At 69.1% G+C, this 56291-nt stretch carries 51 protein-coding genes (2 of these 51 running past the window's edge); 16 read left to right on the top strand and 35 right to left on the bottom strand.

Annotated features, from left to right (window positions below; all coding sequences use genetic code 11):
* Nucleotides 1-852 carry the 5' portion of a class I adenylate-forming enzyme family protein gene (locus MKD50_RS15675; protein WP_252667619.1) on the bottom strand. 669 nt of this gene lie to the left of the window's left edge, so 852 of the gene's 1521 nt are visible here — the first part of the coding sequence; its start codon is at nucleotides 850-852; its stop codon lies beyond the left edge, outside the window.
* 361 nt (nucleotides 853-1213) lie between these two features.
* Here MKD50_RS15675 and MKD50_RS15670 point away from each other — a divergent pair, with 361 nt between their 5' ends.
* The 3 genes from MKD50_RS15670 to MKD50_RS15660 all read left to right on the top strand — a co-directional run bounded on the left by MKD50_RS15670 (nucleotide 1214) and on the right by MKD50_RS15660 (nucleotide 5110).
* A complete protein-coding gene (locus MKD50_RS15670; RefSeq protein ID WP_115699841.1) occupies nucleotides 1214-2407 on the top strand; it encodes an acyl-CoA dehydrogenase family protein in 1194 nt (397 codons plus the stop codon).
* A 13-nt stretch (nucleotides 2408-2420) separates the two neighbouring features.
* Nucleotides 2421-3548 carry an acyl-CoA dehydrogenase family protein gene (locus tag MKD50_RS15665; RefSeq protein ID WP_252667617.1) on the top strand — a complete coding sequence of 376 codons (1128 nt, stop codon included), beginning with the start codon at nucleotides 2421-2423 and terminating at the stop codon, nucleotides 3546-3548.
* A 182-nt stretch (nucleotides 3549-3730) separates the two neighbouring features.
* The gene (locus MKD50_RS15660) at nucleotides 3731-5110 is read left to right on the top strand and encodes a DUF1329 domain-containing protein (protein WP_115699839.1); all 1380 of its coding nucleotides are present in this window, start codon (nucleotides 3731-3733) and stop codon (nucleotides 5108-5110) included.
* Nucleotides 5111-5462: 352 nt separating this feature from the next.
* On the opposite strand, the gene MKD50_RS15655 is transcribed toward MKD50_RS15660, so the two are convergent.
* The 20 genes from MKD50_RS15655 to MKD50_RS15560 form a co-directional block, all read right to left on the bottom strand.
* Nucleotides 5463-6254 (bottom strand): SDR family oxidoreductase, encoded by a 792-nt coding sequence (locus MKD50_RS15655; RefSeq protein WP_252667615.1) that lies wholly within the window; start codon nucleotides 6252-6254, stop codon nucleotides 5463-5465.
* Between the two features lie 2 nt (nucleotides 6255-6256).
* Entirely contained in the window at nucleotides 6257-7333 is a 1077-nt protein-coding gene (locus MKD50_RS15650) for a 3-ketosteroid-9-alpha-monooxygenase, oxygenase component (RefSeq protein ID WP_252667613.1), read from the bottom strand.
* A 76-nt stretch (nucleotides 7334-7409) separates the two neighbouring features.
* Entirely contained in the window at nucleotides 7410-8651 is a 1242-nt protein-coding gene (locus MKD50_RS15645; protein WP_115699835.1) for an NADH:flavin oxidoreductase, read from the bottom strand.
* A gap of 21 nt (nucleotides 8652-8672) precedes the next feature.
* Nucleotides 8673-11126, bottom strand: coding sequence for an efflux RND transporter permease subunit (locus tag MKD50_RS15640; protein ID WP_252667611.1), 2454 nt, complete (start codon nucleotides 11124-11126; stop codon nucleotides 8673-8675).
* 28 nt (nucleotides 11127-11154) lie between these two features.
* The gene (locus MKD50_RS15635; RefSeq protein WP_240071740.1) at nucleotides 11155-12117 is read right to left on the bottom strand and encodes a WD40/YVTN/BNR-like repeat-containing protein; all 963 of its coding nucleotides are present in this window, start codon (nucleotides 12115-12117) and stop codon (nucleotides 11155-11157) included.
* A gap of 194 nt (nucleotides 12118-12311) precedes the next feature.
* Nucleotides 12312-13517: an acetyl-CoA C-acyltransferase gene (locus MKD50_RS15630; protein ID WP_252667609.1), complete on the bottom strand. Its 1206-nt coding sequence runs from the start codon at nucleotides 13515-13517 to the stop codon at nucleotides 12312-12314.
* A 13-nt stretch (nucleotides 13518-13530) separates the two neighbouring features.
* Entirely contained in the window at nucleotides 13531-13986 is a 456-nt protein-coding gene (locus MKD50_RS15625; protein WP_115681593.1) for a MaoC family dehydratase, read from the bottom strand.
* Nucleotides 13987-14129: 143 nt separating this feature from the next.
* Complete coding sequence (locus MKD50_RS15620; RefSeq protein WP_252667606.1) at nucleotides 14130-14933, bottom strand: SDR family oxidoreductase; 804 nt, start codon at nucleotides 14931-14933, stop codon at nucleotides 14130-14132.
* Nucleotides 14930-16141 (bottom strand): acyl-CoA dehydrogenase family protein, encoded by a 1212-nt coding sequence (locus MKD50_RS15615; RefSeq protein ID WP_252667604.1) that lies wholly within the window; start codon nucleotides 16139-16141, stop codon nucleotides 14930-14932. The genes MKD50_RS15620 and MKD50_RS15615 overlap by 4 nt, the downstream gene beginning before the upstream one ends.
* The gene (locus MKD50_RS15610; RefSeq protein WP_252667602.1) at nucleotides 16138-17298 is read right to left on the bottom strand and encodes an acyl-CoA dehydrogenase family protein; all 1161 of its coding nucleotides are present in this window, start codon (nucleotides 17296-17298) and stop codon (nucleotides 16138-16140) included. Before MKD50_RS15610 ends, MKD50_RS15615 begins: the two co-directional genes overlap by 4 nt.
* An 11-nt stretch (nucleotides 17299-17309) precedes the next feature.
* On the bottom strand, nucleotides 17310-18185 hold the full coding sequence (locus tag MKD50_RS15605) for an SDR family oxidoreductase (protein WP_115712524.1): 876 nt from the start codon (nucleotides 18183-18185) through the stop codon (nucleotides 17310-17312).
* 130 nt (nucleotides 18186-18315) lie between these two features.
* Nucleotides 18316-19467, bottom strand: a complete 1152-nt coding sequence (locus MKD50_RS15600) for an acetyl-CoA C-acetyltransferase (protein WP_252667601.1) — start codon at nucleotides 19465-19467, stop codon at nucleotides 18316-18318.
* 29 nt (nucleotides 19468-19496) lie between these two features.
* A complete protein-coding gene (locus MKD50_RS15595) occupies nucleotides 19497-20570 on the bottom strand; it encodes an acyl-CoA dehydrogenase family protein (protein ID WP_252667599.1) in 1074 nt (357 codons plus the stop codon).
* A 19-nt stretch (nucleotides 20571-20589) separates the two neighbouring features.
* Nucleotides 20590-21756 carry an acyl-CoA dehydrogenase family protein gene (locus MKD50_RS15590; RefSeq protein WP_252667597.1) on the bottom strand — a complete coding sequence of 389 codons (1167 nt, stop codon included), beginning with the start codon at nucleotides 21754-21756 and terminating at the stop codon, nucleotides 20590-20592.
* Nucleotides 21746-22531 (bottom strand): enoyl-CoA hydratase family protein, encoded by a 786-nt coding sequence (locus tag MKD50_RS15585; RefSeq protein ID WP_252667595.1) that lies wholly within the window; start codon nucleotides 22529-22531, stop codon nucleotides 21746-21748. The genes MKD50_RS15590 and MKD50_RS15585 overlap by 11 nt, the downstream gene beginning before the upstream one ends.
* Nucleotides 22532-22743: 212 nt before the next feature.
* Entirely contained in the window at nucleotides 22744-23823 is a 1080-nt protein-coding gene (locus tag MKD50_RS15580; RefSeq protein WP_252667593.1) for an NAD(P)H-dependent flavin oxidoreductase, read from the bottom strand.
* Nucleotides 23820-24710: an enoyl-CoA hydratase gene (locus MKD50_RS15575; RefSeq protein WP_252667591.1), complete on the bottom strand. Its 891-nt coding sequence runs from the start codon at nucleotides 24708-24710 to the stop codon at nucleotides 23820-23822. The genes MKD50_RS15580 and MKD50_RS15575 overlap by 4 nt, the downstream gene beginning before the upstream one ends.
* Nucleotides 24711-24717: 7 nt before the next feature.
* The gene (locus MKD50_RS15570) at nucleotides 24718-25518 is read right to left on the bottom strand and encodes a CoA-transferase subunit beta (RefSeq protein ID WP_252667590.1); all 801 of its coding nucleotides are present in this window, start codon (nucleotides 25516-25518) and stop codon (nucleotides 24718-24720) included.
* A gap of 15 nt (nucleotides 25519-25533) precedes the next feature.
* Nucleotides 25534-26424, bottom strand: a complete 891-nt coding sequence (locus MKD50_RS15565; RefSeq protein WP_252667588.1) for a CoA transferase subunit A — start codon at nucleotides 26422-26424, stop codon at nucleotides 25534-25536.
* A 15-nt stretch (nucleotides 26425-26439) separates the two neighbouring features.
* Nucleotides 26440-27336, bottom strand: coding sequence for a VOC family protein (locus MKD50_RS15560; RefSeq protein ID WP_240071727.1), 897 nt, complete (start codon nucleotides 27334-27336; stop codon nucleotides 26440-26442).
* Nucleotides 27337-27598: 262 nt separating this feature from the next.
* On the opposite strand from MKD50_RS15560, the gene MKD50_RS15555 reads away from it, so the two are divergent.
* Nucleotides 27599-28465 carry an SDR family NAD(P)-dependent oxidoreductase gene (locus MKD50_RS15555; RefSeq protein ID WP_252667586.1) on the top strand — a complete coding sequence of 289 codons (867 nt, stop codon included), beginning with the start codon at nucleotides 27599-27601 and terminating at the stop codon, nucleotides 28463-28465.
* A 289-nt stretch (nucleotides 28466-28754) separates the two neighbouring features.
* Here MKD50_RS15555 and MKD50_RS15550 read toward each other — a convergent pair whose 3' ends face one another.
* The 9 genes from MKD50_RS15550 to MKD50_RS15510 all read right to left on the bottom strand — a co-directional run bounded on the left by MKD50_RS15550 (nucleotide 28755) and on the right by MKD50_RS15510 (nucleotide 39288).
* Nucleotides 28755-29204, bottom strand: a complete 450-nt coding sequence (locus tag MKD50_RS15550) for a nuclear transport factor 2 family protein (protein ID WP_252667585.1) — start codon at nucleotides 29202-29204, stop codon at nucleotides 28755-28757.
* A 14-nt stretch (nucleotides 29205-29218) separates the two neighbouring features.
* On the bottom strand, nucleotides 29219-30850 hold the full coding sequence (locus MKD50_RS15545; protein ID WP_252667584.1) for a FadD3 family acyl-CoA ligase: 1632 nt from the start codon (nucleotides 30848-30850) through the stop codon (nucleotides 29219-29221).
* Between the two features lies 1 nt (nucleotide 30851).
* Nucleotides 30852-31907, bottom strand: a complete 1056-nt coding sequence (locus MKD50_RS15540) for a ferredoxin--NADP reductase (protein WP_252667583.1) — start codon at nucleotides 31905-31907, stop codon at nucleotides 30852-30854.
* Nucleotides 31908-31943: 36 nt separating this feature from the next.
* Nucleotides 31944-32708: an SDR family oxidoreductase gene (locus tag MKD50_RS15535; RefSeq protein WP_115681615.1), complete on the bottom strand. Its 765-nt coding sequence runs from the start codon at nucleotides 32706-32708 to the stop codon at nucleotides 31944-31946.
* On the bottom strand, nucleotides 32692-34401 hold the full coding sequence (locus MKD50_RS15530; protein ID WP_252667582.1) for an FAD-binding protein: 1710 nt from the start codon (nucleotides 34399-34401) through the stop codon (nucleotides 32692-32694). Before MKD50_RS15530 ends, MKD50_RS15535 begins: the two co-directional genes overlap by 17 nt.
* An 18-nt stretch (nucleotides 34402-34419) precedes the next feature.
* Nucleotides 34420-34968 (bottom strand): flavin reductase family protein, encoded by a 549-nt coding sequence (locus MKD50_RS15525; RefSeq protein ID WP_115699816.1) that lies wholly within the window; start codon nucleotides 34966-34968, stop codon nucleotides 34420-34422.
* On the bottom strand, nucleotides 34965-36719 hold the full coding sequence (locus MKD50_RS15520; protein WP_252667581.1) for an FAD-dependent oxidoreductase: 1755 nt from the start codon (nucleotides 36717-36719) through the stop codon (nucleotides 34965-34967). Before MKD50_RS15520 ends, MKD50_RS15525 begins: the two co-directional genes overlap by 4 nt.
* Before the next feature lie 24 nt (nucleotides 36720-36743).
* The gene (locus MKD50_RS15515) at nucleotides 36744-37937 is read right to left on the bottom strand and encodes a flavin-dependent monooxygenase (RefSeq protein ID WP_252667580.1); all 1194 of its coding nucleotides are present in this window, start codon (nucleotides 37935-37937) and stop codon (nucleotides 36744-36746) included.
* A gap of 199 nt (nucleotides 37938-38136) precedes the next feature.
* A complete protein-coding gene (locus tag MKD50_RS15510) occupies nucleotides 38137-39288 on the bottom strand; it encodes an LLM class flavin-dependent oxidoreductase (RefSeq protein ID WP_092311592.1) in 1152 nt (383 codons plus the stop codon).
* Between the two features lie 207 nt (nucleotides 39289-39495).
* Between MKD50_RS15510 and MKD50_RS15505 the strand changes: the two genes are divergently transcribed.
* Nucleotides 39496-39840, top strand: coding sequence for a VOC family protein (locus MKD50_RS15505; RefSeq protein ID WP_252667579.1), 345 nt, complete (start codon nucleotides 39496-39498; stop codon nucleotides 39838-39840).
* A gap of 9 nt (nucleotides 39841-39849) precedes the next feature.
* Here the strand turns inward: MKD50_RS15505 and MKD50_RS15500 are convergent, their stop codons facing one another.
* The gene (locus MKD50_RS15500; protein WP_025583301.1) at nucleotides 39850-41034 is read right to left on the bottom strand and encodes a helix-turn-helix transcriptional regulator; all 1185 of its coding nucleotides are present in this window, start codon (nucleotides 41032-41034) and stop codon (nucleotides 39850-39852) included.
* 405 nt (nucleotides 41035-41439) lie between these two features.
* Here MKD50_RS15500 and MKD50_RS15495 point away from each other — a divergent pair, with 405 nt between their 5' ends.
* The 3 genes from MKD50_RS15495 to MKD50_RS15485 are packed head-to-tail and all read left to right on the top strand — an operon-like array spanning nucleotide 41440 to nucleotide 44364.
* The gene (locus tag MKD50_RS15495; RefSeq protein ID WP_252667578.1) at nucleotides 41440-42255 is read left to right on the top strand and encodes an SDR family NAD(P)-dependent oxidoreductase; all 816 of its coding nucleotides are present in this window, start codon (nucleotides 41440-41442) and stop codon (nucleotides 42253-42255) included.
* A gap of 37 nt (nucleotides 42256-42292) precedes the next feature.
* The gene (lipP1, locus tag MKD50_RS15490; RefSeq protein WP_252667576.1) at nucleotides 42293-43267 is read left to right on the top strand and encodes a LipP1 family hormone-sensitive lipase; all 975 of its coding nucleotides are present in this window, start codon (nucleotides 42293-42295) and stop codon (nucleotides 43265-43267) included.
* Nucleotides 43264-44364: a 3,4-dihydroxy-2-butanone-4-phosphate synthase gene (locus MKD50_RS15485; RefSeq protein ID WP_252667574.1), complete on the top strand. Its 1101-nt coding sequence runs from the start codon at nucleotides 43264-43266 to the stop codon at nucleotides 44362-44364. The genes lipP1 and MKD50_RS15485 overlap by 4 nt, the downstream gene beginning before the upstream one ends.
* On the opposite strand, the gene MKD50_RS15480 is transcribed toward MKD50_RS15485, so the two are convergent.
* The 4 genes from MKD50_RS15480 to MKD50_RS15465 all read right to left on the bottom strand — a co-directional run bounded on the left by MKD50_RS15480 (nucleotide 44318) and on the right by MKD50_RS15465 (nucleotide 48573).
* Entirely contained in the window at nucleotides 44318-45334 is a 1017-nt protein-coding gene (locus MKD50_RS15480; protein WP_252667572.1) for an acetyltransferase, read from the bottom strand. The genes MKD50_RS15485 and MKD50_RS15480 overlap by 47 nt on opposite strands.
* A 19-nt stretch (nucleotides 45335-45353) precedes the next feature.
* Nucleotides 45354-46145 carry an SDR family oxidoreductase gene (locus MKD50_RS15475; RefSeq protein ID WP_252667570.1) on the bottom strand — a complete coding sequence of 264 codons (792 nt, stop codon included), beginning with the start codon at nucleotides 46143-46145 and terminating at the stop codon, nucleotides 45354-45356.
* Between the two features lie 134 nt (nucleotides 46146-46279).
* On the bottom strand, nucleotides 46280-47467 hold the full coding sequence (locus tag MKD50_RS15470; RefSeq protein WP_252667568.1) for a sulfotransferase family protein: 1188 nt from the start codon (nucleotides 47465-47467) through the stop codon (nucleotides 46280-46282).
* Nucleotides 47464-48573, bottom strand: a complete 1110-nt coding sequence (locus MKD50_RS15465; RefSeq protein WP_252667566.1) for a DUF1214 domain-containing protein — start codon at nucleotides 48571-48573, stop codon at nucleotides 47464-47466. The genes MKD50_RS15470 and MKD50_RS15465 overlap by 4 nt, the downstream gene beginning before the upstream one ends.
* Here MKD50_RS15465 and cysD point away from each other — a divergent pair.
* The 8 genes from cysD to MKD50_RS15425 form a co-directional block, all read left to right on the top strand.
* Nucleotides 48455-49681 carry a sulfate adenylyltransferase subunit CysD gene (cysD, locus tag MKD50_RS15460; RefSeq protein ID WP_371925353.1) on the top strand — a complete coding sequence of 409 codons (1227 nt, stop codon included), beginning with the start codon at nucleotides 48455-48457 and terminating at the stop codon, nucleotides 49679-49681. The genes MKD50_RS15465 and cysD overlap by 119 nt on opposite strands.
* Entirely contained in the window at nucleotides 49681-51600 is a 1920-nt protein-coding gene (gene cysN / locus MKD50_RS15455; protein WP_252667564.1) for a sulfate adenylyltransferase subunit CysN, read from the top strand. The genes cysD and cysN overlap by 1 nt, the downstream gene beginning before the upstream one ends.
* Nucleotides 51601-51871: 271 nt before the next feature.
* Entirely contained in the window at nucleotides 51872-53011 is a 1140-nt protein-coding gene (locus MKD50_RS15450; protein ID WP_252667563.1) for a helix-turn-helix transcriptional regulator, read from the top strand.
* A gap of 366 nt (nucleotides 53012-53377) precedes the next feature.
* Complete coding sequence (locus MKD50_RS15445; protein WP_115699802.1) at nucleotides 53378-53623, top strand: hypothetical protein; 246 nt, start codon at nucleotides 53378-53380, stop codon at nucleotides 53621-53623.
* A 158-nt stretch (nucleotides 53624-53781) separates the two neighbouring features.
* Nucleotides 53782-54345, top strand: coding sequence for a TIGR01841 family phasin (phaP, locus tag MKD50_RS15440; protein ID WP_115699801.1), 564 nt, complete (start codon nucleotides 53782-53784; stop codon nucleotides 54343-54345).
* A 131-nt stretch (nucleotides 54346-54476) separates the two neighbouring features.
* Nucleotides 54477-55220, top strand: a complete 744-nt coding sequence (gene phbB / locus MKD50_RS15435; RefSeq protein WP_252667561.1) for an acetoacetyl-CoA reductase — start codon at nucleotides 54477-54479, stop codon at nucleotides 55218-55220.
* Nucleotides 55221-55292: 72 nt separating this feature from the next.
* Nucleotides 55293-55859 carry a J domain-containing protein gene (locus MKD50_RS15430; protein WP_252667559.1) on the top strand — a complete coding sequence of 189 codons (567 nt, stop codon included), beginning with the start codon at nucleotides 55293-55295 and terminating at the stop codon, nucleotides 55857-55859.
* A gap of 334 nt (nucleotides 55860-56193) precedes the next feature.
* On the top strand, nucleotides 56194-56291 hold the 5' end (the start) of the coding sequence (locus MKD50_RS15425; RefSeq protein ID WP_252667557.1) for a bifunctional diguanylate cyclase/phosphodiesterase. 3250 nt of this gene lie beyond the right edge of the window; only the first 98 of its 3348 coding nucleotides appear in the window; its start codon is at nucleotides 56194-56196; the stop codon falls past the right edge of the window.

The raw sequence follows: 56291 nt of genomic DNA, 5'->3' as shown, positions 1-56291 counted from the left end.
GCCGCCGGTGTAGAGGTAGCGCAGGCGCGGATAGGCGCCCGGCTTCGCGCCCAGCGCGGGCGCCACCGCCATGATGCGCGTGAACATGGTCGGCACGCCCTGCAGGATGGTGACGCCGGGCGCAGCCAGGGCCTCGAACACTTCATTGGCGTCGAAGCGCGGGCGCAGGAACAGGCTGGCGCCGGCATACAGCGTGGCCATCAGCACCGTGGCGATGCCGAAGATATGCGACATCGGCAGCGCGCCGTAGGCCACGTCGGCCGGGCCCATGTCGCGCGAGGTGGCGGAGATGCGCGCAAACTGCGTCAGCCCCGCGTGCGGCACCATCACGCCCTTGGGCGCGCCGGTGGTGCCGGAGGTATAGATCAGCGTGGCGACGCGGCGCGCCAGCTCGGCAGGCTCGCGCTGCGGCGCGGTGGCGGCACGGACTACGCGCATGCCATCGGCATAGACTGCGCAGCCGGTGGCCTGCGCACCCAGCCGCTCGCCGTGCGCCGCGGCCACGTCGGAAACATGGCCGGTGAACAGAACCAGCGCCGGTTGCGCGTGGTCGCGGATATTGTCGATCTCGCGCGCGGACAGGCGCGCGTTGACGTTGATCGGCCACGCGTGCAGCAGGCTGCAGGCGAACAGCGTGACCACCATCTCGTTGCAGTTCTCGCCCACGACCATCACGCGGTCGCCCTCGCCTGCGCCCTGCCCCGCCAGCCAGTCACGCGCGGCTTCGATGCGCCGCCACAGCTCGCCATAGCTGACGACGGTACCGTTCTCGTACAGGCATGGGGCCTGCGGGGTCTGCGCGGCCCAGTGGGCGGGGATCTCGTGGATGAATTGGGGGCGGAAGGAAGACATGGTGCTGGGGGATCTCTCGAATGCGGGCGGAGTCGGATATGCGGCGGAATGCACCCGGCCACATCAAAACCGGCTGCATCAGTTTGCGGCAAGCCCCGCGCCGCAGCCATTTGGAATTCACTAAGGTCGTGTTCGTCCCCGCGAGGGCCCTGGCGCTGGCGCCCGTGCTCAGGCGCGACCGGGTGCGGCTGGTTCCACCTGCGCGAAGGACGCCTTCCGGATTGATAAAGCAACGAATCCCGGCCCGCCAATACAATCGGCCGGCACAGCAAGGGCTTGCGCCATGGCGCGCTGCACAGCCGGCAACACCGCCGGTTTGCACGCCGCACCGCGGAGCCCGCGTACCACAGGGGACATTCAGATGGATTTGCGTTTCACCGCCGAGGAACAGGCCTTCCGCGAGGAAGTCCGCGCTTTCGTGCAGGAAAAATTGCCGGAAGACATCCGCAACAAGGTGCTCAACCACCAGCGCGTGGAGAAGGACGACTACGTCCGCTGGCACCGCATCCTGCAGGCGCAGGGCTGGGGCGCCCCGACGTGGCCGAAGCAATGGGGCGGCACCGGCTGGACCGCGCTGCAGCGCCTGATCTTCGAGATCGAGACCTTCCGCGCCGGCGCACCGCGCCTGCTGCCGTTCGGCCTGACCATGATCGGTCCGGTGCTGATGAAGTACGCCAGCCCGGAGATGCAGCAGCGCTTCCTGCCGCGCATCCCGGGCGTGGAAGACTTCTGGTGCCAGGGCTACTCCGAGCCGGGTTCGGGTTCCGACCTGGCCTCGCTGAAGACCCGCGCGGTGCGCAAGGGCGACAAGTACATCGTCAACGGCCAGAAGACCTGGACCACGATGGCGCACTTCGCCGACTGGATCTTCTGCCTGGTACGCACCGATCCCGAAGCCAAGGCGCAGGAAGGCATCTCGATGCTGCTGATCGACATGAAGTCGCCCGGCGTGACGGTGCGCCCGATCACCACGCTCGACGGAGGCCACGATGTCAACGAGACCTGGTTCGAGGACGTGGAAGTGCCGGTCGAGAACCTGGTCGGCGAAGAGAACCGCGCCTGGACCTACGCCAAGTACCTGCTCGGCCATGAGCGCACCGGCATCGCCGGCATCGGCCATTGCCACCGCGAGCTGCGCCAGCTCAAGCACTACGCCGCGCAAGCCACCGACGGCGCCGGCCGCCCGCTGATCGAGGACGTGCGCATGCGCGACAAGATCGCGCGCGTCGAGATGGACATCATGGCGCTGGAGATGCTGCTGCTGCGCGTCGCCACGCAGGCCGCCGGCACGCCGGGGCCGGAAGCGTCGATCGTCAAGATCCGCGGTTCGGAAGTGCAGCAGGACCTGGGCATGCTGATGATGGAAGTGGCCGGCCCCAATGCCTGGCCGTACTCGCCGGACTGGCTCGAGCCCGGCGCGACGCAGCCGGTGTCCGGTCCCGAGTGGGCCGCCCCCGCCGCTTCCACCTACTACGACATGCGCAAGACCTCGATCTACGGCGGCGCGACCGAAGTGCAGAAGAACATCATCTCCAAGATGATCCTGGGTTTCTGAAGGGATAGCTGACATGGACTTCACCTACAGCGAAGAGCAACAGATGCTGGCGGACAGCCTGCGCCGCTTCATCGATACCGAATACACCTTCGAGGCCCGCCGCAAAAGCGCGCGCCAGGGCGAAAGCCTGGACCGCGGCGTGTGGAACAAGCTGGCCGAAATGGGCGTGCTGGGCCTGACCGTGCCGGCCGACTTCGGCGGCTTCGGCGAAGGCCCGGCCAGCCAACTGGTGGTGCAGCGCGAGCTGGGCCGCGGCCTGGTGCTGGAGCCGGTCACGCCCAGCGGCGTGATGGCCGCCGCCATCCTGTCCGCCTACGGCAGCGACGCGCAGAAGCAAGAGTGGCTGCCCGCGATCGCGTCGGGCGAGCGCATCGTCACGCTGGCCTACCTGGAGCCGACCACGCGCTACCGCCCGGAATCGGCCCGCGCCAGCGCCGAGCGCAGCGGCGACGGCTACGTGATCAGCGGCAGCAAGAGCGTGGTCTGGCACGGCGCCGCCGCCGATGCCTACCTGCTGAGCGCGCGCGTCTCGGGCAGCAACGAGATCGCGCTGTTCCTGGTACCGCGCGACAGCAAGGGCCTGACGGTGACCGCCTACCCGACCATCGACGGCCTGCGCGCCGCCGACCTGTCGCTGCAGAACGTCACCGTGCCGGCCAGCGCCCTGGTGGGCCAGGCCGCCGACGGCCTGGCGGCGCTCGGCGTGGGCCTGGAGCACGGCATCGCGGCGCTGTGCGCCGAGGGCGCGGGCGCGATGGAAAAGCTGATCCAGATCACCGGCGAATACCTGGGCACGCGCCAGCAGTTCGGCAAGCCGCTGGCCAGCTTCCAGGCGCTGCAGCACCGCATGGCCGACATGCTGGTGCAGAAGGAACTGGCGCTGTCGATGGCCTACGTCGCCGCGCAGGCGCTGGACGAGAACGATCCCGCCGCGCGCCGCCGCATGCTGTCGGCGGCCAAGGTGACGGTGGCCCGCGCCGGCCGCTTCGTCGGCCAGCAGGCGGTGCAGCTGCACGGCGGCATGGGCATGACCGACGAGCTGTCGGTGGGCGACTACTTCAAGCGCCTGACCATGCTGGACCAGCTGCTGGGCGACAGCGATTACCACCTGCAGCGTTTTGGGGAAGTGATGGAGGCTTGATTCAGGCCCTTGCGACCTGTCAGGACTACGGAGGCCGGGCACTTGCCCGGCCTTTTTGTTGCCTGGCCTCAACCTAGGGGAAATCCACTAGTCCGTTCCAACGATTCCCGGCCGCGACGCCGTCACTACCCTGTGTCCACAGGCACGGACGTCGCCGGCCATTCCCAAGGAGCGAGACTGCAATGACATCCACTACACATCGACTGCTGCGCGGCGGCCTGCTGGTGACCAGCATGGCACTGGCCGCGGCATCGTGGGCGAAGGTCACCCCCGAAGACCTCAAGCAGCTTGACGGCAACCTCACGCCGATGGGCGCCGAGCGCGCCGCCAGCAAGGACGGCGATGTGCCGGCCTGGAGCGGCAAATGGCTGGGCACGCCGCCTCAGGTCAAATACCAACGTGGCGAGCGCTATCCGGACCCGTACGGCGACGAGAAGCCGCTGTTCGTCATCACCGCGCAGAACATGGCGCAGTATGCCGAGCGGCTGACCGAAGGCCAGAAGGCGATGTTCAAGAAGTACCCCGACACCTTCAAGATGCCGGTTTATCCCAGCCATCGCGATTTCCGCTACGAAGACGCGGCCTACAAGGACATCCGCACCTACGCCACCACCGTCAGCATGACCCCCGACGCCAACGGCCTGAAGGATGCTGGACCGCAGGTGCCCTACCCGATCCCGAAGACGGCGATGGAGCTGCTGTGGAACCAGCGCTTCTCGTCGGCCATCGGCGCCGAGAAGGCGCAGTATGACCAGGCCGTGGTCTATCCGAACGGCTCGATCGCCTGGGGCCGGGTCTCGTACAACATCTTCTCGCCGCGCAATCACGGCAAGTTCGACCCTGAAAACAAGCTCAACGACCGCTCCTTCTTCCGCACCGCCACCGACCTGCCGCTGCGCGACCGCGGCCAGGTGATCGTCGGCTATGCGGTGTGGGACCAGGAGGGCTCGGACACCAACCGCACCTGGATCTACAACCCGGGAACGCGCCGTGTGCGCCAGGCGCCGGAATTCGGCTTCGACCAGCCGCAGGGTCCCGGCGGCTTCCGCACCGTGGATGACGACCGCCTCTTCAACGGCTCCGGCGAGCGCTACAACTGGAAGATCGTCGGCAAGAAGGAAATCTATGTTCCGTACCACAACTACAAGCTGCTGAGCGCCTCCGTCAAGTACAAGGACCTGCTCACCAACGGCCACGCCAACCCGGACGTGATGCGCTACGAGCTGCACCGCGTATGGATCCTGGAGGCCACGCTCAAGTCGGGCTTCCGCCATCAGTATGCGAAGCGCGTGCTGTTCCTGGACGAAGACAGCTGGCAGGCCCTGGCCGCCGACAACTACGACGGCCGCGGCCAGCTGTGGCGCACCAACCTGCAGGCTTCGGTCTATGCCTATGATGCGCGCCGCTACTACCCGACCACCACGTTCTACCATGACCTGATCTCGGGCGCGTACCTGGCCGACCGCCTGACCAACGAAGGCCCGATGCCGAAGCTGAACAACAGCCCGGAGTTCAGCGAGGCCTTCTTCTCGCCGGACGCGGCGCGCGGATCGGGGACCTGATTGCGGCATTAGTGCCGGCCGGGCGCACGGATTGCGCCTGGCAACGCTGCAAAGGGCCTGCGGGCCCTTTATTGCTTTTCGGCGCAGCGACGGGGGCTAGATGGAGGGCTCGTGCGGGTAGCTGGAGAAGGCGGTGTTGGTGGTTCGGGCGGTGGTGACTGACGGTGAGGCAGTGGGTGGTTCGACCCTGCTGACGCTAGCTGGATGTGCCTGGCGTCCAAGGTCGGATGGACGAACCCGACCAAGAAAATCGCCGGCCGCATTGTTCCACGCCGGCCGGCGAAGTGCTACTGGCGTCCACCTGGTGCCATGCGGCGCGGCCCGCGCGCATCGTCCGCGCGCGCGAACGGCCTCAGAATCTCAGCGGCCGCTGCGCGGCATCCAGCCCGCCATCGATGAACAGCACGCTGCCGTGCAGGTAAGCCGCCTGGGGGCCGCACAGGAAGGCGATCAGCTCAGCCACTTCCTCCGGCCGGGCGCGGCGGCCCAGCGGCGCAACGAAATCGCGGATCGCGTCACCGTAGCGCGGGTCCGCCAGCCCCGCCTGCAGCAGCGGCGTTTCCACCGCGCCCGGGGCCACCACGTTGAGGCGCACCCCGGCCCGCCCCCACGCCAGCGCGCGTTGCCGCGCAGCGGCCGTTACCGCATGCTTGGAGCTGGCGTAGGCGATGTATCCGGCCTGGTCGCGCGTGGCTTCGGCCTGCGTGGCAGCGGCCAGCATGGCCAGCACGCCAGCCTCGTCATTGGCGAGGTAAGCGTCGCGCAGCGGGCTGCCGTCCCATGACTGCAGCGTTGCCGAGTTGGAAGACACTACCACGGCGCACGGCTGCGTGCCCTCGCGCAGCGCATCGAACAAGCCATCCAGCAACGCCACCACGCCGAAGTAGTTGACCGATGCCACCAGCGTGGCCGGGTCGACATGCGGGCCCAGGCCGGCGCAGCAGACCAGCTGGTCGATGCGGCCGCCCGACTGCGACAGCACGGCATCGATCGCCGCGGCGCGGCCTGCTTCGGTGGAAAGATCGGCCAGGATGTCGGCGTCGCGCAGGTCGACCCCGATCACGCGGCAGCCGTCGGCCAGCATGCGCCGGCGCACCGCCGCGCCCATGCCGGACGCGGCGCCGGTAACGATCACGGTTTTCATGGTCAGTCCTCGAACACGTGGCGCAGCGCCGGCGGCTCGATATTGCCCGGGTTCATCTCGACCACGCGCCGTGCCACGCTGGACGGCCGCACCTGCTCGACGTCGGTATAGAACTGCTGGTACCAGTCGCGCATCTGGTACATCGGCCCGTCGCCTTCGCACAGCAGCGGGTTGTCGATGCGGATCTTGTTGTCCCAGATCGCCACGTCCTCGTAGAACGCGGCGCGGGCCTGGTCGACATAGGCTTGCGCCATGGCACGGTTCTGTTCGTCGGACAGCCCGGGCACCTTCTTCACCAGCACGCCGTAGCGCAGCACGAAGCTGTTCAGGTCGATCGGCACATGGCAGTTGAGCAGCACCGAATGGATCTCCTGGTCGCCCATGCGGCCGCTCATGTCGGTGATGTGGTAGGCCGGCCCGAAGTACGTGGACAGCGCCGTCAGCTGCGCGTCGCCGGAGAGCCGGGCGCTGCGCCCGATCATCAGCTGGGTGGCCTTGTGGTTCTCGAACAGGTTGGCGAAGTAGTCCACCGGCGCGCCGTGGACCACGCCGAAATGCGCCATGTCGGAGATGTTGTCGACCAGTTCGCGGCAGTTGGTGCGGATCACCATCTCGTCCATGGCCCAGTCGGACCACTCGTCCGAGAAGCAGGCGTCGATACGCGGGATGGCGACTTCCGGCGGTGCCGGCCGGCCCTCGGGATCGTGCCAGATAAACAGCAGGCGGTTCTGCTCGCAGGTCTCCCAGGCGCCGATGCGCGCCTTGGGCGGCACCCGCTTGCAATAGGGGATGGACTTGCAGGCGCCGTCACCGCCCCATTGCCAGCCGTGGAACGGGCATACCAGGTTGTCGCCCTGCACGGTGCCGGTGCTGAGGTCGGCGCCCATGTGCGGACAGTGGCCGTCGATCACCCGGATGGCACCGGTCGAGTCGGCAAATGCCGCCAGGCGCCTGCCGAAGATGTCCAGCGTGTGCGGCTTGCCGTCGCGGTAGCTGTCGGCCAGGCCCAGGCAATGCCAGCCGCGCGCGTAGCGGGCCTCGGGCGGGCGCGATTCGATCTTGTAGCCTTGAACGCTCATGGCGTCTGTCTCCTTGAAAATCCCGTGGGACCTTCAAGATAGGGGCGTCCGGCCCGGCCCTCATCGTCCCATCGGACTACTGCAGCGCAACCATGCGGGTCAGCGCCGGGTCGTTGCCGGGGCCATGCACGCAGCTGACACCAGCGGGATCGTAGATGCGCGCGACGCAGCCGTTGCAGCTGTCGCAGGCCGAATGCCGCAGCGTGCCGGCGCGCCAGCCAGCGACCAGCGCGGGGTCGTGGATCAGCGCGCGCGCCAGGGCGACGGCGTCGAAGCCCTCGCCCATCAGCTGCGCCACGTTGTCGAGCGACTTGACCCCGCCGATATAGGCCAGCGGCATCCGCACCGCCTGGCGCACCACGCGCGAGGCTTCGAGGAAATACAGTTCGCGGAAGGCCAGGTCGCGCGGCGTGCGCTGTTCCAGCATGGTGATGCCCAGGCGCGCCAGTGCCGTCGGCGCTGCGGCCTTCATCTGCGCGGTCGGCATCGGGCTGCCGAACAGCGCCCACGGGCTCTCCACGTTGCGCCCGCCGCTGAGGGTCAGCAGGTCGGCGCCCACGGCTTCCAGCAGGCGCGCGCTCAGCGCCGAGTCGGCCGGCTGGTTGCCGCCCGGCACGCCGTCGCTGACGCTGAGCTTGCAGCACACCGCGAGGTCGGCGCCGACCGCATCCTTCACCCGGCGCAGCACCGCGGCCGGAAAGCGGGTCCGGTTCTCGACGCTGCCACCGAAGGCATCGCGCCGCCGGTTGCTCAGCGGCGACAGGAACTGGTTGAGCAGGTAGCCGTGCCCCATGTGGATTTCCACCGCGTCGAAGCCGGCGTCGCGCGCCAGCCGCGCCGCGGCGGCAAACTGGCCGGCCACGCGCTCCATATCCGGTGCGCGCATGGCGCGCTGGAAATACACGCCATGCATCATGCCGAAGGCATTGAGGCCCGACGAGGCGCTGCCCGGCGCCCGGCTGCCGCCGTGGCGCATGGTGGTGAACGAGCCCGCGTGCGTGATCTGCAGGCAGGCCGCCGCGCCTTCGCGATGGACCGCGTCGGTCAGCACGCGCAGGTGCGGCACCTGCTCCGCGCGCATGCTGAGTTGGTGCGCGAAGGTCAGTCCGTCGTCGGCGACCGCCGCGTAGGCCACCGTGGTCATACCCACGCCGCCCGCGGCCAGGGTGCGATGGTGCTCGACCAGCGCCCGGGTCGGCAGGCCATGCGGCGTCATGCCTTCATTCGCGCCGGCCTTGATAAAGCGGTTGCGCAGCGTCAGCGGGCCGATGCGAAGCGGCGTGAAGGCCGGCGCGGCGGAGGTATGGATCTCGGGCATGCAGTCTCTCCGTTGCGATGCTCAGGCCGCGTCGGACTTCAGACCATGCGTCACCGGCCCCGACTCGGCGCCACCGGCAGCCCCGGCCGGCCTGGCGGCCGCGCCGCGGGCGCGGGCGCGCTCCTCCTGCTCCACGCCCAGCCACGCCGCCAGCGCCGGCAGCAGCGATACCGCGCCGAACAGGTTCACCAGGAACATGAACGCCAGCAGGATGCCCATGTCGGCCTGGAACTTGAGCGCGGCAAAGGCCCACGTGCACACGCCGATGCACATCGTCAGCGCCGTGAACAGCGCCGCCGAGCCGCGCTGGCGCATGGCCTCGGCAAAGGCCTGCGGCAGCGCCTGCCCTTGCTCGCGGATCTGGTGCTGGATGCGCTCGTACAGGTAGATGCCGTAGTCCACGCCGACGCCCACGCCCAGCGTAATCACCGGCAGCGTCGACACCTTGAGCCCGATGCCCAGGCGCGCCATCAGCGCATTGCACAGCACCGACACCAGCGTCAGCGGCACGATGATGCACAGCACCGCGCGCCACGAGCGGAAGGTCAGCAGGCACAGCAGCGTGATCGCGCCGAAGATTGCCAGCAGCATCGCCACCTCGGCTTCTTCCACCGCCTCGTTGGTCGCCGCCATCACGCCGATATTGCCGCCCGCCAGGCGGAAGGCCACGTTCGGGGTCTTGTCGCTGGCATCGAAGCGGCGGATCTCGCGGATGATATGGGCGATGGTCGCGCCTTCGTGGTTGGCGGTGTAGACCAGCACCTGGATCGCCTGGCAGTTCGAGGTATTCATGCCGTTGTCCGGGTCGAAGGCCTTGGCACCCTGGCTCAGGCCGGCGCTGTTGCGCGGCAGCGCCTCCCAGCGCGGGTTGCCCTCGTTGTAGGCACCGATCACCACCTTGGCCAGCGACGACACGCTTACCACTGACTGCACGCCGGCCACGCCGCGCATATGCATTTCGAAGCGCTCCACCGCGCTCATCACCGGGTAGTGCAGGCAGCCATCGTCGAAGCCGGTGGGCTCGACCACCACGGTCAGCGCATCCGAGCCGATGTTGTACTGGCTCACGATGCTGGCGCTGTCGCGGTTGTAGCGCGAATCCGCGCGCAGCTCCGGCGCGCCGGTGCCGACATCGCCGATCTTCAGGTCGCGCGACTCGATCGCGCCGTAGGCCAGCAGCGCCAGCGCCGCGACGAACACGCCCAGTGCCGGCGCCGGCCGCGCCAGCGCGCCGAACTTGTGCCACAGGCTGCCCTGTCCCTTTGCGTGCGCTGCGCGCGTTGCCCGCGCCAGCGCCGACGGCTCCAGCCGCGTGTAGGACAGCAGGATCGGCAGGAACACCTTGTTGGTCACGATCATCAGCAGCACGCCCAGGCAGGCGGTGATGCCGAGCTCGCGCACGATATCGATCTCGATGCGCATGATCACCATGAAGCCCAGCGCATTGGTCAGCAGCGCCACGGTGCCGGGGATGAACAACTTGCGGAAGGCCGCGCTGGCGCTGTCGAGCGGGCCGTGTCCCTGCGCCACTTCCTGCTTCCACGCATTGGTCATCTGCACCGCGTGCGAAACCCCGATCGAGAAGATCAGGAACGGCACCAGAATCGACATCGGGTCGATGCCGTAGCCCAGCAGCGGCAGCAGCCCCAGCAGCCAGCCCACTGGCAGCAGCGCCACCACCAGCGCCAGCGCGGTGATGCGCAGCGAACGCGTGTACAGCCACAGCAACAGCGCCGTGACGGCGAAGGCCAGCGCGAAGAAGCCCATCACGCCGGCGATGCCGTCTTCGACATCGCCCACCAGCTTGGCGAAGCCGACGATATTGACTTCGACATCGGTGCCGCCGAACTGCGCGCGGATTTTCTCGAGCTGGCGCGCCACCGAGCCGTAGTCGATGGTCTTGCCGGTAGCCGGGTCGGTCTCGCGCAGTTCCGCGCGGATCAGCGCGGACTTCAGGTCATTGCTGACCAGCCGGCCGATCTGGCCGGAGCGGGCCACGTTGCGCCGCACCTGGTCGAGCTCGTCCGGCGCGCCGGAAAAGCGCCCCGGCACCACCACGTCGCCGCGAAAGCCGGCTTCGGTGACCTCGGTGTAGCGCACGTTGGGCGTGAACAGCGAGAACACGCGCGAGCGGTCCACGCCGGGGATGAAGAAGACTTCATCGGTGGCGTGGCGCAGCTTGTCCATGAAGGCGGCGTTGTAGATGTCGCCGTCGCCCTTCCAGCGCAGGCTTACCAGCACGGTATTGGCACCGGAGAAGGTGCTCGCGTACCTGGTGAACACCTGCATGTACGGGTGCTGCAGCGGGATCATCTTGTTAAAGCCGGGATCGAGCCGCAGGCGCGTGGCGGAAACGCCCAGCGCCACGGTCACGGCCAGGCACAGCAACAGCAGCAGGCGGCGCCGGCGCATCAGCACGCCGGCGCAGGCATCGACGAAGCGGCCCAGGCGGCCGGAGGATTGGGGGCGGGTCATGATGGTTCTCGCGTCCGGTCGGTCGGGTTCAGGGATTGGCGGCGAGCGTGGCGCCGGCCAGGCCGCCGTTGCCGCCGAGCGCCAGCGTGTCCTTGCCGGTGGCGGCCAGCGCCGTCAGGGTCTGCGGGCTGCCCGCAGGCAGCGCGGTGAAGCGGCGCCCGCCATCGGCGGACATCACCAGCACGCCGCCCTGGCCGGCCAGCACGATGCGGCCATCGGCAAGCTCGGTGCCGCCGAAGAACGAGGTCCTGAGGCCGGTCTCCGCCGCGCGCCAGGTGGTGCCGAAGTCTTCGCTGCGCAGGGCGTTGCCGCGCATGCCGAAGGCCAGCCAGGCGCCGTCGCGCAGCGGCAGCACGCCGTAGAGCGAGCCTTCGTAAGGGGTCTTGACCGGCTCCCACTGGTTGCCGCCGTCGGTCGAGCGCAGCACCAGTCCGGCCTCGCCGACCAGCATCAGCCGCCCCTGCCCGTCGCTGGCGATGGCGTTGAGGTGACGGTCCTGCATGGCCTTGCCGCCGGCCTCTTGCCAATGCCGGCCCTGGTCGCGCGACACCAGGAAACGGCCGAAGCTGCCCACCGCGAACCACGGCCCGCTGGCCTGGGCCAGCGCGCCCAGCAGCGGATCCGACGATTCCGGATCGAAGGCAACCTGCTGCCAGTGCGCGCCGCCGTCCTCGGTGCGCAGGATCTGGCCGCTGTGGCCGACCGCGATGCCGCGGCGGCTGTCGGCAAAGGCCACCTGCGTCAGCGTGGCGCCTTGCGGCTTATCCACCGCTGCCGGGCGCCAGCTGTGCCCCAGGTCATCGCTGAACAGGATCTTGCCGCGCTCGCCGACCGCGACCAGGCGCTCGCCGGCGCGGGCGATGCCGTTGACCTGCAGGCCGTCCGGGCGCAGCGCGGTGGCCGGGAACGGCGGCAACGGACGCGGCGCGAAGGCCCATACCGCGGTGGCCAGCACGGCCAGCGACATGGCAATGCCGATCAGTCGTTTCATGATGTCTCCTCCGGGTTGGAGTGATGGCACTTGGCCTCGTGATTGTTTGCTCCCCTCTCCCGCTGGCGGGAGAGGGGCGGGGGTGAGGGCCGGCGCTCGCAATGCCGACACGCCCAACTTCGTGGAAGCTCTGGCCCTCACCCCCAACCCCTCTCCCACTGGCGTGGGAGAGGGGAGAAAGCCGGCAGCTTCGTTTATGGCAAGACGTCGAACAGCGCCGCCGCCCCCATGCCGCCGCCGATGCACATCGTCACCACCGCCTGCTGCACGCCGCGGCGCCGGCCTTCGATCAGCGCGTGCGCGGTCATGCGCGCGCCCGACATGCCGAACGGATGGCCGATCGAAATGGCGCCGCCGTTGACGTTCAGCCGCGCATCGGGAATGCCAAGCTTCTGCTGGCAGTACAGCACCTGGCAGGCAAAGGCTTCGTTCAGCTCCCACAGGCCCACGTCGGCCACCGTCATGCCGTGGCGCGCCAGCAGCCTGGGCACGGCGAACACGGGGCCGATGCCCATCTCGTCCGGCGCGCAGCCGGTCACCGCCATGCCGCGGTAGCGCCCCAGCGGACGCAGGCCGCGGCGGCGCGCCTCGTCGGCGCTCATCAGCAGCACCGCGGCGGCGCCGTCGGACAGCTGCGAGGCATTGCCGGCGGTGATGTGTTCGCCCGCGGCCACGGCCTGCCCGCCGCTCCAGACCGGCTTGAGCGCCTCCAGGCTGGCGGCCGTGGTGTCGGGCCGGTTGCATTCGTCCTGCGCCAGCCGCACGGTCTCGTGACCGGTCAGCGCGCCGGCCTTGTCGAACAGCGCGCGGCGCGTTTCCAGCGGCACGATCTCGTCATCGAAGGCGCCGCGCCGCTGCGCCTCGGCGGTGCGCTGCTGGCTGCGCCAGGCGTAGGCGTCCTGCTCGGCGCGGCTGATGCCGTAGCGGCGCGCCACCACCTCGGCGGTCTCGATCATCGCCATGTAGGCCGCCGGCTGGCGCGCCAGCACCGCTTCGGACTGGGCGCGATAGCTGTTCTTGTGCTTGTTCTGCGTCAGCGAGATCGACTCCGCGCCGCCGGCGACGATGATGTCGGCCTCGCCGCACTGAATCGCGCGCGCACCGGCCGCGATCGTCATCAGGCCCGAGCCGCACATGCGGTCCATGGTCATGCCCGGCACGCTGTCGGGCAGGCCCGCCGCCACCGCGCTCAGGCGGCCCAGGTTGTAGCCCTGGGTGCCCTGCTGCGCGGCCGCGCCGATCAGCACATCGTCGACCTCGGCCGGGTCCACGCCGGCGCGCTCCACCACCGCGCGCACCACGTGGCCGCCCAGCACCGGGGCTTCGGTATCGTTGAAGGCGCCACGGAAGGCCTTGCCGATCGGGGTGCGCGCGACGGCGACGATGACTGCGTCTTTCATGCTCGGTTCCTGTTCAGAAGTAATAGCGGCTGATGGTTTCAGCCACGCAGGCGGGCTTGGGCTCGCCTTCGATTTCCACGGTCATGCGCACCACCGACTGCACGCCGCCATCCAGGGTCTCGGCGCGCACCAGCTCGCCCACGCCGCGCACGCGTGCGCCCACGCGCACCGGCGCCGGGAAGCGCACCTTGTCGCAGCCGTAGTTGACGCCCCACTTCATGCCCTCGACGGTGACCAGCTCGGGCAGGAACTGGTTGACCAGCGCCAGCGTCAGGTAGCCGTGCGCGATGCAGGCGCCGTAGGGCCCTTGCGCGGCGCGCTCCGGGTCGACGTGCAGCCACTGGTGGTCGCCGGTGGCATGGGCGAACTGGTCGACCTGTTGCTGGGTGATGCGGGTCCAGGCGCTGGCGCCCAGGTGGTGGCCGACGGCGGCGTGGATGTCTTCGGCGCAGCGGAAGATTGTTGGCATTGCTGTTTCCTTCGATTCCTCATCGGTGCAACTTTCACCGGTGAGTCCTGCATCCCGCTTGTTGCTCCCCTCTCCCGCGAGCGGGAGAGGGGAGCTTTTGCGCGGGGTGGCGGCAAGCGCCAGTGCTTTCACATACCGGCTGCTTATGCCCGCTGACTACTCACCGGCAACACCTCCCCCGTCATATACGACGCATAATCACTAGCCAGAAACACCATCACATTGGCCACCTCCCACACCTCCGCCGCGCGCCCGAAGGCCTCGCGCTCGCTCAGCTGGCGCAGCAGGTCCGCCGGCGCCGACTTCTTCAGGAAGTCGTGCAGCGCGATGCTCGGCGCCACGGCATTGATGCGCACGCCAAACTCGGCAGCCTCCATCGCGCTGCAGCGCGTCAGCGCCATCACCCCGGCCTTGGCCGCGGCGTAGTGCGACTGCTCCTTCTGCGCCCGCCAGCCCAGCACCGAGGCGTTGTTGACGATGGCGCCGCGGCGGCGGGCCTGCATGTGCGGCAGCATCGCGCGCATCATGCGGAAGGTGCCGGTGAGGGAAATATCGATGACGCGCGACCACTCGGCATCGTCCATATCAACTAGGCGGCGCGAGCCGCCCAGGCCGGCGTTGTTGATCAGCACGTCGGTGCCGCCGAGTGCCTCTTCCGCCGCGGCCACCAGTGCGCGCACCTGCGTTTCGTCGGAGACATCGCACAGCTGGCCATGGATAGCCTGCAGCCCGGTTTCCGCGCGCAGGCGTTCGACCGCCTCGTCCAGGCGCTTGGGATGGATGTCGGAGATCATCAGCGCGCGGCAGCCCTCTTCCGCGCAGCGGCGCGCGGCGGCGAAGCCGATGCCGGCGCCCGCGGCGGCGGTGATCAGCACGCTCCTGCCGGCGAGCAGTTGGTGACCCGGCACATAGGCCGGGGCGGTGGGGGTTTCTGCGTGAAGGGTCATGACTGTCCTCGGGCCTCGCGCGGCATGCCCAGCCCGCGTTCGGCGATGATGTTGAGCTGGATCTCGTTGGTGCCGGCGTAGATGGTGTCGGCGCGCGAGAACAGCGCCATTTGCTGCAGCCGCGTGCGGCGCGTGTCGGCCGGGTCCAGCACGTTGGCGAGCGGGCCCAGCACATCCAGCGCCAGCTGCCCCAGGTCGCGGTGCCAGTTGGACCAGTAGTACTTGTAGATCAGCGCCTCGCGCTGCAAGGCCACGTCGACATCCTCGCCGTCCTGGCCCGCCTGCGCGGCGCCGGCCAGCATGCGCAGCGCGTTGGCGCGCATCACGCGCAGGCCGGCCCAGGCGCGCGCGATGCGCTGGCGCACCAGCGCATCGCGGCTGCTGCCGTTGTCGCGCGCGGCCTGCGCTACCCATTCCAGTTCATGCGTGAACTGCATCTGCTGGCCCAGCGTGGAAATGCCGCGCTCGAAGCCGAGCAGCGCCATCGCGATGCGCCAGCCGTCGCCGGGCTCGCCCAGCACGTCGGCGGCCGCGGCGCGCGCGCCGTCGAAAAAGACCTCGTTGAACTCCGCACCGCCGCCCATCTGACGGATCGGGCGGATCTCGATGCCGGGCTGGTCCAGCGGCAGCATCAGGAAGATCAGGCCCTTGCTGCCGCGCGAGCCGGGCTCGCAGCGCGCCAGCACGAAGATCCAGTCGGATTCATGCGCGAGCGAGGTCCAGACCTTCTGCCCGCTGACCAGCCAGTCGCCGCTGTCGGCATCGCGCATCGCGCGCGTGCGCACATTGGCCAGGTCCGAGCCCGCGCCGGGCTCCGAATAGCCCTGGCACCAGAACGTGGTGCCGTTGCGGATGCCGGGCAGCAGCCGCGCCTTCTGGTCGTCGGTGCCGAAGGCGATCAGCGTCGGGCCGATCAGCCCCTCGCCGATATGCCCCATGCGGCCCGGGCCGCCGGCGCGTGCGTATTCCTCGTGGAAGATCACCTGCTGCATCACCGGCAGCTCGCGCCCGCCATGCGCGCGGGGCCAGCCCAGGCCGGTCCAGCCGCCCTCGGCCAGGCGCCGTTCCCATGCCTTGCGCAGCTCGGGATAGGCTTCTTCGTCGCCGGGGCCGCCGCGGTGTTTCAGGCATTCGAACTCGCCGGCCAGGTTTTCGGCCAGCCACCGCGCCACCTCGGCGCGGAATGCCGACTCTTCATGCGTTTTCATGCTGTCCTCCATGCCTGCGGGCCGTTGGCGGCAATGTAGGCAAGCGCGGCGCCGGCACCGCCCAGCCACTGGCTGGCGGCCTGCGCGCGCTTGAAATAGAGCTGGGGGTCGTACTCCCAGGTAAAGCCAACCCCGCCATGCAGCTGGATGGCTTCCTGCGCACAGAAGCGCAGCGCGTCGTCGGCGGCGACAGCGGCGGCGCAGATCTCGAGCCGCGCGTCGGCGACATCCGCCGTCTGCCACGCCTGCGCCGCGCCATACACCGCCGAGCGCGCGGCCTCGACCAGCACCATCATCTGCGCGCAGCGGTGCTTGACCGCCTGGAACGAGCCGATGGCGCGGCCGAACTGGATGCGCTCAGCTGCATAGGCGACGGTCAGGTCCAGGCATTGCTGGGCCGCGCCCAGCTGCTCGGCGGCCAGCATCAGCTTGCCGTGCCACCACGCCTGGGCCAGTCCCTGCACGGCGGCGTCCCCGCGGGCCAGGCAGGCGCTTGCGGCAACGGCCAGGCCGTCGAACCGCAGCGACGCCAGCGGCCGCGTGCGGTCGAGCGTGTCCAGCGGCGCCAGCGCGAAGCGCGCATCCCGCGCCAGCGCAGCGGGCTCCAGCAGGAACAGCGCCGGTTCGCCATCGTCGAGCCGCGCCGGCACCAGCAGCCAGTCGGCCCCGGCGGCATCGGCGACCTGGTCGGCGCTGCCGCGCAGCACGAAGCCGTCCGCGCCGGCCTGCGCAGTGATCGGGACACCGTCGTAGTGCCAGCCGCCATCGTCCGGCAGCACCGCTGCGGCGCGGCACTCGCCCGTGGCCAGCCGCTCCAGCCACGGCCCACTGTGGCCGACGCTGCCCTGCAGCCACGGCGCCGCCACGCAAGCGGTCGACCAGAACGGCACGCACGCCAGGCGCTGGCCCAGCTGCTCCTGCAGCAGCGCCAGCCCGGGCGCGCCCAGGCCGGCGCCGCCCACGGCTTCAGGCAGCGCGATGCCGCACCAGCCAAGCTCGCCCGCGAGCGCGCGCCACAGGGCGTCGTCGTGAGCCGGCCCCGCCTCGGTCACGCGCCGCACCGCCGCCGAATCGCTGTGCGCGGCGAGGTAGTCGCGCGCGCTGTCGCGGACCATCTGGTGTTCGACTCCGAACTCGACGGAACTGGAGAAATCCATGGCCGTCGCGCTCAGCTGCCGTACACCGCCTGGGGCGGCTGCGCCTGTGCCAGCAGCCCCGCCACGGCCGCACCCACTTCGGCCGGTTGCCAGCGCCCGCCCTTGTCGGCCTTCGGGCCGGTGCGCCAGCCGTCTGCCACCGACACCATGCCGCCGGCCGCCTCGAACATGCGGCCATTGACCTGCGCGGACGCCGCGCTGCCCAGCCACACCACCAGCGGCGCGACGTTGGCCGGATCGTAGTAGTCGAAGCCGCCTTCCGGCGCCTTCATCATGTCGGCGAACACGTCTTCGGTCATGCCGGTGCGAGCAGCCGGCGCCAGCGCATTGGCGGTGATGCCGTAGCGCCCCAGCTCCGCGGCCTGCACCAGCGTCAGCGCGGCGATGCCAGCCTTGGCGGCGGCGTAGTTCGACTGCCCGACCGAGCCCTGCAGGCCCGCGCCGGAGCTGGTGTTGATGATGCGTGCGTCGACCGCGCGGCCGGCCTTGGCGGCATCGCGCCAGCGCCGCGCCAGCAGGTTGGCCAGGCAGAAGTGGCCGCGCAGGTGCACGCGCATGACGTCGTCCCAGTCCGACTCGGTCAGGCTGACGAACATGCGGTCGCGGCAGATGCCGGCGTTGTTGACCAGCACATGGACTTCGCCATAGGCCGCGACCGCGGCATCGACGATGCGCTGGGCGGTGGCCAGCTGCGTGATGTCGTCATCGCTGGCGAGCGCACTGCCGCCAGCGGCGCGGATCTCGGCGCAGACCGCCTCGGCCGCGTCGCGCCGGATGTCGTTGACGACCACGTTGGCGCCCTCGGCGCCGAATGCCAGCGCATAGGCGCGGCCCAGCCCGCCGCCGGCGCCGGTGATGATGACGGTGCGTCCGTCGCAGATACCCATATCCCTACTCCTTGCGATCACGCAAAAAATGGCGACCGTCATTCCCGCGCAGGCGGGAATCCAGCGTCTTTCAGGCCATCTGATAGCCGTTAAGAGTCACTGGGTCCCCGCCTGCGCGGGGACGACAGACTTACAACCGTTCAATAATCGTGACGTTGGCCAGCCCGCCGCCCTCGCACATGGTCTGCAGGCCATAGCGGCCGCCGGTGCGTTCCAGTTCGTGCAGCAGCGTGGTCATCAGGCGCGCGCCGGTGGCACCCAGCGGGTGGCCCAGTGCGATGGCGCCGCCGTTGGGGTTGGTGCGCTCCGGCGCGTAGCCGGTCTCGGCCAGCCACGCCATCGCCACCGAAGCGAACGCTTCGTTGATCTCGACCACGTCGATATCGGCCAGGCGCAGGCCGCTGCGCTCCAGCGCGCGCTTCGTCGCCGGAATCGGGGCGGTCAGCATCCACAGCGGGTCGTCGCCCAGCACGCTCATATGGGCGATGCGCGCGCGCGGCGTCAGGCCGTAGCGCTTGAGCGCGTCCTCCGAAACGATCAGCAGCGCGGCGGCGGCATCGGCGGTCTGGCTGGAGACGGCCGCGGTCAGCGAGCTGCCCGGCATCAGTGGCTCCAGCGAAGCCATCTTGGCCAAGGTGGTATCCGGGCGCGGGGTCTCGTCATGCTGCACGCCTTCGCAAGCGACGATCTCGCGCGCGAAGCGCCCGTCCTCCCTTGCGGCCGCCGCACGCTGGTGGCTCTCCAGCGCATAGGCCTCCATGGCCTCGCGCGACAGCTTCCAGTGCTCGGCAATGCGCTGCGCGGCGTGGAACTGCGACACCGGCGCATCGCCGAAGCGCGCCTGCCAGCCCTTGCTGCCCGAGAACGGATCGGCAAAGCCCAGCGCCTGCCCCGCCAGCATCGCCGACGAGATCGGGATCTGTGTCATGGTCTGCACGCCGCCGGCGATCACTACGTCCTGCGTGCCGCTCATCACCGCCTGCGCGGCGAAGTGCACGGCCTGCTGCGACGAGCCGCACTGGCGGTCCACCGTCACGCCCGGCACCGTCAGCGGCAGGCCTGCGGCCAGCCACGCGCTGCGGGCGATATTGCCGGCCAGCGGGCCGATGGTGTCGACGCAGCCGAACACCACGTCGTCATAGTCCTCGGCCGGGATCCCGTTGCGGCGCACCAGCTCGGCCAGCACGAAGCCGCCCAGGTCGGCCCCGTGGACGTGCGACAGTCCGCCCTTGCGGCGCCCGGTGGGGGTGCGCAGGGCATCAACGATATAGGCTTGTGTCATGGTCATAGGTCTCCTTGGGATCGGGCCATTCAGGCAAAGGTGGCGCCGGCGCCGATCGCGTGCTCGCCGTCCAGGATGTGCGCGCCCAGGCGTGCCTTGTGGAAGGCGCGGTCGCCCCAGCTTCCGGCCAGGGCCCAGGCGCGCTTGGTGAAGATCTGCAGGTCCAGCTCCCAGGTGTAGCCCATCGCGCCATGCACCTGGATCGCCTGCCGTGCCGCGCTCCACGCGCAGCGCGCTGCGGCGACGCGGGCATGCGAAACATGCAGGCCGGCATGCGGCAGGCCACGCGCCAGCGCCGCGGCGGCGCGGAGCAGCACCGGCTTGGCGAACTCCAGCTGGATCGCCACGTCGGCCAGCAGGTGCTTGACCGCCTGGTAGGCACCGATGGCCTTGCCGAACTGCTTGCGCTGCGCGCTGTAGTCGATCGCCAGGTCGAGCATGCGCTGCGTCAGGCCCAGCTGCTGCGCGGCCACGCCCAGCGCGCCGCGGTTCAGTGCCGCGTCCCACAGGCCGGCACCAGCTCCGGCCGGCACCAGCTCGGTTTCGGCGCTCGGCGTCCACGCCAGCTCGAACAGCCGGCGCGATGGATCGAGGCCGGTGCGCGCGGTCAGCGTGGCCTGGTCCGGCCGCAGCAGGTGCACGGCACCTTCATGCGCGCACAGGATGGCGTCGGCGACGTGCGCGTCGGCCACCAGCCGCTGCTGCGGATGTGCCACCGCCACGCGGGCTTCGCCGGCGGCGATGCGTTCCAGCAGCGCGGCGCAGCGCGCGCGCGATGCGGCGTCGGGCGCGGCGTCGAGTGCATCGCGCAGCAGACCGGCCGCCACCAGCGCGGTGTCGAGCAGCGGCTCGGGCAGGGCGAAGTAGCCGCATGCCTGCGCCAGCGGCGCCCATTCAAGCTCGCCCAGCCCCAGCCCGCCCTGCTCCGCCGGCACCATCACGGCGGTCATGCCCTGGTCGGCCAGTTGCCGCCACAGCGCATCGGAGCGGCCGGTCTCGGTCGCCCACAGCTCGCGCGTCAGTTCCGGCGTCATCTCGGTCATCAGGAAGCGCCGGATCGCCTCGGCAAACTGTTCCTGCTCTTCGGTCAATGCGAAATCCATGTGTTTTCCCCGGGTGCCGTCATGCGCGCGGCATGCCGAGCAGGCGCTCGGCGACGATGTTGCGCTGGATCTCGTTGGTGCCGGCATAAATCGGCCCGGCCTGCGCGAACAGGAAGCCATCCAGCCAGTGGCCGAGCGAACCCGGCGGCTGGCCCGCGGGCGCGACCTCGGCGGCCTGCCCCAGGATCGCCAGCGCGGTATCGTGCATATGGATATCCAGCTCGGACCAGAACACCTTGTTGGTGCTCGATTCCGCGCCGATGTGGCCGCCCTTTACCAGCCGGCTGGCGGTGGCGTAGGTGGAGAGCGTGTAGGCCTCCGCATCCATCCATGCGCGCAGCACCGCCTCGCGCAGCGACGGGTCGCGGTCCGCGGCCTCGCGGTTGGCCTGGTACAGCCGCACCAGCGCGCGCGCGGTTTCCTGGAAGCGGGCGGGCGAGCGCAGCATCAACCCGCGCTCGAAGCCGGCGGTGGCCATCGCCACCTGCCAGCCGGCGCCCTCGGCCGCCAGCCGGTTCTCCACCGGCACGCGCACGTCGTCGAAGAAGATCTCGGCAAAGCCGGTCTGGCCGTTGAGCTGGCGGATCGGCCGCACGGTGATGCCCGGCGTATCGAGCGGCACCAGCACGAAGGTCAGCCCGTGATGGCGCGTCGACACCGCATCGGTGCGAAACAGGCCGAACAACCAGTCCGCCCATACCGCGCGCGTCGACCAGATCTTCTGGCCGTTGATCACATAGTCATCGCCGTCGCGGATCGCGCTGCAGCGGATCGCGGCCATGTCGGAGCCGGCATTGGGCTCGGACCAGCCCTGCGCCCAGATATGCTCGCCGGCGGCCATGCGCGGCAGGAAGCGCGCCTTCTGCGCCTCGGTGCCGAATTCCATCAGCGTAGGGCCCAGCAGGAAGATGCCGTTCTGGTTGACGCGCATCGGCGCGCCGGCACGCCAGTACTCTTCCTCGAAGATCAGCCACTCGATCAGGTCGCAGCCGCGCCCGCCCAGCTCGGCCGGCCACGTGACCATGCTCCAGCGGCCCTGGTTGAGCGTGGCTTCCCAGGCGCGGTGCTGGGCAAAGCCCTCTTCCGTGTCGAAGCTCGCCAGCGGCGTGCGCGGCACGTGCGCGGCCATCCAGTCGCGCACCTCGGCGCGGAAGGCGCGCTGGGTGTCGGTGTATTCAAGCTGCATCGCGGGCTCCCGGTGCGAAGGAAGCCTCGCGGCCTTCGACAAAGGCGGCACGCGCCTCGCCGGAATCGGCACTCATGTACGCCTGCAGCGTGAAGCCCTGCTCCCAGCGGTACTTGTCTTCCAGGTAGCCGTCTTCCACGCCGTTGAGCGCTTCCTTGGCCAGCTGCAGCATGGCCGGGCTCTTGGCCGCGATCTGGCGCGCCAGCGCCATGGCGGCGTCGCGCAGTTCAGCGCGCGGCACCACGCGCTCGACCGCGCCCAGGCGATAGGCTTCGGCGGCGTCGATCATCTCGCCGGTGAAATACATGGCCCGGACCTTCTGCACGCCGAACATGCGCTGCAGGTGCGCGCCGCCGCCCATGGCGCCGCGGTCGATCTCGGGCACGCCAAAGCGCGCGCATTCCGAGGCGACGATGATGTCGGCCGCGCCGCAGATGCCGATGCCGCCGCCCAGCACGAAGCCGTGCACCGCGACGATGACCGGCTTGGGATTGCGGTGCACGGCGCGGAAGGTGGCGTAGTTGCCGGCATTGACGCCGACGATGCGCTCCGGGTGCGCGGCCAGTTCCTTGATGTCGACGCCGGCGCAGAAGCCGCGGCCTTCGCCGCGCAGGACGATCACGCGCACGGCGGGATCGGAGCCGAGGCGGTCGATGGCCGCGGCCAGCGCGTGCCAGCCGGCGTTGTCGAGCGCGTTGACGGGTGGGTGGTCGATCACCAGTTCGGCGATGCCGTCGGCGGTGTCGATGCGGAAGGGTTGGTGCGTCGGTTTCATGGTGGATATGCCTGTCATGGTTGTTGGTGCGATGGGGTGGGTTTTGATGATTCCTCGCATTGGAAGCGCCTGCCCTCACCCCCTGCCCCTCTCCCGCAGGCGGGAGAGAGGAGCACACCGGCGGCGCTTGCAGCGTCTGCGGTCTTGATCGCTGCGGTCTGTGTACTCCCTCTCCCGCTCGCGGGAGAGGGCCGGGGTGAGGGCCGGGCGCATCAACGAAGCTCACCCTCCCGCAATACCAGCGCCTCCATCCGCGCCAGCGCCTGCCTGACCATCCCCGCCACGATCTGCTCGCACGACTCGATCGCGCCGATTGCCGCCGCAGCCTGTCCGCTCGGCAGCACCCCTTCATCCGGGCACCCCTCCACCATCGCGCGCTGGATCAGCACCGGCGCATTGGCAGCCATCAGCGTTTGCGCGGCGCTGTAGTCCTGCTCGCGCATCGCGCGCCACGCGGTCGCCAGCATCTGCGTGCTGCGCATGCCGGTGCGTGCCTGCCACTTGCGCGCGGCCGACAGCGCCAGCCACGTGCGGCGCAACGGGCCGGCCTGTTCCAGCCCGATCAGCAGGTCGTTGTCGATCATCCGCTGCGGCAATCCGTCGATCGCCAGCGAGACGCGGATCTGGCCCGCGTCACGTACCTTGACGTAGCGCTCCAGCGTCTGCGCCGGCACCGGCGACTCGGCCGACATCAGGAAGCGCGTGCCCATGGCCACGCCGGCGGCGCCGTAGGCCAGCGCCGCGGCCAGCCCGCGGCCGTCGAAGAAGCCGCCCGCCGCCACTACCGGCACGCTGACACTGTCCAGCACCTGCGGCAGCAGCAGCGTGGTGGGCGTGCCGCCGGTATGGCCGCCGCCCTCGCCGCCCTGCACGGTGACCACGTCCGCGCCCATCTCCACGGCCTTGGCCGCGTGCTTGGCGGCGCCCACCGTCGGCATGCAGACGATGCCTGCTGCCTTGAGCCGGCCAACCATCTTCGCGTCCGGGCCGCGCCCATAGCTGACCGCGCGCAGCCGGTGGCGGATCGCCATCTCGATGACCTCGTGCGCGTTGGGCTGGAACATGTGGAAATTGATGCCGAAGGGCCGGTCGCTGAGCGCCTTCACGCGCAGGATTTCGCGTTCGACCTCGCCCGGCGGGATCGTGGCGCCGGCCAGGAAGCCGAAGGCACCGGCGTTGCCGCTAGCGGCGACGAGCTTCGCGTCGGCGACCCATCCCATTGCCGTCTGCACGATCGGATAGCGGCAGCCGAGCAGGTCGCACAGCACGGTGTGCAGGCTGGCGGCGCTCATGCCTTGCCCTCGCCGCCGGTGCGTTGCGACGCCGCCATGGCGCGCGCGTCATAGCCGCCGAGCTTGTCGCCGCTGACCAGTTCGTTGTGCGCGTGGGCAAAGTGGTGCCAGGCAAAGACCGCATCCATCGCCGTGCGCTTGCCCTGCAGGTCTTCCACGTGGTTGACGGCCTGCTTGGTCAGCGTCAGGCCCAGGCGCGGCATCTGAGCGACCTTGGCGGCCATGCCGTATACCGTGTCCTCGAGCGCGTCGCGCGGCACCACGCGGTTGACCATGCCCATGCGCTCGGCGCGCTCCGCGCCCATGCGCTCGCCCAGGAACAGGAATTCCTTGGCAATGCGCGGGTGCAGCTCGTACGCATGCGCGAAGTACTCCACGCCCGGGATGCCCATGCGCACCACCGGATCGGCAAAGAAGGCATCGTCGGAGGCCACGATCAGGTCGCACACCCAGGCCAGCATCAGCCCGCCGGCGATGCACGCGCCGTGCACCATGGCGATGGTCGGCTTGGGCAGTTCACGCCAGCGCCGGCACATGCCCAGGTAGACCTCCTGCTCGCGCGCATAGAGGAACTCGCCGCCGGGCTTGTTGACATGGTCATACCAGAGCGACGCTCGCTCGAAGGTCTCGTTGATATCGCGCCCGGGCGTGCCGATGTCGTGCCCGGCGGAGAAGTGCTTGCCGGCGCCGCGCAGCACGATCACCTTGACCGAGTCGTCGGCGGCGGCGCGCCGGTAGGCCTCGTCCAGCGCATACGTCATCTTCGAGTTCTGCGCGTTGTGGAACTGCGGCCGGTTCATGGTCACCGTGGCGATGCCGTCGGCGACCTGGTAGAGCACCTCGGCGTTCGGGCCGAGGCTGATGGGTTCGATGGCAGGCGATGTCATGGCAGTCTCAGGCGCGTCCGGAAGGGTTGCCGCGCACGATCGCAGCGCGCAGGTTGTGCGGGTCGAGCTGTGCGATCAGCCGCAGTTCTTCCGGCGTCGGTGCCGCCGTCTCCGGCAGCGCTTCGCCGCGCGGGTTGGCCAGCGCAAAGCCGGTGGCGGCCTGCACCTGCTCAAGGCTGACCCCCGGGTGCAGCGAGCGCACGCGGATGGCATGGTCAGCGCCGCCAAAATCCATCACGCACAGGTCGGTGACGATCACGCGCAGGTCCACGAAGCTGCGCATGCCTTCGATCTGGCGCGCCGGGTTGTAGCCGACGCTGCAGACCATGTCGACTTCGCCGGCGACAAAGGCGCGCGTGCTGTGCCCCGGCACGAAGTAGGAGTTGGCGTGGTTGATGCTGTTGCCGGGAAAGCCGCGCGCGCCCAGCAACTGGGTCTTGGGCTGCGCATGGGTGCCGCCCAGGCAGGAAATATTGGCCTGGCCGAAGCGGTCGATCTGCGTCGGCATCACCAGCGCATGGCGGCGCCCGCCCCACAGGCAGTCGAACACGCGCGCATAGCCCATCCAGCCGCTCGCGCGCACCTGGTAATCCGGTTCGCGCGGGCCAAGGGGCACCGGCGTTTCGACCAGGTAGGCCTCGCCGTCGGTCAGCAGCAGGCCGGGGTTGTGCGCAAGCCGCGCGAGGCCTGCTGCGATGCGCGGGCCGGTGCCGATGCCGGTGGCCAGCACCTCGCCGTCGTCGCACCAGGCGCGGGCGGCGACGGCGATCATCAGCTCGGCGCGGGTAAAGTCATAAGTGGCGCTCACGGTCGCTCCTTGGGATCAAAGTACGGGCAGCGGCAGGTCGCGCACGTGCCCCACGCCGCCGATGCACGCCAGGTAGTGCGCCTCGCTGGCGCCCACCACCTCGTCGCGGTAGGCGCGGAAGCCGTCTTCCGCATCGGCGCTGGCGCAGTAGGACTTCAGCGCCGGCAGGTCCCAGCCATAGGCCGGCGCGCATGAGGTGGGATGGGCTCCCGCCGGCGCGTGCACCACGCCGGTCACCAGCGCGCGCTCGAAAGGGTTGTTGCGGGCGCGCGCCAGCTCGGTGTCTTCGAGGCGCGGGTGCAACGTTTCGCAACTGACATAGCAGTGCTGCGCGGCGCGCGCGAACCATTCATCGAAGAACGGATCAGGGCCGTCGATGCGGGTGTTGCCCAGCACATCGCTTTGGTTCACGTGCAGCAGCGCCGCATCCAGCGGAATCGCCGGCATCGCCAGCAGGACTTCGCCATCGTCGTACGGCGAACGGACGGTCTTCAGGTGCGGGTTGCGGTCCAGCACGTCGGTGCCCAGCGCGGCGCGCGTCGGCAGGAACGGCAAGCGCGCGGCGGCCGCGCGCAGGCCCAGCTGCAGCATGCCTTCGTCCAGCTCGGTCACCTCCAGCAGGCCGCGCTCGCGCGCCTGGCGGAAGTACGGCTCGAGCGGGATCACGTCGAGCGAGACAAAGCCGAACACCAGCCGGCGCACCTTGCCGGCGGCGCACAACATGCCTACCTCGGGGCCGCCGTAGGCCACCACGGTCAGGTCTTTCAGCGGCGAGCGCAGGATCTCGCGCACCAGCGCCATGGGCTTGCGGCGCGGGCCCCAGCCGCCGATGCCGATGGTCATGCCGTCGGCGAACTGGCCGACCACGTCGGCCGCGCTCATGGTCTTGTCGATGGTCTTGGTCATAGGTCTGTGCCGCGCTTAGCGGTATCCGATGCTGAAGTCATGGCCCCACAGGCTGACGCGCGTGGCCTCGTAGGCGGCGTGACGGCTCCAGTCCACCTCCAGCCCGCCGTGCCCGAACTCGAGGTCGAAACCGCCGGGGGTCTTCATGTAGAAGGAAGTCATGCGGTCATTGCAGTGCTGCCCCAGCGTGGCCGACAGCTTCACGCCGTGCTGCTGCACCCGGTCGAGGGCGCGGCCCACCTCCGTCATGTCGGGAACCTCGGCCATCACGTGGATGCAGCCGGCTTCGGACGGCATCTCGAAGATCGCCAGGCTGTGGTGGCGCGCATTGGCGCAATGCAGGAAGTGGATGCGCTTCTCCGGCTCGTTGGGATCGCTGGTGAAGCGCACGCGGTAGATGTCCGACAGGCCGAAGCCCATCACGTCGCGCAGGAACGCGTAGGTCTTGTCGAAGACCGGCGCCGGCAGCACGGTATGGCCGGCGCCCATCGGGTCGGTGATGAAGCGCGGCACGCCGACCGGCGAGACGAAGCGCAGGAAATCGGAACGCATGCCCCACGAGACCTCGTGGCGGTTGCCGGACGGATCGGCAAACCAGGCCATCGCCTGCACCCGGCGCTGCGCCAGTTCGGCGGGGCTGGCCTGCACGACTTCGACGTTGGCCTGGCGCAGCGTCTCGAGCGCATGGCGATAGGCCGCCTCGTCGGCCAGCTCCCAGCCCGATGCCAGGTAGCGGTCGCGCGTACCCGGCACCACCAGGTAGCGGTAGTCGCGCTCATCCATCTTCACATACAGCGCACCGCCGGGCGCACCGGCACAAGCCATGCCGAGCACTTGTTCGGCATAGCCTCGCCACTGCCCGATGTCGGTGGACTCGACCACGATGTAGCCAAGCGCACGAATGTCCAACATGCCGGTCTCCTCAGGTTCGATGTGGGTGTTCGATGTGAGTGTCGAACGGGACGGCTGCGGCGCGGCTGCAGCCTGTCGATGGGACCGATTCTTTCGTGTGCGGGCACTTGGTGCATCGTCCTGGCGGACTAGCCGGTATCGCCACGCCAGGCCTTCCGGCCGGCGCGCGGGCGCGGCCGGAGGTAGTCCGAACGAGTGATGTGCGGGCGGTGCGCTGGCCGCACCCTCTGCGCGGGACAGACCCTTACACAGAGGAGCAGAGATGACGGAATCAGGAAAAACCTGCGTCGCCGTGGTGACCGGCGCATCGCGCGGCGCGGGCCGCGGCATTGCGCTGGCGCTGGGTGCCGCGGGCGCCACGGTGTATGTCACCGGCCGCACCGAACAGGAGGGCAGCGCGCCGCTGCCTGGCACCATCCACGCCACCGCGCGCGAGATCGATGCGCTCGGCGGGCGCGGCATCGCGGTCGCCTGCGACCATGGCGACGACGCCCAGGTCGCGGCGCTGTTCCGCCGCGTGCGCGCAGAGGCCGGGCGGCTGGACATCTTGGTCAACAACGCCACCTTCCTGCATGATGAGCTGATCCAGCCGGGGCCGTTCTGGCAGAAGCCGCTGGAAATGGCCGGCATCCTCGACGTGGGGCTGCGTTCCGGCTATGTCGCCAGCTGGCACGCCGCGCCGGTGATGGCGGCGCAGGGGCGCGGGCTGATCGTGTTCACCTCGTCCTTCGGCGCCAACTGCTATATGCATGGGCCGGCCTACGGCGCGCAAAAGTCCGGCATCGACAAGTTCGCGCACGACATGGCGGTGGACCTGCGGCCGTACGGCGTGGCCGCGGTGTCGCTGTGGATGGGCCCGCTGCGCACCGCCCGCACGCTGCGGGTATGGGAGCAGCATCCGGACAAGTACGCGGCGTTTGCGCCGGTAGCGGAGACACCGGAGTTCACGGGGCGCATCATCGACGCGCTGTACCGGGATCCGATGCTGATGGAGAAGTCCGGGCAGGTGCTGATCGGCGCGGAAGCGGCGCTGGCCTATGGCATCGTCGACGCGGAAGGCGTGCAGCCGCCGTCGTACCGGGAGGCGCTTGGCGGCCCGCCGGCGGTGCATCCGGCGATCGTGGAATAGGGGTCGTAGGCAGTGGCGTATTGGCGCGCTTGCCTTCTCCTCAGGGCTTCAAACTGCCGATTGCGTACTCCCTCTCCCGCTTGCGGGAGAGGGGAGGAAACACGCGGCGTCGTCATCTTGCCTCAGGCCTTCGAACTCCCGCTTGTGTACTCCCTCTCCCGCTTGCGGGAGAGGGTTGGGGTGAGGGCCGGAGCATCAACCAAGTAAAGGCCGTCGCTATTGCATGCGCCCGCCCTCTCCCCCGCCCCTCTCCCGCAAGCGGGAGAGGGGAGCAAACAATCGGCAAGCGTCAGCCAGCGCCCACAGACAACAACCCCGTCGTGAACACGGTCGACCGGATCACCCAGTCCCCTTGCACCCGTACGTACACATCCAAGTAGCGCCCCGTCAGGAAAGTCCGCGTCCCACTGGCATCATCCAGCGCCAGATAGGCCAGGTCCCAGCTACCCTGCGCCGTGCCATCCTCCCCCACGCGAATATCCCCCTGCCCCGCGAAATGCATTTCCCGCAGCGTAGGCCGGCAGGCCAGTTCGGCAAAGCACTGCACCAGCGCATCGCGGCCCGCAAAGGTCCCGATCCGGTCATAGTGGATATGCGCCCCGTCGGCAACAAAGCACGCCCGCATGGCCTCGGGGTCCTTGTCGTCGCAGGCGCGCAGGTAGCGCAGCTTGAGCGCCCGGATCGCATCGGCGGCTTCGAGCCGGTCCAGCCGTTCGGCAAGCGACTTCATGTCCGTCATGGTGTCTGCCCCCGTCACGATGCGCGCAACTGGTACTTGAGCACCTTGCCCGCCGCACTCACCGGCAACGAGCTCACGAACAGCACCTCGCGCGGCACCTTGTAGTTGGCCATGTGCCGGCGTGCCCAGGCAATCAGCGTGTCGGCATCGACCCGCGCGCCGTGGCGCAGCACCACGTAGGCGCGGCCGACCTCGCCCAGCCGGTCGTGCGGCATGCCCACCACCGCCACCTGGGCCACCGCCGGATGCGCCACCAGCAGCTTTTCCACCTCGGCCGGATAGCAGTTGAAGCCGCCGACGATAAACATGTCCTTGATGCGGTCGGTGATGCGCAGGTAGCCGCGCGCATCGAGCGTGCCGACGTCGCCGGTATGCAGCCAGCCGTCGCTGTCGACAGCTTCGGCGGTGGCTTCGGGCAGGCCGAAATAGCCTTGCATCACGTTGTAGCCGCGCACCAGCACTTCGCCCGGCTCGCCGGTGGCCACCGGCTGCCCCTGCGCGTCGATGCAGCGGATCTCGATGCCCGGCATCGCGCGCCCGGAGGTGCCGGCGACGGTCTCGGCGTCGTCGCCGGCGCGTGTCAGCGTGGCGAAGCCGCACGACTCGGTCAGGCCGTAGCCGGTGATGATGGTGTCGAAGCCGAGTTCGTCGCGCATGCGCTGGATCAGCGCCGGGGCGATCGCCGAGGCGCCGGTCACCGCCACGCGCAGCGAAGACAGGTCGAACTCGCGCAGGCGCGGCGCGTTCAGCAGGGTCTGGTACAGCGTGGGCGGGCCGGGCAGCACCGTGATGCCTTCGTTCTCCACGCGGGTCATCACGGCCTCGGCGTCGAACACCAGGTGGGGCAGCACCGTGGCGCCGCGCGACAGCGCCGCCAGCCAACCGGCCTTGTAGCCGAAGGTATGGAAGAACGGATTGACGATCAGGTAGCGGTCCCCGGCCCGCACGCCGGTGATGGCGGCCCAGCCGTCGATGGCGCGCAGGTTCTGCGCGTGCGCCGTCATCACGCCCTTGGGCCGTCCGGTGGTGCCCGAGGTGAACATGATGTCCATCGGCGTGTCGCCGCGCACCCCGGCCTCGCACGCAGAAAATGCAGCCATGTCGGTGCGTGGCGCCAGCGCGAGGAAATCGTCCCAGGCCAGTTCGTCCGCGCCGGCAGCCCTGCCCTGCCCCGGCCGCAGGATCACCAGCCGCTCCAGCGTGCCGGGACGGTGCGGCGCCAGCATCTGCGGATAGCTTTCGCCGAGGAAGCCGTCAACGCAGAACAGCAGCCGCGCGCCGCTGTCGGCCAGCACCGCGCCGGCTTCGGCCCCTTTCATGCGCGTATTGAGCGGCACCAGCGCCGCGCCCACGCTGTGCGTGGCCAGCGCCGCGATAATCCACTCGGAGAAGTTCGGCGCCCACAGGGCGACGCGGTCGCCAGGCTGCACGCCTAGCGCCATCAGCGCGCGCGCCGCCTGGATCCGGCTGTCGTCGAGCGCGGCGTAGCTCAGGCGCAGCCCGTCTTCCTGGATGGCAATGCGCTCGCCGTGGCGGCTGGCCGCGCGCCGCAGCAGCGCGGGAATGGTCTCGGCAAGGCTGTCGTTGGCCGCGGCTTCGATGCCGGCCGGTGCCACAATGGCGTCGAGGGTGTCAGATGGAGTCATGTCAATCCGGGAACTTCAGGTGGATCTCGCTGCTGGCCGGGCGCGCCTGGCAGGCCAGGGTCCAGCCCGCGTCCAGGTCGGCGCGGTCGAGCACATGGTTTTCGCCGAGCGTCACGTCGCCCTGCGTCACCTGGCACATGCAGGCGCCGCACAGGCCGGCGCGGCAGGAGCTGGGCGCGGCCACGCCGGCGCGCTGCAGCGCGTCGAGCACGGTTTCATCGGGCGCCACGCCGACCTGGTGGGTCGCGCCGTCCAGCTGCACGGTCAGGGCTGCGCCGCGCATCGCCGGCACGGAGACGACAGGTTCGGCCACGGCCACGCGGGCCGGCGCCGTGGCCGCCGGCGCATCGGGCAACGATACGAAGCGCTCCACGTGCAGTTGCCCGCGCGGCAGGCCCAGCGCCTGCAGTGCGGCCTGGGCGCCGTCCATGAACGGCCCGGGCCCGCACACAAAGCACTGCGCCATGCTCCAGGGCCGCACCAGTTCCTCGATCTGGCGCTGCGTGGGCGGGCCCTGCACGCTGTCCAGCCAGTGGATCACGCGCAGGCGGCCGGGATGGCTGCGCGCCAGTTCCGCCAGCGCCTCGCGGAAGATGATGGAGCGCTCGTCGCGGTTGGCATACACCAGCGTGACCGCGCCGCGCCCGTGCCGCAGCGCCGCCTTGGCGATCGACAGCACCGGCGTGATGCCGCTGCCGCCGGCCAGCAGCAGGAAGTCGCCCTGCAGCGCGGGCGGCGTGAACACGCCGGCCGGTGGCATCGCCTCGACCGTGTCGCCGGCGCCGAGATGGTCGCAGATCCAGTTGGACACGCGCCCGCTCTGCACGCGCTTGACGGTCACGCGCAGCGCGCCGTCCACGCCCGGCGAGCTGGACAGCGAATAGCAGCGCTGCAGCGGCACGCCGTCGACGGGCACGCGCAGCGTCAGGAACTGGCCCGGGCGGTAGGCAAAGGTCTCGCGCAGCCCGTCGGGCAACGCGAATACCAGTGAATGCGCCTGGTCCGTCTCCGCGACCACTTCGGCGATCTGCAGCCGATGGAATTGCACTGGCGCCATGATGTCCTTGTTTCGTCGTTGCTTCCCGGCGCGCGCTCAGGCCACGCCCATGATGGTCTGGGCGTTGTCGATGCGCAGTTCCGCGCCATTGATGAAGCGCGATTCGTCCGAGGCCAGAAACAGCACCAGGTTGGCTACGTCGCGCGGATGGCACATGCGCTGCATCGGCTCGGCGCCGCCGACCTCCTCGGGCAACGCGGTGGCGCCGCCGGGCAGGAAGGCCGCGGTCATCGGCGTCAGGATGCCGTCCGGATGGATCGAGTTGCAGCGGATGCGGTAGCCGCTCTGCTTGCAATGGCCCGCCACGGCGCGCGTCAGCGCCGCGACCGCGCCCTTGCTGGCGCTGTAGGCGCAGAACGCGCCCATGCCGCCCAGCGCCGCCACCGACGACATATTGACGATGCTGCCGCCGCCCGCCTTCATCGCGGCCACGCCGTACTTGCAGCCCAGGAAGTAGCCGTCGGCGTTGATGCGCATCACGCGCTGCCACTGCTCCAGCGTGGCTTCCTCGACCGTGCCCAGCATCAGGATGGCGGCGTTGTTGACCAGCACGCTGGGCGCGCCGAAGCGCTGCTCGGTGCGCGCCATCACCTGTTGCCAGCCGGCTTCACTGGCGATGTCGTGCGGCACGAACAGCGCGGTCTCGCCGATCTCGCGCGCCAGCGCGTGGCCCGCTTCCTCATTCACATCGGTCAGCACCACGCGCGCGCCTTCGCGCGCCAGCAGCAGGGCGTCTTCCTTGCCCACGCCGCTGGCGGCCCCGGTGACGATAGCGATCTTTCCTTCAGTACGTTGGCTCATGGGTAGTCTCCTGGTTGGTATGGGCCTGCTGGCCGCCGATGGGGTGGCCGGCAGGCTGTTGTGCGAGATGGCGGCCCGCGTTGCGTCCCGACCAGATGCAGTCGGCAAGCGACAGGCCGCTCACGTAATGATTGGAGGCGATGCCGACGGCGGTGCGGCCCACGGCGTAGAGCCCGGCTATCGGTGCCCCGCCCGCGGCGGCCAACACCTGGCCGCTGGATTCCTCCACCGCCAGGCCGCCCAGCGTGATCGCCGGACACGGAAAGACCCGGCTGTCGGCCGAGATGTCGATCGCCAGCCACGGCCCGCTCTCGAGCGACGCGCACATGGCCGCCGACTTGCCGGTCGGATCGGGTGTCTCGCCGCGCGCCGCAGCGTTATAGGCATCGAGGGTCGCGCACAGCGCAGCCGCTGGCATGCCCAGCTTGCCGGCCAGCGCGTCGACGCTGTCGGCGCGGCGCGCGCCGGCCAGCATCAGCAGCGCCGCGGGCAAGGCCTGGAACGCCCACAGCCGGCCGCCCAGGCATTCGCGCAGGGCCTCGCGCGCCAGCGCGCGGTTCAGCACCAGCCAGGCACGCCCTCCGTGCCGCTCGCAGATGGCATGGCCGAGCGTGGCGCCATAGGTTTCCTCGTTGCCGATGCGCGCGCCCTGCGCATCGACCACGCAGCCGCGTGCCCACGCGAACGGCGGATTGATGAAGCGCCACGCCGAGACGCGCTCCAGGTGCCGCGTGGCGCCGCCCGCCGATTCGCCCAGGCGGATGCCGCTGCCATCGCAGCCGGTGGCCCCCAGGCGCCAGGCCTGCTGGTACTTGCCGGCGTGGCGAGCCACCATGGCGCGGTTGAAGATAAAGCCGCCAGTGGCGAGCACCACCGCGCGGGTGCGCACCGCGACCGGCTGCGCATGGCGCAACTCCAACTGCAGCAAGAGCGCGCGCAGACGGTCGGCCAGCGCCGGCAGGCCGTTGTGCAGGCGTTCGGCCAGCCGCGCCAGGCGGGCATGGCGTTTCTGGTGGCGCGGCGGCAGCTGCCACAGCTCGACGCCGACGACCGCGCCGTCGCGGTCCAGGATTAGCCGCCGCGCCGCGCACTGGCGCATGACCGTGATCTGCCGGTGGTCTTCCACCGCACGGCGCAGCACGCCGTACAGTGTGCGGCCGGACATGCCGGGACCCTTGACGCGGTGGCCGCGCGGGGCGGGCGCGGCATGCTGCGCGTAGGCGGGCACCGCTTCATTGCCGGAGTAGTACAGGTAATAGGGCTGCGCCGGATACGAGGTCTTGCGCGGCGGCACGGTGGCGGCAAAGCGCACGCCCAGCGCCTCCAGCCACCCGATCATCGCGCGGCTGTGCTCGCAGAAGTCCTGCAGCGTGGCGTCGCTGACCACGCCTTCGGTTTCCTGGCGCAGGTAGCCGGCCATGGCCTGCGGCGTATCGTCATAGCCCGCGGCGCGCTGGTAAGGCGTGCCGCCGCCGGCATAGACCACGCCACCACTTTTGGTGCTGGCGCCGCCGCCTTCGAAGCGTTCCGCCACGATCACGCGCGCGCCGCCATGCGCGGCTTCCAGCGCGGCGCAGGCGCCGGCGGCGCCGAAGCCGACCACCACGGCATCGCAGGCGGCCTGCCAGGGATGCGCGTCGGGGTCATCGAGCCGCAACGGGGCGTGGACGGGGGTGACGGCATCGTAAGCCATGCTGGCGCTTGCTCCGCGTTATGCCGAACACAGCGCGCCCAGCGGCGCGGAGGTGGTATAGGCGCCGTCGACATAGACCAGCGGCGAGACCTCGCCGGCCAGCCTGACCTCGCGCAGCCGGCCGATAAAGACCGCATGGGTGCCGTAGTCGAAGCGGCCGTCCTGCTGGCAGATCAGGTTGGCCTGGGCATCGCGCAGGGACGGCACGCCCAGCAGGTCGTCTTCCCACTCGCCGCTGGTGAAGCGCGCTTCGCCTTTGAGCCGGCCGCTGCAATCGACCGCGATATCGCGATGGTCGGCGGCGAGCAGGTTGATGCAGAAGTCCGCGCCGGCATCGAGCGGCGGGTAGATCGACGAATTGCGGTTGATGCAGATCAGCAGCGAGGGCGGATCGGCGGACAGCGAATCGACCGCGGTTACCGACATCGAATAGCGGCGCTCGCCGTGGCGGCAGCTGATCACGGCGACGGAGCGGGCCATGCGGCGCATCGCCTTGAGCATGTCATCGCGCAGCGCGCCACCGGCTTCGGCGCTGGAATCCGCACTGGATTGGGGTCTGGCGCTCATAGAGCCTCCTGTACTGGTTGAGCGGGGTGCGTGGCGGCGGGTTGCCGCGCATGCTGCGAGATCGCGTCCGCGGCGATCATGCCGAAGGTCATCGCCGGGCCCAGCGTGGAGCCGGCGCCGGGATAGCTGGTGCCCATCATCGAGGCGCTGGTATTGCCGATGGCAAACAGGCCGGCGATGGCGCTGCCGTCAGCGCGCAGCACGCGCGCGCTGGCGTCGGTGACCAGCCCGCCCTTGGTGCCGATATCGCCGGCATCGAGCCGCACCGCGTAGAACGGGGCCTTGCCGATCGGCGCCAGGCAAGGGTTGGGCCGTACCGCGGGGTCGCTGTAGTAGGTGTCGAACAGGTTGTCGCCCTTGCCGAACTCCGCGTCCACGCCCGTAGCGGCGTAGTCGTTCATGCGCGCGACGCTGGCGACCAGGCCGTCGGCATCCACGCCGATCTTCTGCGCCAGTTGCGCCAGCGTGTCGGCGCGCACCAGGATGCCGGACAGGCTGGCCGGGATGCTGCGGTCCGGCATCACCGAGCCGGGCAGGATCGGCCCGCACGGGTACTTGTGGCGGAAGGTGGCATCGAACACCATCCAGGCCGGCACGCTGCATCCGGTCTGCTCGTGGTCGCGGTACATCGCGGGCACGAACTCGGAGTACGGCGCGGCCTCGTTGACGAAGCGCCGGCCCTGCCCGTTCACCACCAGGCAGCCCGGCATGGCGCGCTCGATAAACAGCGCGCGCTGCTTCTCTTCGCCCTGCACCTGCACCGTGGGCGCGCCCCAGACGTGGGACATCAGCGCCACGTCGGCGCCGGCCGCCTGCGCGGCGCGGATGGCGTCGCCGGTATTGTTGGGCGGCGTCGCGCTCCAGGCGGCGCGGGTCGGTTGCGGCAGGTATTGTTCGCGCATGGCCTGGTTGCGCTCGAAGCCGCCGGCGGCGAGGATCACGCCGCGCAGCGCGCGGATCTCCACCACGCGTCCGTCCTGCACGGCGCGCACGCCGCGCACGGTGCCGTCCTCGACGATCAGGTCCTGCAGCGCGGTATCGAGCCACAGCGGAACCGCGCGATCCATCAGCGCGCGCCGCAGGCCGCCGACCAGGCTGTTGCCGAGCGTGAGGCGGCGGTCGCGCCGGGTCTTGCGGCGCCAGCCCAGGTCGAGCCAGTAGCGCGCGAACTGGCGCAGCGCCAGCCCGAACCAGCCGGGCGAGCGGCACAGCAGCGCGTGCGCCTCGCCGGAGGTGACGGCCACGCGGCCGCCTACCAGCGTGCCCGGCGAGGGCGGGCGCAGCCGGTCGAACTCTTCGCGCAGCTGCGCGCCGTCGAACGGCATCGGGTCGAGCGCGCGGTAGCCCGGCATCGCCCCCGGCAGTTTCTGGAAGTAGTCGGCGTAGCGCGGCAGCGTGTAGTAGTGCACACCGGCCTGCTGCTCCAGGTATTGCAGCATGCGCGGCGCCTGTTCGAGATAGGCGCGGATGCGCTGCGGGTCGCCGTGCTCGCCGGTGCAGGCGAGCACGTATTCCAGCGCGCTGGCGTAGTCGTCCTGCCCGCCCGCCGGCGCGATATGGTGGTTCAGCGGAATCCAGATACCACCGCCGGACACCGCCGAGGTGCCGCCATACTGGCTGCTCTTCTCCAGCACCACCACCGACAGGCCGCGATCGGCGGCGCGGCAGGCGGCCAGCATGCCGCCGGCGCCGGAGCCGACCACCACCACGTCAAACTCGCCGGGCTGCATGCGCGCTCTGCTCTGGCTCATGTTGGGTCCTTGTGCCGGCGCGGCTCAGATGAAGAAGTCCGTGTTGGCGCGGCCCATCATCACGCCGCCCAGGTTCTGTCCGAATCGGTCCAGGTTGTTGGCGTAGTGGGCGCGCGCCGCGTGCAGGTCGAGGAAGCGGCGCACCATCGGGTTGCTGCGGTAGATGCCGTTGCCGCCGGCGTAGCGCAGCAGGCCGTTGGCCAGCTGCGCGCAGCGCTCGGCCACCTGCGCGGACTGGTAGCGGAAATGCAGGCGGCGCGGAGTCTCGATCTGGCCGCCGTCGCGGGCCACCGCCAGCAGTTCGTCGAAGTTGCGCTCCAGGATGGTCCGCATCTCGTCGATGGCCACCTGCGCGCTTGCGCACGCCAGCTGCGCGCCGCCGTCTTCCGCGGTCTTGCCGCCGCCGTTGCTGCTGACACGGCCATCGGCGTAGGCGACGAAGTCGTCCAGCGTGCCTTCCAGTGCGCCGATACAGGCGGTGCAGACCGCGCGCACGAAGATCTGCGCGAACGGCAGCCGGTACAGCGGCACGTCATTGACGGCCAGCCCCGGGCTGGTGCCCATGGCGCCGTCGACGGCGCGGTGGGTGCGGTAGTCGGGCACGAACACGTCGTCGACCACGATGTCGTGGCTGCCGGTGGCGCGCAGGCCCAGCACATCCCAGTTGCGCACGATCTTGTAGTCCGAGCGCGGCAGCAGGAAGGTGCGGTAGTCATAGGCGCCGCCCGGCTCGGCGGGAGGCACCAGGCCGCCGAGGAAAATCCAGTCGCACAGCTCGCTGCCGCTGGAAAACTTCCAGTGGCCGGAGAAGCGGTAGCCGCCTTCCACCGGCGTGACCTTGCCCACCGGCATGTAGGTCGAGGCAATCAGCGTGGCGGGGTCGGTGCCCCACACTTCCCGTTGCGCGCGTTCGTCGAACAGCGCCAGCTGCCAGTTGTGCACGCCGACCACGCCGTAGACCCAGGCGGTGGACATGCAACCCTTGGCCAGCGCCATCTGGATGCGGAAAAAGGTTTGCGGGTCCAGCTCATAGCCGCCGTGGCGGCGCGGCTGCAGCACCTTGAAAAAGCCGGCGTCCTGAATCTCGGCAATGGTCTCGGCGGGAATGCGCCCGTCGGCCTCGGCCTGCGCGGCGCGCTGGGCCAGCGCCGGGATCATCTGCTCGGCACGCGCGATCAGGCGCGCGGCCAGTTCCTTGGGATGGTTGTCGTGATGCACCGCGGTCTCCTTATTTGCCTGGTTTTGTGGCTGGCATCGATGTTTGCACCGGCGCGGTGGCGTGCCATCGTCTGTTGGGACTAGCTGTTATCGCGAACGCGCGCGTGCGACTTCGTGGATGCGCCGGCCCTCCCCCCCGCCCCTCTCCCGCAAGCGGGAGAGGGGAGCAAACCCGCGGCAAGCCAAACGCCTCCACGAATCAAGCCAGCGCCCGCAGCTTCCTCCCCTGCTTGCGGAAATGCGGAATCACGTGTTCGCCGATATTGCGGATGGTTTCCAGCTGCGCCCACTGCGGCACCGTGCCCATCTGGCAGATAAACAGGATCTCATCGGCGCCCGCATCGATCAGCCGCTGCACGTAGCCGATGCAGTCTTCCACCGTGCCGTAGGCGTGGTTGGGGTTCAGCATCATCATCGACGGATCGCTGAAATCCACCGATACCTTCTCCGACGCAAACTTCGTGTTGATCACCGCCTTGCCCTGCGCGTCGGTGGCCGTGACATGCTCGTCGTCCCACGCCGACGGGTCGGGACGCTCGCCGCCGGCGTACCAGTACGACAGCGACTCCATGAAATAGCGCTGCCCCTTGATGCCGATCTTGCGCGCGGCCAGGCCGTCTTCCAGCACGATGGTCGGGCACAGTGCCGCCAGGTGCTGGTGCGGGCGGAAGCCCACCTGGTCCTCCGGCTTGCGCGTCTCCCACGCGGCGCGGTAGATCTCGTTCTTCTTGGCCACATCCTCCGGTCCGCCGAAGCCCAGCACCAGCGCGCCCATGCCGCGCGCCCCCGCGCGCTGCAGCGTGTCGGCGTTGGTGCAGGCCAGGTACATCAGCGGGTGCGGGTCCTGGCGCGGCTTGGGATGGATCGGGCGGCGCGGGATCTTGATGAACTCGCCGTCGTGCTCGATCTCGTCCTGCGTCATGATCTTCGGAATCAGGTACATCGATTCGTCGATCATCGGGTGCAGGCTGTTCAGGTCGTAGCCGAAGGTGCCGGCCTCCTGCTGGGTGCCGCCCTTGCCCACGCCGAAGTGCACGCGGCCGCCCGACAGGATGTCGAGCGTGGCGATGCGCTCGGCCACCTTCACCGGATGATTCATCGCCGGCGGCAGGCACACCACGCCGTGGCCGATGCCGATGCGCTGGGTGCGTCCGGCGACGAAGGCCAGGAACGTCTCCGGCGCGCTCATGTGCGCGTAGTTGGTCAGTGCGGTGTGCTCGACCGCCCAGACCACGTCGAAGCCCATGTCCTCGGCCAGCACCACCTGTTCCATGATTTCATCGAACACCTTGTGGTCGCCGGCGCGCGAGGCATCGACGGTCTGGGCTTCATAGATCAACGAAAAACGCATTGCAGTCCCCTCTCGCTCTGTCGGTACAAGACCGCATCCGGGGCACTGCGAGGCGCTGCGCCTTGAGCCGGAAGCGGCCTGCGTGATCGCAGTGTGGTCGGCGCAAGACGTCGCAACATCGTCTGATTGGATTATGAGCCGCGCCGGGCGCGTCCCTATCATGGGCAGCGGGCAAACCGCCCGCGCTTATCGAAAGGAACCGACACCATGCAAGCCAGGCTGCTGCTTTACCCCGTTGCGGACATCGACGCCGCGCTGCCGTTCTTCACCGAAGCACTGGGACTGCCGGTGAAGTTCCGCGATGGCGACCGCTATTGCGCGCTCGATGCGGGCGCGCTGACGCTGGCGCTGGTGGCCGGCGAGGAACGGCTGGTGGATCAGCCGGCGCTGGCCTTCAAGGTGGACGAGGGAGTCGATATTGCCGCGGCGATGGCGCGGCTGGTGGCAGCTGGCGCCACGGTGGCGCAGCCTGCGACGCAGGGGCCGCACGAGACGCGCGCGGTACTGCGCACGCCGGAGGGCTTTGCGCTGGTGCTCAGCGCAAAGCCCTGACGTCTTGCTCTAGCCCAGCGAAATCACGCTGCTCAGCAGCATGCGCACCAGCGTGGCCTGGCGGGTCACGCCGGTCTTGGAGAAGATCGCGCGCAGGTGCGCGCGCGCCGTGTTCTTGCTGATGCCGAGTTCGTCCGCGGCTTCATCGAGCGTGAGGCCGTTGGCCAGCTGCAGCGCCAGCTGCGTCTCGGCGGGGGTGAAGTCGAACAGCTGGCGCACCACGTCGTGCGAGGCCTGCGAGCGGCGCTCGGGATCGCGGATAAAGACCACGCAGGCGGGACGCTTGCGGTTGTCCTCGGACCACTCGCTCAGCGGAATGGTGCGGATCAGCACGCCCAGCCTGGCGCTGCCGGAGGGCCGCGTGATCGACATCGCTTCCATCAGCGCCGGCGCGGTGCCAAGGTGGCCCATCATGGCCTGGCGCAGCAGGCGCTGGAACTTGCGGTTCTCCTGGCCGTATTCGACATCCAGCCCGCCCTTGGCGACACGGATGCCATCCTTGGCGCCGAGAATTTCATCGGCGGCGGCATTGGTCTTGATGATGGTGCCCGACTCGTCCAGGATCACCATGCCGACCAGCATGCGGTCGATGGCGCTGGCGTAGACGGTACGTTCCGACTCGACCACATCCAGGCGCGAGTGCAGGTCCACCGCGCGCTTCAGGTGCGGCAGCAGCGAGGTGCACAGCGCCTTGTCCGCGGCGGAGAAATCCGGGCCGTCATGGTCGCGGCACACACGGAAGCGGCATTCCACGCCGTCGTCGGTGCGCAAGTCGGCGCCGAGGATATAGCGGATGCCGACGTCCTTGAGAAACTGCAGGTACAGCTCGCTCTTGCACCACACGCCGTGCCCGAGGTGCTCGTCGATCGTTACCACCCGGTCCGACGGCAGCCCGATGAACGGATCCAGCGCGTAGTAGTAGTTGTTGTAGGAGGTCTCGCCCGGCAGCGTCGAGCCATGCTCGGAGGCGTTGATCATCAGCCCGGGACGATCGGTGGCAGGCGAGCGCAGGATCAGCGTGGCGTAATTGGCATTGAGCTGGCGGCGGATCTGCTCCAGCGCCTTGCCCCAGGGCACCTGCTCCATCGGGCCCTGGTAGATATTGCCCAGCAATGCGCTGAACTCCGACAGCGACACCGTCGCCTGCGCGAACAGGTGTGCGGCCGCCTGGCTCTGGCTAACCTCCATCAGCATTTCCTCTGTCTCCATTGTGGCGTGCTCAGCGCTCCGGACGAGCCGGGCCGCTGGCTTGTGCGGGCTCTGTGGCCCTTTTTTGCGCCCCCGATTATAGGGACGGCGAAGGGGTCGCGGCTTGCCCCCCTCTTCATGGTTTGCCCTAGGCAGCCTGGCCACACATGTGGGCGACACATTACGGCCGGACTAGTCCCGCGGGACAGGCCCATCGTCACGCGGCGGCGGCGCAAACACATACTCCAAACAGACTAAGGACAGACCCATGCCCGCCCGCCAAGGGCAAACCCCTATGCAACCGGTAGCGCAGGCGCGTCCTACCCAAACAGACGATGCCCGTGCGCCGCGCCGCCGCTACAAGGTGCCATGCGCGGCGATCGACGCCGCGGTTCTCAGGAGACTTCCACCATGGCGGCAAATCCGCGGCAGCAGGCCGCAGTCATCACCGGCGCAGCCGGCGGCATCGGGCTGGGGCTGGCCCATGCGCTGGCCGCGCAAGGCTATGCGCTGGCGCTGGCCGATATCGATGCCGATGCGCTCGAAGCCGCACGCGCGGCGCTGGCACGCGACGGCGCAACCGTCGTCGCCGTGCCCACCGACGTAGCCGACGCGCGGCAGATCGCGCACCTGTGCGACGAGAGCTTCCGGCAACTGGGCCGTGTCGACTTGCTGTTCAACAACGCCGGCGTGCTCGCCACCGGCCGCTGCTGGGAACTGCCGCCCGAAGTGTTCGACAAGGTCATGCGCGTCAACCTGTGGAGCGTGCTGCATGCGCTGCGCTGCTTCGTGCCGCGCATGGCGGCGCAGGGTTCGGGGCATATCGTCAACGTGGCGTCGATGGCGGGACTTGCCGTCGGGCCATGGCTGGCGCCCTACACGCTTTCCAAGCAGGGCGTGGTGGCGCTGAGCGAAGGGCTGGCGCTGGAGCTGCAGGCGGCGGGGCTGCCGATCAAGGTGTCGGTGGTCTGCCCCGGCCCGGTTGCCACCGGCATCGCGGCGGACCTGGACGGCGCCGCGCCGCAGGAGGTGCACCAGATGAACGGCGCACTGCGCACCGGCATTGCCGCCGGCCTGACGCCGGACCAGGCCGCGCGCGTGATCCTCGACGGCGTCTCGGCCGGCCAGTTCTGGATCCTGCCGCACGAGCAGGCCGCGCACGCGGCGCTGGTGCGCGCACAGGGCATTGCCGCGGGCAGCGCGCCGTCGTTCTCGTTCCAGGCCTGATTTCACCCCTGATTTCCCAGCCATTCCAGGAGACGCCATGCCGCTCGATCCACAGGCCCGTGCCATGCTTGATGCCATGGCCGCCATGCCCAGCCCCGACTTCTCCACGCTGCGCGCCGCCGACTACCGCGCCGCGCTGGCCGCCATGCCCGGCTTCGCGCCCGGCGACGCCATCGCCGCGCAGCAGGACCTCACCCTGGACGGCCCGGCCGGACCGCTGCAGGCGCGCCTTTACCGGCCGCACGCGCCCAATGAGGCCCAGGTCAACGCGGCGCTGCCGCTAGTCATCTATTTCCACGGAGGCGGCTTCGTGCTGTGCGGGCTCGATTCGCACGACAACATCTGCCGCAGCCTGGCGCATCGCAGCGGTGCGCTGGTGCTGTCGGTCGACTACCGCCTCGCACCCGAGGCACGCTTCCCGGCCGCGGCCGACGATGCCGTCGCCGCGGTGCGCTGGGCCTCGGCGCATGCGGCGCAACTGTGTGCCGACCCGTCCCGGCTGGCCGTCGCCGGCGACAGCGCCGGCGGCAACCTGGCCGCCGTGGCATGCCAGCAGCTGCGCGGCAGCGGCATCGCGCTGCGGCACCAGCTGCTGCTCTATCCCTGGCTGGACTGCAGCGATGCTGCCGCGGCCAGCGCCAGCTATCGCGAATGCGCGCAGGGCTATTTCCTCAGCGCCGCGGAACTGGCGTGGTATCGCGCCCAGTACCTGGCCACGCCCGCCGACGCCGGCGATGTCCGCGCCAGCCCGCTGCAACAGCACGACCTGCGTGGCCTGCCGCCGGCCACCATCATCACCGCCGAATTCGATCCGCTGCGCGACCAGGGCGAGGCCTACGGCGAGGCGCTGCAGCGCGCCGGCGGCAATGCGGCCGTGCGCCGCTGGCCCGGCCAGATCCATGGCTTCGCCAGCATGCAAGGGGTGATGGATGCCGCCAGCCATGTGCTGGATGCGGCCGCGGCGGCGCTGCGCCAGGCCTTCGGTGCATGCAGCCGGCAGGAGGCAGCATGAGCGCGGCGAACCTCCTGGCGCCGATGGCCGAAGTGCTGGCAGCGCTTGCCGCGGGCGAGCGCGTGGTGGTGCTCGAAGACGAGAGTGCGGAAGCCACCGGCTGCGTGCTGGTGGCCGCCGAGCGCGCCACCGAGGCCGACGTCAACTTCATGGCCGCCGAGGCGCGCGGCCTGGTGTGCATGGCCATCACCGAGGCACGTCGCGCGCTACTGCAGCTGCCGCCGATGGCTGCCGGCCAGCGCCAGCGCGAGCGCTACACCGTGTCGATCGAGGCCGCCAGCGGCGTCAGCACCGGCATCTCCGCCGCCGACCGCGCGCTGACGCTGCGCGTCGCGGCGGCGCCGCGCGCCCGGCCGCAGGACCTGGTCCAGCCTGGCCATGTCTTCCCGGTGGTGGCGCAGCCGGACGGGGTGCTGCGCCGCGCCGGCTTTGCCGAAGCCTGTTCCGACCTGCCCCGGCTGGCCGGGCGCGTGGCGGCCGGGGCCTATGCGCTGGTACTCGACGACGACGGCGAGCTGATGCGCGGACCGGCCCTGCTGGATTTCGCCCATCGCCACCGGCTGCCGGCGGTCTCGGTCAGCGCGCTGATCCACCACCGCCTGCTGACCGAGGGCGCGCTGCGCCGCACCCGCTCGACCGAACTGGCCACGCCGTTCGGGCGCTTCACCGTGCACGCCTACCATGACGCGCCGGTGGATGCGCTGCACCTGGCGCTGGTGCTGGGCCAGCCCGACCCGCACACGCCGGTGCTGACGCGGGTGCAGGCAGTGGAGATGCAGCGCGACGTGCTGGCCTTCGGCACGCCCGCGCAGCCGGCGTGGAACCTGGAGCGCTCGCTGGAACGGATTGGCGCCGAGGGTTGTGGCGTGCTGGTACTGCTCGATGAACGCGAATCGCCGCAGCAGCGGCTGGAGCGGCTGGCCGCTCCGGCCGCCGCCGCGCCGGCGCCGGCCTTCGCGCAGCGCGCGCTCGGCGTCGGCGCGCAGATCCTGCGCGACGTGGGCGCGCACAAGCTGCGCCTGCTGAGCCACCCGGTGCCTTACCGCGCGGTCACCGGCTTCGACCTGGAGGTGACCGAGTTTGTCCCGCCGGTCTGAGCGGCGCGCCGAAGCAGTCGGCAAAGCTGCGCGTGAAGCGCTCCACGTCGGCGTCGGGCAGGTGGTTGATACCGCCGGCCAGGCGCCGGCCGCCGCCGGTGTCGAAGCCGCGGCAGAAATCCGCCGCGCCGGTGGCGCTGTGCGGCGGCACCCGCACGCTGACGGCAAAACCGCCGCCGGACCGTGGCGACAGCAGGCCGATGGCATCGCCGGGACGCCCGCGCACCAGCTCGTTGGCGAGCACGCCGATCGCGCGCCGTGCCCACGGTGCATCGGGCAGCACCAGCAGCGCGGCGCCGGGCACCTCATGCACGGGCGAGAGGCGGCGCGCCCGGGCCATGTCGTTCTCGTAGCCGTCGCACAGCAGCGTGTAGGTGGCGCACTGCGCGGCGAAGTCCAGCGGGTCGGCGAACGGCAGCATGTGCTGCGCGAGTGCGGCCGGATCGCAATGCAGGTCGGCCACGCACTCGCCGTACGCGTTGTAGTTCAGGCAGGTGCCGAGCCGTTCCAGCACCGCGGTCTGGCCCGGGTCCAGGCCGAGCTGCGCCGCCATCGCGCGCGCCACCTCGCCGAGGTTGTCGCCAAAAGCCGCGGTAACCGCCCAGCGCCGGTGGCGCCCGCCCAGGTGGCGGTCGACCAGGATGCTGGTGCAGACCTGCGCTGCCTCGTCGATATGCGCGCGCAGCCCGGCATGCGACGGCACGTCGCCGGCGTGGTGGTGGTCGAAGTAGTCCACCTCCACCCCGGCGTCGAGCAGCCGCAGCAAGCCATCGCGGTTCTGGTCGAGCGAGATGTCGAGCGCGGTCACGGTATCGCCGGCGCGCGCGTCGATGCGCTCGAGCAGCCGGATATCGCGCTTGACGCCGGTAACCAGCGTGGCGTCGCTGGCGTCCGAACCGCCGGCCAGGCGCAGTTGCTGCAGGGCGCACAGGCCGTCGGCGTCGCCATTGAAGGCAAAGTAGCTTGTCATGGCATGCGGTGCTGTGGGCTCAGGGCATGAAATCGCCACCATTGGCGTCCAGCGAGGCGCCGGTGATGGCCTTGGCGTAGTCTGACACGAGAAACAGCGCAGCGCGCGCGCAGTCGTCGTCGGTCGGCATGCGCCCCAGCGCGATCTGTGCGGTCACCGGCGCGATCACCGCGTCTTCGCTCACGCCCTGCTCCGCCGCGGCGTGGCGCACATAGCCCTGCACCGGCGCGCCCCACATCCAGCCCATGAAGATGCTGTTGGCACGGATGCCATGCGGCCCCAGCTCGCGCGCCAGGTACTTGACCGCCACCGCCAGTGCGCCCTTGGATGCGGCGTAGCCGGATTCGCCCGGCATCGGCTTGCGCGTGGCCTGGGTGTTGATCATCACGATGGCGCCGCCGCCCTGCGGCTTCATCAGCGCCGCCACCTCCTGCGTCAGCGTCATGGTGCCGAAGACATTGGTGTCGAACACCTGGCGCCAGACGTCCAGGTCGGCCGCTTCCACCGGCTCGGGGAAATTGCCGTGCTGGAAGGCGCTGTTGACAAGCGCGTCGATGCGGCCGAAGCGGCGCAGGGTCTCGTGGGCAAGGTGGCGCGACTGGGCGCGGTCGGTGATGTCGGTCACCACCTTCAGCACCTCGCAATCGGCGCCGAGGGCATCGATGCGGGCCTGCGCTTGGTCCAGTTTCGCTTCGGTGCGCGCGGCAATGGCCACGGCGCGGGCGCCTTCGCGCGCCGCTTCCACCGCCAGCTTGATGCCCAGGCCGGGGCCGATGCCGGATACGATGACGATCTTGTCTTTCAGCAGCATGTTGGTGTCTCCTGGTTTTGGTGGTCTTTAGAGCCTGTCAGAAAGGCCGGGTTGCTCCCCTCTCCCCGCAGGCGGGAGAGGGAGTACGCAAGCGGGAGTTGGAAGGTCTGAGGTGCTGAATTCCGCTGCACCGATCATCCGGGCGCCTGGCGGTTCAGGATGTGCAGCGCCCGATAACCGGCGAAATCGCGCTCGAGCTGCGCCTCGCTCAGCCCGAACCGTTCCGGCGTATACGCATGCACCGCGCGCTGGTTGCGCGGGTTGCTTTCCATCCAGGCCCACATGCCGGCGCGCGCGGCCTCGGTCAGCGGCATGCCGGCGAAGCGGTAGACCGCCTGCGCCACGCCGAAGGGATCGCGCACCGTGTCCTCGAAGCGCACGTCGAGGAAACGGTCCGCGGGCATGGCGTCGCGCACGGCCATGGCGTGGTCGGTGCCGCGCCGCATCTGTGCGCTCCACTGGCGGCCCACCGTGACCGGGTCCGGATCCTCGGCGTACAGCTGCCACAGCGTATGCGCCATGCTCGCCATCGATGGAATGGTCTGCAGCGGATCACGGTGGGTCAGCACCACCTGCGCGCCCGGGAACACGCGGAACAGCACCTCCAGCGTATGCAGGTGCTGCGGGGTCTTCAGCACCCAGCGCTGCGCCGGCACCGTCGAGGCCTCGCCGCGCTGGCGCTTTTGCCACTGCAGGAACTGCAGCATGGTCTTCAGGCAGGCATAGACCTCGGTGTGGTCCTGCTGCGCCAGCCAGCCGGTGTAGGCCGGCACGTTGGCGTAGGAATCCATCGCGCACAGGAACGAATGCTCCATCAGCATAAACTCCTCGTCGGCGGCCATCGCGTCGAGCGGGTGGATGGCAAGGATGTCCGGGATGAACCGGATCATCTGCGCGACTTCCTCGCGCGCCGCGGCGATGCGCCGGCTGGGGTCGCGCACGTCCTCGCCCGGCAGCGGGGCCGGATAGCGGGTCTCCCACCAGGCGGCCGAGCTGAAGCGCGCGTCGGTGGCCAGCATGCGCTGCAGCAGCGTGGTGCCGGTGCGCGGCAGGCCGACGATGACCAGCGGGTCTTCCACCCGCTCCTGCAGGATTTCCGGATGGCGCCGGCAGTAGTCCTGCATCACCAGCCGGTTCACCAACTGGGCCCGCAGCTTGTCTTGCAGCATGTGCGCGCCTTGCGCCGACAGGTTGGCCTCAAGCGCCAGCGAATCCGACAGCACCCGCAGCGCCTCGCGATAGTTGCCCGGGCCGAAGTCGTCCAGGCCGCCGGCCTGCCCGCTCGCCTGCGCCAGCAGGCGTTCCACGTTGATGGCATTCATGCGTTGTTCTCCCTGAGCGATGCAAGCTTGACCACGCGCGTGCGCGGATGCGACGGCTGCGCCGCGCCGACCCAGCGCCAGCACATGGTGCCGTTGTGATGGCCGGCGGTTTCCAGCCAGTTGGGCAGGCCCGGGTCGCGCGCGCTGAGGATCACCGTGACGCCGCCGTCGGCGTTGAGCCGGGCACCGTGCTTGTTGAGGCAGATGTCGTGGTAGCGGTAGTCGAGCGATTCCATCCAGTAGTTGTTGATCTGGAAGTTCCAGAACTCGCACTCCGGCACCCGCTCGACCTCGACCACCAGCGCCTCGTCATCGGCGAGACGCCAGCACGAGTGGTAGTAGAAGATGTTGGGATCGCCGCCCGCCGCCTGGCACACCGCCTGGTCCGCGGGCGGCAGCGCGTTGACATGGCCGCCGTAACCCGCGGCCCAGTCGGCAAAGATGCGCGCGGTGCCCTCGACAAAACCGGCGGCACGCAGCAGTCCGGCGTGCAAACGCTCCGCGCTCAGCGCGGGCGGCTTGCCGTTGGCGTCGATACGCTCGATCTGCAATTGCGCCGGCGTCTCCGCCTTGCGGTCGAGAAAGGTCTGGCGCACCACCAGCGCATTGGTGGCCGGCTCCATGCGCACCCAGTTGCCCGCTTGCGGCTGAGCACTGAGTGTGATCTCGAAACTGCCGTCCGGCTCCACGGCAAGCCGGTTGCTGTCGATAAAGCCGGTCTGGACCATGCGTCCGTCGGTTTCGTAGCCGCCCTTCTGCGTGCCGAAACTCAGATACGCGACCGTCCCGCGCCGGCCACGGATGCGGTACGCCGCGTTGCCGTCCAGGCGCGCGTAGCGGTACAGGTTGTCCGGATTGTCAGCGCCGATCTTGGCGGTCTCGTGCGACGGCGAGAACAAGCCGGGGAACGCCGGATCGGCAAATTCCACATGCATTTCCAGCGCGATGCGCAGCAAGCGGCTCAGGTAGCGGAAGCCCTCGGCGCGCGTGAGCGCGTCCGCCGGCGCTTCCGGGCGCAGGATCTGCTGCCCGCTGCGCTTCAGTACGTCGCAAAAATCGGCCCAGGTCTGGCCGCTCAGCAATTGGTCTTCGGCGGAGGTCGCCATCTGCCTGCTCCCGTGGTTGGTCGGCGCAGCAACGATACCCAGCGCAGCACGGCTCCTTCCTCGTCCGGGTGGACTAGGAAATGCGCGCCGCGGCCCGCGATTTCTTAGTCCGCCCGGACGAAGTGGCGCAGGCCCCCGGATCGCTACCTTTTGCCCATGCCAGGCAGCCGCACAACCCTGCGCGGCGCCGGCAAACCAAGAGGAGACCCCGATGTTGACCCACCTGGAGCAACTGGAGGCGGAGAGCATCCACATCATGCGGGAAGTGGTGGCGGAGTGCGAGAACCCCGTCATGCTCTATTCGATCGGCAAGGACAGCGCGGTGATGCTGCACCTGGCGATGAAGGCCTTCCATCCCGCGCGGCCGCCGTTCCCGCTGCTGCATGTCGATACCACGTGGAAGTTCCGCGAGATGATCGCATTCCGCGACCAGACCGCGGCCCGGCTCGGGCTGGACCTGCGCGTGCACATCAACCCGGAGGGACTGGCGCGCAATATCAGCCCGCACGAACACGGCTCGGCCGTCCATACCGATGTGTGGAAGACGCAGGGCCTGAAGCAGGCGCTGGACCACTACGGCTTCGACGCGGCCTTCGGCGGCGCACGCCGCGATGAAGAGAAATCCCGCGCCAAGGAGCGCGTGTTCTCGGTACGCACCGCGCAGCACCGCTGGGACCCCAAGATGCAGCGCCCCGAACTCTGGCGCCAGTACAACACGCGCAAGCGCAAGGGCGAGAGCCTGCGCGTGTTCCCGTTGTCGAACTGGACCGAGCTCGATATCTGGCAATACATCTACCTGAACGAGATTCCGATCGTGCCGCTGTACTTCGCCAAGGAGCGGCCTGTCGTCGAACGCGACGGCACGCTGATCATGGTCGATGACCAACGCCTGCCGCTGCGTCCGGGCGAAACCCCGCAATTGCGCAAGGTGCGCTTCCGCACGCTGGGCTGCTATCCGCTCACTGGCGCCATCGAGAGCGAGGCCGACACGCTCGGCGGCATCATCCAGGAAATGCTGCGGGCGACCACGTCGGAGCGCCAGGGACGGCTGATCGACAGCGATTCGGCCGGTTCGATGGAAAAGAAGAAGCAGGAGGGATACTTCTGATGGAAACCCTGATCGACAACGCGCCGATGGCGCAACCCGCCGGCACGCAGAGTGAGATCGCTCAATATCTTCGTGCCCAGCAGAACAAGAGCCTGCTGCGCTTCATCACCTGCGGCAGCGTCGACGACGGCAAGAGCACGCTGATCGGCCGGCTGCTGTATGAATCGAAGATGCTGTTCGAAGACCAGCTGGCCCAGCTCGAAGCCGACTCGAAGAAGATGGGCACGCAGGGCGAGAACCTGGACTTTGCGCTGCTGGTTGACGGCCTGGCCGCCGAGCGCGAACAGGGCATCACCATCGACGTGGCCTACCGCTTCTTCGCCACCGACAAGCGCAAGTTCATCGTCGCCGACACCCCGGGTCATGAGCAGTACACCCGCAACATGGTGACCGGCGCCTCCACCGCAGACCTGGCCATCCTGCTGGTCGATGCCCGCCGCGGCGTGCAGACGCAGACGCGGCGCCATAGCTACCTGGTGGCCACGCTGGGCATCCGGCGCGTGGTGCTGGCCGTCAACAAGCTCGACATGGTGGATTACTCGCGCGAGGTCCATACGCGCATCGAAAAGGAATACCGCGAGTTCGCGCGGCAGATCGGACTGACCGATATCGTCTGCATTCCGATGTCGGCGCTGCGCGGCGACAACATCACCGCGCCCAGCGCCAATACGCCGTGGTACCAGGGCCCGACGCTGATGGACCACCTGGAGAGCGTGCCGATCGATCACGCGCCCGCGCAGGACGAGTCGTTCCGGCTGCCGGTGCAGTGGGTCAACCGCCCCAACCTGGACTTCCGCGGCTTTGCCGGCACCGTCAGCGCCGGCGTGATCCGGCGTGGCGACCGCGTACGCGCCCTGCCCTCCGGCCGGGAAAGCCGCGTGACGGGCATCGTCGGCGCCGCCGGCGCATGCGACCACGCCATGCGCGGCCAGGCGGTGACGCTGACCCTGGCCGACGAGATCGACGTCAGCCGCGGCGACGTGCTGGCCTGCGCTGAAGACCCGCCCGCGGTGGCCGACCAGTTCGAGGCCACGCTGGTATGGATGAACGAGGACGCCATGCTGCCCGGACGTCCTTACCTGCTCAAGCTGGGCACGCGCACCGTGGGCGTGACCGTGGCCCAGCCAAAGTACAAGGTCAACGTCAACACGCTGGAGCACCTGGCCGCGCGCACGCTGGAGCTGAACGAGATCGGCGTATGCAACCTGCACCTGGACCAGCCGGTGGCGTTCGACCCGTACGCGCGCAGCCGCGAACTGGGCGGCTTCATCCTGATCGACCGCCTGACCAACAACACGGTCGGCGCCGGCATGCTGCACTTTGCGCTGCGCCGGGCGCAGAACGTCCACTGGCAGGCCATCGACGTGGACCGCCGCGCGCATGCCGCGCTCAAGCACCAGTCGCCGCGCATCGTCTGGTTCACCGGGCTTTCCGGCGCCGGCAAGTCCACCATCGCCAACCTGGTGGAAAAGCGCCTGCACGCGCTCGGCCACCACACCTACCTGCTCGATGGCGACAACGTGCGCCACGGCCTGAACAAGGACCTGGGTTTCTCCGAAGCGGACCGCATCGAGAATATCCGGCGCGTGGCCGAAGTCGCCAGGCTGATGCTGGATGCGGGGCTGATCGTGCTGGTGTCGTTCATCTCCCCCTTCCGCTGCGAACGCGAGATGGCGCGCGCGCTCGCCGGCGACGGCGAGTTCATCGAAGTCTTCATCGACACGCCGCTGGCCGTGGCCGAGCAGCGCGACCCCAAGGGCCTGTACCGCAAGGCACGCCGCGGGGAGCTGAAGAACTTCACCGGCATCGACTCGCCCTACGAGCCGCCCGAGCATCCGGAAATCCGCATCGACACCACCGGCGACAGCGCCGAGCAGGCGGCGCAGCGGATCGTCGCATGGCTCAGGGACAGGCCCTAGGCTGAACGGACGATGAGGCGGTGGTGGGGGTGGGTACGATGGACGAAACCGACATTCTGCCGGGAATGCTCACCGTGCCCGCCTGAGGCCAAAGCACTTGCACGGCCGATTGCGTGCTCCCTCTCCCGCTTGCGGGAGAGGGTTGGGGTGAGGGCGAGCGCGTCGACGAAGCGCAGCCCGTCGGCATTGCCACCGCCGGCCCTCTCCCCCAGCCCCTCTCCCGCAGGCGGGAGAGGGAAGCACACCGGCGGTCCACCGAATCACCTCGACCATGCTGCCAGCTTCCCTTCCCGCCGCCGAACTCAGCGCCCTCCTCGCCCAACTCTACCAGGGCCCCACCGAACCCGTCCCCTGGGCCACCTTCCTCGAAAGCCTCCGCCAGCGCCTGGCCGCCGCCTTCGTCACGCTGGTGCTGCGCCACCCCGCCACCGACCGCCCCGGCCTGATCGTCAACGCCTCCGACTACGGCCCCCACCTGCCCGGCGAGCCTTCATACAGCGAGCAATACTACGCGCTGTGCCCCTTCCTGGACCTGCACCCCGACCGGCTCTTCAGCGCCGACGAACTGTTCGGCGAACCGGGCTGGCTGGCGCACCCGTTCTACGCGCAATACCTGCAGCCGCTCGGCCTGCGCTACATCCTGGCAGCCAACCTGGTCACGCCGGATGGCGTCGAATGCGCGCTGTTCATCAGCCGCACCGCGGCGGGGCAGGACTTCAGCGCTGCCGACAAGGCGCTGCTGCAGGACCTGCTGCCGCACCTGAAACGCGCGGTCGACCTGCATGCCGCGCTCGACGTGCTGGCCTCCGAACGGTCCCTCTACGCCGATGCGGTCGACCGCATGCAGGTGGGCACTGTCATCCTGGACGAGCACGGCCGCTGCATCCGCAGCAACGACGTCGCCGGCCGCCTGCTGCGCGCCCGCGACGGCCTCTACCTGGCGGACGGCGCGCTGCACGCGCACTGCCCGATGGAAAACCGCAGGTTCCGCAAGATCCTGGAGAGCGCCGCACAGGCCCACGCGCTGGCCACGCCCCGCAGCGAAGTCACCACGCTCAGCCGGCCCGCCGCGCCCACGCCGCTGAGCGTGCTGGTGCGGCCCATCGCGCTCAGCTACCGCAGCGAGGACAAGGCCCGCCGCCCCGCGGTAGCGGTCTTCATCCGCGACCCCGCAGGTTCGCCGCGCAACACCCACGCCAGCCTGCGCAAGCTGTTCCACCTGACCCCCACCGAGATCGAGCTGGCCCTGCTGATGGTCGACGGGCTGACCCTCGATGAGGCCGCGGCGCGGCTGGGCGTGAAGAAGAACACGGTGCGGGCGCATTTGCGGGGGATCTTTGCCAAGACGGGGGCGACGCGGCAGGCGGTGCTGGTGAAGATGTTGTTGTCTAGTGTGGTGGGCATGGGCTGAGGGTGGGCTTGCCGCTATCGTCGCCGCAGCTCGACCTTTGCGTTCCCCGCTGTCTTGCAGCGTGGAACGGCGCCCGGCAAATCAATGACCGACCGGTCGGGCTAATAACCAATGGGGATACCGCTGCGCAAACCCGCCCGAGCCATCGCATCAGAAACCCATGGGACCAAAGAAGAAAATATCCGAGACCGTCGACGATGACATTGAAGCCGCGGTGATAGGCACCTAAGATGGAGGTTCTGGCGCGAGCGGCAAGCCTGCCGTCGCCAGTCTGTGGTCTGCGATGACTGGACCTTCCGATCCAGGCAGGCCTGCGGTGTAGTGTAGTCCCGTAGCAAGAATAGACCTATAGCTTGGGAGACAACTGTGCTGAGTCATCATGAAATCGCCACGCTGGTCCTGGTGAACGACCACTCCGACGCCGCCGAGCTGGACGGCGCAGATATGCAGGCGCTGCTCGAAAAGCAGTTCATCACGCTCGAACGTCTCGGGCCAACCCTTGCCCACCCGCAAGTCACGATTCAAGGCTACGCCTTTCTCAAAGCGGTCGGTCGTGTTCGCGCAAGCGACGGCAAGGCACGCCAGCAAACCGCCTGCAGAGCATTGCTTTAACCCTTCGGGAACTGTCGACTTCCCTGGCCTGCTTTCGCGGCAAGGAGTAGCCGGCATTGCCAATGCGGGCATGGCAATCGTCGTGCCTTGACTCTCCGCTCCACGCAGCACTGGTCTCGCCCTCGATGCGAGGGGCGGAATTTATCTGGAGACGCAACATGACAAAGTGGTCCCCTGAGCAAATCAGCAAGCTTCAGATCACCGGCATCGACGCCTGGGCGGGGCTGGCCAGCAAGTCGCTGGATTGCATCGCCAGGTTGGTCGACCTGAATCTCCAGACCATGAAAACGACCCTGGAAGACGGGCAGGAATGCGCCAGAAAGGCCTTGTCGACCAAGGACACGCAAGAACTCGTTGAACTGCAAGCGCAATTGTTCCAACCCACGGCCGAAGCGATGCTGGCGTATCGGCGCCGTGTGCAGGACATTGTTGCCGATGCGCAGGCCAACGTCGAGAAGGTGCTGGAGGTGCAATATGCCGCCGGCAAGCGCGAGGTACAGGGATTCGTGGAAACCGCGCTGAGCAACGCCCCGGCAACCTCGATGACGCCATTCGTCGCCTGGCAGGAGGCGCTTAACGCCACGACCGCGCTCTTCGACTCCATGCAAGCGACGGCAAAGCAGGCCATGCAGATGGCCGGGAGCAGCTTCGATTCGGCCGCCGAAGCTACGTCCAAGGGCGTACGACGCCGCACTGCACCCGCCCCGCACACGGCGGAGTAATACCGCCGCCGCGTTTGTCGGCGCCGCCGCCAGGCCGCTTCCCATACCGATCCGGGACAACGCCCGGAACCGTGGCGTATTCGGTGGCCTGGCGTATGTCCCGCATATTTGAGACACAGAGGATCGCAGACATGACAAAAAAAATCGCCATCGTGACAGGTGGCATGGGCGGCCTTGGCGAAGCGATCAGCGTCCGGCTACAGGATGCGGGCTGCACCGTCGCGGTCACGCATTCGCATGGCAACAGCGGCGTTGACGCCTGGCTGGCGAGAATGGAAGAAGGCGGTAGAAAATTCCACGCCTATCCCGTGGACGTTGCCGACTACGAATCGTGCCAACTGTGTGTTGCGGCCATTCACGAGGAACTGGGCCCCACTGACATCCTGGTCAACAACGCCGGTATCACGCGCGATGCCAGCTTCAGGAAGCTGGACAAGGTCAATTGGGACGCGGTCATCCGCACCAACCTCGACTCGGTATTCAACATGACCAAGCCGGTGTGCGAAGGCATGGTCAGGCGCGGCTGGGGCCGCATCATCAATATCTCGTCGATCATTGGCTCCAAGGGCGGCTTTGGTCAGGCCAATTACGCCGCGGCCAAGGCCGGCATGCATGGATTCACTAAATCGCTGGCGCTCGAAGTTGCCAGGAGCGGTGTGACGGTCAACACAGTGTCGCCGGGCTTTATCGCCACCAAGATGGTAACGGCGGTCCCGCAAGAGATCCTGGACACCAAGATCATTCCGCATATCCCCGTCGGCCGCCTGGGAGAGCCGGAGGAAGTGGCGGCGTTGATCGCCTATCTTTGCTCGCACGAGGCCGGCTTCGTGACCGGAGCAAACATAGCGATCAATGGAGGACAACATCTGCAGTGAAGTTGACCGGCGTTCGGGACTGGGCAGGCGTGCTAGCATGGACGCCTTCGCCCTCCTCCCGCCCTGCTTCCCATGACAACGCTCTACGCGACGCTTGGCGTTCAGTCCGACGCCACCGTGGACGAGATCAGGCTTGCCTATCGCCGCGCGGCAATGAAATGGCATCCGGACCGCAATCCCGGCCGCGAAGCCGAAAGCCATGCCGCCTTCCAGCAGATTCGCGATGCCTATGCGATTCTGTCCGATGCCGAACAGCGCCAGGTCTACGACGACGTCTTCGAACGCGAAATGCGCCGGTGGCAAGCCGAGCACGCAGCCCAGGAGGCCAAGGAGCGCCAGGCACAGGAGCAGGCGAGGCGCGTCGCGCAGGAGCATTACGAGAAGATGGTTGCCATCGCGATGCGCTTTGCCGACGCCGGGCATTCGCGCGACGTCCTGTTCGGCGTCCTGCTCGGCAAGGACTGCGAGACGGAGCTTGCCGGACAAATTGCCGACAGCGTTCATGCACTGCATCAGTCGCGGCAGGCATGCGCCGAGAGCGACGAGGCCGTAGCGCCGGCGGATGCCGGCACGGCGCGCGCCGAAATCCCCAGCAGCCCGTTCGAGGCATTCTGGCAAGGGCTGTTCAGGTTTCGCTAGCAGCCGATTCCGGATGCGCGCGTCAACGCCCGCCACGCCATCGCCTCTGAACCACGGCACCTGCCCATCGAAGGCAAGTCGGGTCGCGCCCGGCCCTGCGTTGATGTGTCCCCACGCAACCAACTCACCCCCCGCTTTGGTGGGGTGTCGGCGTTGCAAAATTGAATCTCTGTTAACCGCCGTTTGATATAGATTGTAAAGACATTTAGAGCCACGGTTCGCTTGGCAGAACCTGGCCGTCGTTCATCTTTGGTATCAGCCGTCGGCGAGGACCGGGATCACCGGTCACCGTCGGGATCCGGGGGAGTCAATGTTGCGTCAGGTGCTTGCGCGCATGCCGAGCCCGCTTGGACGCCTTGGGTCGCGTTCCATCACAGCGGGCACGGTGCTTCTTGGAGCGCTGACGACGGCTGTCGTCTATGCGTTCTGCAC

This window comes from Cupriavidus mimosae (assembly GCF_023952485.1).
Taxonomy (GTDB): domain Bacteria; phylum Pseudomonadota; class Gammaproteobacteria; order Burkholderiales; family Burkholderiaceae; genus Cupriavidus; species Cupriavidus taiwanensis_C.
The sequence above is the reverse complement of the archived record's forward strand: the minus strand, read 5'-3'. Positions and strand labels throughout refer to the sequence as shown.

Bases quoted from the DNA above. Each gene is read 5' to 3' on its own strand.
- MKD50_RS15510 (WP_092311592.1), bottom strand. From the start codon at position 39,288: ATGCGTTTTTCGTTGATCTATGAAGCCCAGACCGTCGATGCCTCGCGC.
- MKD50_RS15645 (WP_115699835.1), bottom strand. From the start codon at position 8,651: ATGCCCGAGATCCATACCTCCGCCGCGCCGGCCTTCACGCCGCTTCGC.
- MKD50_RS15535 (WP_115681615.1), bottom strand. From the start codon at position 32,708: ATGAGCCAACGTACTGAAGGAAAGATCGCTATCGTCACCGGGGCCGCC.
- MKD50_RS15575 (WP_252667591.1), bottom strand. From the start codon at position 24,710: ATGACATCGCCTGCCATCGAACCCATCAGCCTCGGCCCGAACGCCGAG.
- MKD50_RS15500 (WP_025583301.1), bottom strand. From the start codon at position 41,034: ATGCTGATGGAGGTTAGCCAGAGCCAGGCGGCCGCACACCTGTTCGCG.
- MKD50_RS15565 (WP_252667588.1), bottom strand. From the start codon at position 26,424: ATGACCAAGACCATCGACAAGACCATGAGCGCGGCCGACGTGGTCGGC.
- MKD50_RS15660 (WP_115699839.1), top strand. From the start codon at position 3,731: ATGACATCCACTACACATCGACTGCTGCGCGGCGGCCTGCTGGTGACC.
- MKD50_RS15465 (WP_252667566.1), bottom strand. From the start codon at position 48,573: ATGGCGACCTCCGCCGAAGACCAATTGCTGAGCGGCCAGACCTGGGCC.
- MKD50_RS15665 (WP_252667617.1), top strand. From the start codon at position 2,421: ATGGACTTCACCTACAGCGAAGAGCAACAGATGCTGGCGGACAGCCTG.
- MKD50_RS15530 (WP_252667582.1), bottom strand. From the start codon at position 34,401: ATGGCTTACGATGCCGTCACCCCCGTCCACGCCCCGTTGCGGCTCGAT.
- MKD50_RS15650 (WP_252667613.1), bottom strand. From the start codon at position 7,333: ATGAGCGTTCAAGGCTACAAGATCGAATCGCGCCCGCCCGAGGCCCGC.
- MKD50_RS15635 (WP_240071740.1), bottom strand. From the start codon at position 12,117: ATGAAACGACTGATCGGCATTGCCATGTCGCTGGCCGTGCTGGCCACC.
- MKD50_RS15605 (WP_115712524.1), bottom strand. From the start codon at position 18,185: ATGGGTATCTGCGACGGACGCACCGTCATCATCACCGGCGCCGGCGGC.
- phbB (WP_252667561.1), top strand. From the start codon at position 54,477: ATGACAAAAAAAATCGCCATCGTGACAGGTGGCATGGGCGGCCTTGGC.
- MKD50_RS15505 (WP_252667579.1), top strand. From the start codon at position 39,496: ATGCAAGCCAGGCTGCTGCTTTACCCCGTTGCGGACATCGACGCCGCG.
- MKD50_RS15525 (WP_115699816.1), bottom strand. From the start codon at position 34,968: ATGAGCGCCAGACCCCAATCCAGTGCGGATTCCAGCGCCGAAGCCGGT.
- MKD50_RS15585 (WP_252667595.1), bottom strand. From the start codon at position 22,531: ATGAAACCGACGCACCAACCCTTCCGCATCGACACCGCCGACGGCATC.
- cysN (WP_252667564.1), top strand. From the start codon at position 49,681: ATGGAAACCCTGATCGACAACGCGCCGATGGCGCAACCCGCCGGCACG.
- MKD50_RS15670 (WP_115699841.1), top strand. From the start codon at position 1,214: ATGGATTTGCGTTTCACCGCCGAGGAACAGGCCTTCCGCGAGGAAGTC.
- MKD50_RS15520 (WP_252667581.1), bottom strand. From the start codon at position 36,719: ATGAGCCAGAGCAGAGCGCGCATGCAGCCCGGCGAGTTTGACGTGGTG.
- MKD50_RS15485 (WP_252667574.1), top strand. From the start codon at position 43,264: ATGAGCGCGGCGAACCTCCTGGCGCCGATGGCCGAAGTGCTGGCAGCG.
- MKD50_RS15545 (WP_252667584.1), bottom strand. From the start codon at position 30,850: ATGACTCCATCTGACACCCTCGACGCCATTGTGGCACCGGCCGGCATC.
- MKD50_RS15620 (WP_252667606.1), bottom strand. From the start codon at position 14,933: ATGACCCTTCACGCAGAAACCCCCACCGCCCCGGCCTATGTGCCGGGT.
- MKD50_RS15630 (WP_252667609.1), bottom strand. From the start codon at position 13,517: ATGAAAGACGCAGTCATCGTCGCCGTCGCGCGCACCCCGATCGGCAAG.
- MKD50_RS15615 (WP_252667604.1), bottom strand. From the start codon at position 16,141: ATGAAAACGCATGAAGAGTCGGCATTCCGCGCCGAGGTGGCGCGGTGG.
- MKD50_RS15640 (WP_252667611.1), bottom strand. From the start codon at position 11,126: ATGACCCGCCCCCAATCCTCCGGCCGCCTGGGCCGCTTCGTCGATGCC.
- MKD50_RS15590 (WP_252667597.1), bottom strand. From the start codon at position 21,756: ATGCAGCTTGAATACACCGACACCCAGCGCGCCTTCCGCGCCGAGGTG.
- MKD50_RS15495 (WP_252667578.1), top strand. From the start codon at position 41,440: ATGGCGGCAAATCCGCGGCAGCAGGCCGCAGTCATCACCGGCGCAGCC.
- MKD50_RS15560 (WP_240071727.1), bottom strand. From the start codon at position 27,336: ATGTTGGACATTCGTGCGCTTGGCTACATCGTGGTCGAGTCCACCGAC.
- MKD50_RS15600 (WP_252667601.1), bottom strand. From the start codon at position 19,467: ATGACACAAGCCTATATCGTTGATGCCCTGCGCACCCCCACCGGGCGC.
- MKD50_RS15625 (WP_115681593.1), bottom strand. From the start codon at position 13,986: ATGCCAACAATCTTCCGCTGCGCCGAAGACATCCACGCCGCCGTCGGC.
- MKD50_RS15470 (WP_252667568.1), bottom strand. From the start codon at position 47,467: ATGAATGCCATCAACGTGGAACGCCTGCTGGCGCAGGCGAGCGGGCAG.
- MKD50_RS15475 (WP_252667570.1), bottom strand. From the start codon at position 46,145: ATGCTGCTGAAAGACAAGATCGTCATCGTATCCGGCATCGGCCCCGGC.
- MKD50_RS15595 (WP_252667599.1), bottom strand. From the start codon at position 20,570: ATGGATTTCGCATTGACCGAAGAGCAGGAACAGTTTGCCGAGGCGATC.
- MKD50_RS15655 (WP_252667615.1), bottom strand. From the start codon at position 6,254: ATGAAAACCGTGATCGTTACCGGCGCCGCGTCCGGCATGGGCGCGGCG.
- lipP1 (WP_252667576.1), top strand. From the start codon at position 42,293: ATGCCGCTCGATCCACAGGCCCGTGCCATGCTTGATGCCATGGCCGCC.
- MKD50_RS15540 (WP_252667583.1), bottom strand. From the start codon at position 31,907: ATGGCGCCAGTGCAATTCCATCGGCTGCAGATCGCCGAAGTGGTCGCG.
- MKD50_RS15610 (WP_252667602.1), bottom strand. From the start codon at position 17,298: ATGGATTTCTCCAGTTCCGTCGAGTTCGGAGTCGAACACCAGATGGTC.
- MKD50_RS15430 (WP_252667559.1), top strand. From the start codon at position 55,293: ATGACAACGCTCTACGCGACGCTTGGCGTTCAGTCCGACGCCACCGTG.
- MKD50_RS15450 (WP_252667563.1), top strand. From the start codon at position 51,872: ATGCTGCCAGCTTCCCTTCCCGCCGCCGAACTCAGCGCCCTCCTCGCC.
- phaP (WP_115699801.1), top strand. From the start codon at position 53,782: ATGACAAAGTGGTCCCCTGAGCAAATCAGCAAGCTTCAGATCACCGGC.
- MKD50_RS15550 (WP_252667585.1), bottom strand. From the start codon at position 29,204: ATGACGGACATGAAGTCGCTTGCCGAACGGCTGGACCGGCTCGAAGCC.
- MKD50_RS15580 (WP_252667593.1), bottom strand. From the start codon at position 23,823: ATGAGCGCCGCCAGCCTGCACACCGTGCTGTGCGACCTGCTCGGCTGC.
- MKD50_RS15480 (WP_252667572.1), bottom strand. From the start codon at position 45,334: ATGACAAGCTACTTTGCCTTCAATGGCGACGCCGACGGCCTGTGCGCC.
- MKD50_RS15555 (WP_252667586.1), top strand. From the start codon at position 27,599: ATGACGGAATCAGGAAAAACCTGCGTCGCCGTGGTGACCGGCGCATCG.